Origin of the sequence: Pseudomonas sp. EpS/L25 (assembly GCF_001512295.1) — a bacterium.
Lineage (GTDB): Bacteria > Pseudomonadota > Gammaproteobacteria > Pseudomonadales > Pseudomonadaceae > Chryseomonas.
The window spans coordinates 167,031-220,605 of record NZ_LNUP01000001.1; the positions used below are offsets into that span (position 1 = coordinate 167,031).

At 63.3% G+C, this 53,575-nt stretch carries 60 protein-coding genes, 1 tRNA gene and 1 pseudogene (2 of these 62 only partly in view); 38 read left to right on the forward strand and 24 right to left on the reverse strand.

The annotated features are described in order from the left end of the window. From AR540_RS00780 to AR540_RS00795, 4 genes are all read right to left on the reverse strand, one after another. Positions 1–756, reverse strand: the 5' portion of a protein-coding gene (locus tag AR540_RS00780; protein WP_059225954.1) for a replication initiator protein A. Its footprint begins 102 nt before the window's first position; 756 of the gene's 858 nt are visible here — the first part of the coding sequence; the start codon lies at positions 754–756; its stop codon lies beyond the left edge, outside the window. 26 nt (positions 757–782) lie between these two features. Next, positions 783–1,049, reverse strand: coding sequence for a helix-turn-helix transcriptional regulator (locus AR540_RS00785; RefSeq protein WP_442963753.1), 267 nt, complete (start codon positions 1,047–1,049; stop codon positions 783–785). A 90-nt stretch (positions 1,050–1,139) separates the two neighbouring features. Further along, the gene (locus tag AR540_RS00790; protein ID WP_059225956.1) at positions 1,140–1,937 is read right to left on the reverse strand and encodes a DUF2285 domain-containing protein; all 798 of its coding nucleotides are present in this window, start codon (positions 1,935–1,937) and stop codon (positions 1,140–1,142) included. 337 nt (positions 1,938–2,274) lie between these two features. Next, positions 2,275–2,625 carry a DUF2958 domain-containing protein gene (locus tag AR540_RS00795; protein ID WP_059225957.1) on the reverse strand — a complete coding sequence of 117 codons (351 nt, stop codon included), beginning with the start codon at positions 2,623–2,625 and terminating at the stop codon, positions 2,275–2,277. Between the two features lie 318 nt (positions 2,626–2,943). On the opposite strand from AR540_RS00795, the gene AR540_RS00800 reads away from it, so the two are divergent. Continuing rightward, positions 2,944–3,237: a helix-turn-helix domain-containing protein gene (locus tag AR540_RS00800; protein WP_082706858.1), complete on the forward strand. Its 294-nt coding sequence runs from the start codon at positions 2,944–2,946 to the stop codon at positions 3,235–3,237. A gap of 70 nt (positions 3,238–3,307) precedes the next feature. On the opposite strand, the gene AR540_RS00805 is transcribed toward AR540_RS00800, so the two are convergent. The 4 genes from AR540_RS00805 to AR540_RS00820 all read right to left on the reverse strand — a co-directional run bounded on the left by AR540_RS00805 (position 3,308) and on the right by AR540_RS00820 (position 7,609). Beyond that, positions 3,308–3,622: a DUF736 domain-containing protein gene (locus tag AR540_RS00805; protein ID WP_033959579.1), complete on the reverse strand. Its 315-nt coding sequence runs from the start codon at positions 3,620–3,622 to the stop codon at positions 3,308–3,310. A gap of 759 nt (positions 3,623–4,381) precedes the next feature. After that, a complete protein-coding gene (locus AR540_RS00810) occupies positions 4,382–4,591 on the reverse strand; it encodes a hypothetical protein (RefSeq protein WP_059225959.1) in 210 nt (69 codons plus the stop codon). Positions 4,592–4,653: 62 nt separating this feature from the next. Next, on the reverse strand, positions 4,654–6,702 hold the full coding sequence (locus AR540_RS00815; RefSeq protein WP_059225960.1) for a ParB/RepB/Spo0J family partition protein: 2,049 nt from the start codon (positions 6,700–6,702) through the stop codon (positions 4,654–4,656). 79 nt (positions 6,703–6,781) lie between these two features. Beyond that, complete coding sequence (locus AR540_RS00820; protein ID WP_059225961.1) at positions 6,782–7,609, reverse strand: DUF932 domain-containing protein; 828 nt, start codon at positions 7,607–7,609, stop codon at positions 6,782–6,784. 511 nt (positions 7,610–8,120) lie between these two features. Between AR540_RS00820 and AR540_RS00825 the strand changes: the two genes are divergently transcribed. The 6 genes from AR540_RS00825 (at position 8,121) to AR540_RS25675 (ending at position 14,422) form a co-directional block, all read left to right on the forward strand. Then, positions 8,121–8,324 (forward strand): hypothetical protein, encoded by a 204-nt coding sequence (locus AR540_RS00825; protein ID WP_059225962.1) that lies wholly within the window; start codon positions 8,121–8,123, stop codon positions 8,322–8,324. Positions 8,325–8,412: 88 nt separating this feature from the next. Then, positions 8,413–8,733, forward strand: coding sequence for a helix-turn-helix domain-containing transcriptional regulator (locus AR540_RS00830; RefSeq protein ID WP_059225963.1), 321 nt, complete (start codon positions 8,413–8,415; stop codon positions 8,731–8,733). Between the two features lie 19 nt (positions 8,734–8,752). Then, entirely contained in the window at positions 8,753–9,841 is a 1,089-nt protein-coding gene (locus AR540_RS00835) for a methyltransferase (RefSeq protein WP_236711982.1), read from the forward strand. After that, complete coding sequence (locus AR540_RS00840) at positions 9,838–10,467, forward strand: hypothetical protein (protein WP_059225964.1); 630 nt, start codon at positions 9,838–9,840, stop codon at positions 10,465–10,467. The genes AR540_RS00835 and AR540_RS00840 overlap by 4 nt, the downstream gene beginning before the upstream one ends. A gap of 14 nt (positions 10,468–10,481) precedes the next feature. Beyond that, positions 10,482–12,449: a hypothetical protein gene (locus AR540_RS00845; protein ID WP_059226057.1), complete on the forward strand. Its 1,968-nt coding sequence runs from the start codon at positions 10,482–10,484 to the stop codon at positions 12,447–12,449. Positions 12,450–12,454: 5 nt separating this feature from the next. Beyond that, complete coding sequence (locus AR540_RS25675) at positions 12,455–14,422, forward strand: hypothetical protein (protein ID WP_177339175.1); 1,968 nt, start codon at positions 12,455–12,457, stop codon at positions 14,420–14,422. Positions 14,423–14,657: 235 nt separating this feature from the next. Here AR540_RS25675 and AR540_RS00855 read toward each other — a convergent pair whose 3' ends face one another. The 6 genes from AR540_RS00855 to AR540_RS00880 all read right to left on the reverse strand — a co-directional run bounded on the left by AR540_RS00855 (position 14,658) and on the right by AR540_RS00880 (position 21,349). After that, positions 14,658–15,980 (reverse strand): hypothetical protein, encoded by a 1,323-nt coding sequence (locus AR540_RS00855; RefSeq protein ID WP_059226059.1) that lies wholly within the window; start codon positions 15,978–15,980, stop codon positions 14,658–14,660. Positions 15,981–16,029: 49 nt separating this feature from the next. Next, positions 16,030–17,460, reverse strand: coding sequence for a UvrD-helicase domain-containing protein (locus tag AR540_RS00860; RefSeq protein WP_059225965.1), 1,431 nt, complete (start codon positions 17,458–17,460; stop codon positions 16,030–16,032). Beyond that, positions 17,453–19,156, reverse strand: a complete 1,704-nt coding sequence (locus AR540_RS00865; RefSeq protein WP_059225966.1) for an ATP-dependent nuclease — start codon at positions 19,154–19,156, stop codon at positions 17,453–17,455. The genes AR540_RS00860 and AR540_RS00865 overlap by 8 nt, the downstream gene beginning before the upstream one ends. A 112-nt stretch (positions 19,157–19,268) precedes the next feature. Continuing rightward, entirely contained in the window at positions 19,269–19,601 is a 333-nt protein-coding gene (locus AR540_RS00870) for a helix-turn-helix domain-containing protein (protein ID WP_059225967.1), read from the reverse strand. Beyond that, positions 19,598–19,942: a type II toxin-antitoxin system RelE/ParE family toxin gene (locus AR540_RS00875; protein WP_059225968.1), complete on the reverse strand. Its 345-nt coding sequence runs from the start codon at positions 19,940–19,942 to the stop codon at positions 19,598–19,600. Before AR540_RS00875 ends, AR540_RS00870 begins: the two co-directional genes overlap by 4 nt. A 207-nt stretch (positions 19,943–20,149) precedes the next feature. After that, positions 20,150–21,349, reverse strand: a complete 1,200-nt coding sequence (locus tag AR540_RS00880; RefSeq protein ID WP_059225969.1) for a tyrosine-type recombinase/integrase — start codon at positions 21,347–21,349, stop codon at positions 20,150–20,152. Between the two features lie 265 nt (positions 21,350–21,614). Between AR540_RS00880 and AR540_RS00885 the strand changes: the two genes are divergently transcribed. Genes AR540_RS00885 through AR540_RS00895 form a run of 3 tightly spaced genes read left to right on the forward strand, consistent with a single transcriptional unit; the run spans position 21,615 to position 25,268 of the window. After that, positions 21,615–23,636 (forward strand): sensor histidine kinase, encoded by a 2,022-nt coding sequence (locus AR540_RS00885; protein WP_059225970.1) that lies wholly within the window; start codon positions 21,615–21,617, stop codon positions 23,634–23,636. A gap of 19 nt (positions 23,637–23,655) precedes the next feature. Next, the gene (locus AR540_RS00890; protein WP_059225971.1) at positions 23,656–24,216 is read left to right on the forward strand and encodes a cob(I)yrinic acid a,c-diamide adenosyltransferase; all 561 of its coding nucleotides are present in this window, start codon (positions 23,656–23,658) and stop codon (positions 24,214–24,216) included. Continuing rightward, a complete protein-coding gene (locus tag AR540_RS00895; RefSeq protein WP_059225972.1) occupies positions 24,213–25,268 on the forward strand; it encodes a hypothetical protein in 1,056 nt (351 codons plus the stop codon). Before AR540_RS00890 ends, AR540_RS00895 begins: the two co-directional genes overlap by 4 nt. Here AR540_RS00895 and AR540_RS00900 read toward each other — a convergent pair. Continuing rightward, positions 25,249–26,103 (reverse strand): hypothetical protein, encoded by an 855-nt coding sequence (locus AR540_RS00900; protein WP_059225973.1) that lies wholly within the window; start codon positions 26,101–26,103, stop codon positions 25,249–25,251. The two genes, AR540_RS00895 and AR540_RS00900, sit on opposite strands and share 20 nt — an antisense overlap. Positions 26,104–26,354: 251 nt before the next feature. Here AR540_RS00900 and AR540_RS00905 point away from each other — a divergent pair, with 251 nt between their 5' ends. After that, positions 26,355–26,651 (forward strand): hypothetical protein, encoded by a 297-nt coding sequence (locus tag AR540_RS00905; protein WP_065242488.1) that lies wholly within the window; start codon positions 26,355–26,357, stop codon positions 26,649–26,651. Here the strand turns inward: AR540_RS00905 and AR540_RS00910 are convergent. Continuing rightward, a complete protein-coding gene (locus AR540_RS00910) occupies positions 26,627–27,571 on the reverse strand; it encodes an NAD-dependent epimerase/dehydratase family protein (protein ID WP_059225974.1) in 945 nt (314 codons plus the stop codon). The two genes, AR540_RS00905 and AR540_RS00910, sit on opposite strands and share 25 nt — an antisense overlap. A gap of 261 nt (positions 27,572–27,832) precedes the next feature. Continuing rightward, positions 27,833–28,720, reverse strand: a complete 888-nt coding sequence (locus tag AR540_RS00915; protein ID WP_059225975.1) for a LysR family transcriptional regulator ArgP — start codon at positions 28,718–28,720, stop codon at positions 27,833–27,835. A 97-nt stretch (positions 28,721–28,817) separates the two neighbouring features. On the opposite strand from AR540_RS00915, the gene AR540_RS00920 reads away from it, so the two are divergent. Both AR540_RS00920 and AR540_RS00925 read left to right on the forward strand, forming a co-directional pair. Then, positions 28,818–29,417 carry a LysE/ArgO family amino acid transporter gene (locus AR540_RS00920; protein WP_059225976.1) on the forward strand — a complete coding sequence of 200 codons (600 nt, stop codon included), beginning with the start codon at positions 28,818–28,820 and terminating at the stop codon, positions 29,415–29,417. Between the two features lie 265 nt (positions 29,418–29,682). After that, on the forward strand, positions 29,683–30,648 hold the full coding sequence (locus tag AR540_RS00925) for a HAMP domain-containing protein (RefSeq protein ID WP_059225977.1): 966 nt from the start codon (positions 29,683–29,685) through the stop codon (positions 30,646–30,648). A 114-nt stretch (positions 30,649–30,762) separates the two neighbouring features. Here the strand turns inward: AR540_RS00925 and AR540_RS00930 are convergent, their stop codons facing one another. Further along, a complete protein-coding gene (locus tag AR540_RS00930) occupies positions 30,763–31,377 on the reverse strand; it encodes a pseudouridine synthase (RefSeq protein ID WP_059225978.1) in 615 nt (204 codons plus the stop codon). Between the two features lie 50 nt (positions 31,378–31,427). Here AR540_RS00930 and AR540_RS00935 point away from each other — a divergent pair, with 50 nt between their 5' ends. Further along, the gene (locus tag AR540_RS00935; RefSeq protein ID WP_059225979.1) at positions 31,428–32,459 is read left to right on the forward strand and encodes an MBL fold metallo-hydrolase; all 1,032 of its coding nucleotides are present in this window, start codon (positions 31,428–31,430) and stop codon (positions 32,457–32,459) included. 42 nt (positions 32,460–32,501) lie between these two features. Here AR540_RS00935 and AR540_RS00940 read toward each other — a convergent pair whose 3' ends face one another. The 4 genes from AR540_RS00940 to AR540_RS00955 all read right to left on the reverse strand — a co-directional run bounded on the left by AR540_RS00940 (position 32,502) and on the right by AR540_RS00955 (position 35,404). Next, positions 32,502–32,963 carry a hypothetical protein gene (locus AR540_RS00940; RefSeq protein ID WP_059225980.1) on the reverse strand — a complete coding sequence of 154 codons (462 nt, stop codon included), beginning with the start codon at positions 32,961–32,963 and terminating at the stop codon, positions 32,502–32,504. Beyond that, entirely contained in the window at positions 32,960–33,619 is a 660-nt protein-coding gene (locus AR540_RS00945; RefSeq protein ID WP_236711983.1) for a SatD family protein, read from the reverse strand. The genes AR540_RS00940 and AR540_RS00945 overlap by 4 nt, the downstream gene beginning before the upstream one ends. Positions 33,620–33,990: 371 nt before the next feature. Next, positions 33,991–34,326 (reverse strand): protealysin inhibitor emfourin, encoded by a 336-nt coding sequence (locus AR540_RS00950; protein ID WP_059225981.1) that lies wholly within the window; start codon positions 34,324–34,326, stop codon positions 33,991–33,993. Between the two features lie 16 nt (positions 34,327–34,342). Then, entirely contained in the window at positions 34,343–35,404 is a 1,062-nt protein-coding gene (locus AR540_RS00955; RefSeq protein WP_059225982.1) for a M4 family metallopeptidase, read from the reverse strand. Positions 35,405–35,538: 134 nt separating this feature from the next. On the opposite strand from AR540_RS00955, the gene AR540_RS00960 reads away from it, so the two are divergent. From AR540_RS00960 to AR540_RS25125, 6 genes are all read left to right on the forward strand, one after another. After that, positions 35,539–35,612, forward strand: a tRNA-Gly gene (locus tag AR540_RS00960). Positions 35,613–36,369: 757 nt separating this feature from the next. Next, positions 36,370–36,900, forward strand: a complete 531-nt coding sequence (locus AR540_RS24360; protein ID WP_065242489.1) for an ATP-binding protein — start codon at positions 36,370–36,372, stop codon at positions 36,898–36,900. Then, positions 36,897–37,946, forward strand: coding sequence for a hypothetical protein (locus AR540_RS00965; protein ID WP_059225983.1), 1,050 nt, complete (start codon positions 36,897–36,899; stop codon positions 37,944–37,946). The genes AR540_RS24360 and AR540_RS00965 overlap by 4 nt, the downstream gene beginning before the upstream one ends. Then, positions 37,924–38,334, forward strand: coding sequence for an ASCH domain-containing protein (locus AR540_RS24480; RefSeq protein ID WP_082706860.1), 411 nt, complete (start codon positions 37,924–37,926; stop codon positions 38,332–38,334). Before AR540_RS00965 ends, AR540_RS24480 begins: the two co-directional genes overlap by 23 nt. A gap of 358 nt (positions 38,335–38,692) precedes the next feature. Beyond that, positions 38,693–39,163, forward strand: coding sequence for a Panacea domain-containing protein (locus tag AR540_RS24485; protein ID WP_082706861.1), 471 nt, complete (start codon positions 38,693–38,695; stop codon positions 39,161–39,163). Further along, positions 39,160–39,639, forward strand: a complete 480-nt coding sequence (locus tag AR540_RS25125) for a hypothetical protein (protein WP_153014135.1) — start codon at positions 39,160–39,162, stop codon at positions 39,637–39,639. Before AR540_RS24485 ends, AR540_RS25125 begins: the two co-directional genes overlap by 4 nt. Positions 39,640–39,699: 60 nt before the next feature. On the opposite strand, the gene AR540_RS00980 is transcribed toward AR540_RS25125, so the two are convergent. Further along, positions 39,700–40,707, reverse strand: a complete 1,008-nt coding sequence (locus AR540_RS00980; RefSeq protein ID WP_059225986.1) for a phage portal protein — start codon at positions 40,705–40,707, stop codon at positions 39,700–39,702. Next, positions 40,707–42,440: a terminase ATPase subunit family protein gene (locus AR540_RS00985; RefSeq protein WP_059226061.1), complete on the reverse strand. Its 1,734-nt coding sequence runs from the start codon at positions 42,438–42,440 to the stop codon at positions 40,707–40,709. The genes AR540_RS00980 and AR540_RS00985 overlap by 1 nt, the downstream gene beginning before the upstream one ends. Positions 42,441–42,672: 232 nt before the next feature. Here AR540_RS00985 and AR540_RS00990 point away from each other — a divergent pair, with 232 nt between their 5' ends. The 18 genes and pseudogenes from AR540_RS00990 to AR540_RS01070 form a co-directional block, all read left to right on the forward strand. Next, positions 42,673–43,518, forward strand: a complete 846-nt coding sequence (locus tag AR540_RS00990; RefSeq protein ID WP_059225987.1) for a GPO family capsid scaffolding protein — start codon at positions 42,673–42,675, stop codon at positions 43,516–43,518. Between the two features lie 28 nt (positions 43,519–43,546). Beyond that, positions 43,547–44,563: a phage major capsid protein, P2 family gene (locus AR540_RS00995; RefSeq protein ID WP_059225988.1), complete on the forward strand. Its 1,017-nt coding sequence runs from the start codon at positions 43,547–43,549 to the stop codon at positions 44,561–44,563. A gap of 3 nt (positions 44,564–44,566) precedes the next feature. Continuing rightward, positions 44,567–45,274, forward strand: a complete 708-nt coding sequence (gene gpM / locus AR540_RS01000) for a phage terminase small subunit (RefSeq protein WP_059225989.1) — start codon at positions 44,567–44,569, stop codon at positions 45,272–45,274. A gap of 102 nt (positions 45,275–45,376) precedes the next feature. Next, complete coding sequence (locus AR540_RS01005) at positions 45,377–45,838, forward strand: head completion/stabilization protein (RefSeq protein WP_059225990.1); 462 nt, start codon at positions 45,377–45,379, stop codon at positions 45,836–45,838. Then, a complete protein-coding gene (locus tag AR540_RS01010; RefSeq protein ID WP_059225991.1) occupies positions 45,838–46,062 on the forward strand; it encodes a tail protein X in 225 nt (74 codons plus the stop codon). The genes AR540_RS01005 and AR540_RS01010 overlap by 1 nt, the downstream gene beginning before the upstream one ends. A 12-nt stretch (positions 46,063–46,074) precedes the next feature. Further along, on the forward strand, positions 46,075–46,389 hold the full coding sequence (locus AR540_RS01015; RefSeq protein ID WP_059225992.1) for a phage holin, lambda family: 315 nt from the start codon (positions 46,075–46,077) through the stop codon (positions 46,387–46,389). Continuing rightward, on the forward strand, positions 46,386–47,210 hold the full coding sequence (locus AR540_RS01020) for an N-acetylmuramidase domain-containing protein (RefSeq protein ID WP_059225993.1): 825 nt from the start codon (positions 46,386–46,388) through the stop codon (positions 47,208–47,210). The genes AR540_RS01015 and AR540_RS01020 overlap by 4 nt, the downstream gene beginning before the upstream one ends. Beyond that, on the forward strand, positions 47,207–47,413 hold the full coding sequence (locus AR540_RS01025; RefSeq protein WP_059225994.1) for a hypothetical protein: 207 nt from the start codon (positions 47,207–47,209) through the stop codon (positions 47,411–47,413). Before AR540_RS01020 ends, AR540_RS01025 begins: the two co-directional genes overlap by 4 nt. Beyond that, positions 47,410–47,763 (forward strand): annotated as a pseudogene (locus AR540_RS01030) (Rz-like lysis system protein LysB); the annotation flags it as partial. The gene AR540_RS01025 and the pseudogene AR540_RS01030, both read left to right, overlap by 4 nt. Continuing rightward, the gene (lysC, locus tag AR540_RS25900; RefSeq protein ID WP_236711984.1) at positions 47,687–47,944 is read left to right on the forward strand and encodes an Rz1-like lysis system protein LysC; all 258 of its coding nucleotides are present in this window, start codon (positions 47,687–47,689) and stop codon (positions 47,942–47,944) included. The pseudogene AR540_RS01030 and the gene lysC, both read left to right, overlap by 77 nt. Continuing rightward, positions 47,941–48,471, forward strand: a complete 531-nt coding sequence (locus tag AR540_RS01035) for a phage tail protein (RefSeq protein ID WP_059225996.1) — start codon at positions 47,941–47,943, stop codon at positions 48,469–48,471. Before lysC ends, AR540_RS01035 begins: the two co-directional genes overlap by 4 nt. Next, a complete protein-coding gene (locus AR540_RS01040) occupies positions 48,464–48,913 on the forward strand; it encodes a phage virion morphogenesis protein (RefSeq protein WP_059225997.1) in 450 nt (149 codons plus the stop codon). The genes AR540_RS01035 and AR540_RS01040 overlap by 8 nt, the downstream gene beginning before the upstream one ends. 61 nt (positions 48,914–48,974) lie before the next feature. Continuing rightward, a complete protein-coding gene (locus AR540_RS01045) occupies positions 48,975–49,565 on the forward strand; it encodes a phage baseplate assembly protein V (RefSeq protein ID WP_059225998.1) in 591 nt (196 codons plus the stop codon). After that, positions 49,562–49,906: a GPW/gp25 family protein gene (locus tag AR540_RS01050; RefSeq protein WP_059225999.1), complete on the forward strand. Its 345-nt coding sequence runs from the start codon at positions 49,562–49,564 to the stop codon at positions 49,904–49,906. Before AR540_RS01045 ends, AR540_RS01050 begins: the two co-directional genes overlap by 4 nt. Next, positions 49,903–50,811, forward strand: coding sequence for a baseplate J/gp47 family protein (locus AR540_RS01055; protein ID WP_059226000.1), 909 nt, complete (start codon positions 49,903–49,905; stop codon positions 50,809–50,811). The genes AR540_RS01050 and AR540_RS01055 overlap by 4 nt, the downstream gene beginning before the upstream one ends. 3 nt (positions 50,812–50,814) lie before the next feature. Further along, a complete protein-coding gene (locus tag AR540_RS01060; RefSeq protein WP_059226001.1) occupies positions 50,815–51,429 on the forward strand; it encodes a phage tail protein I in 615 nt (204 codons plus the stop codon). After that, positions 51,426–53,531: a phage tail protein gene (locus AR540_RS01065; protein ID WP_059226002.1), complete on the forward strand. Its 2,106-nt coding sequence runs from the start codon at positions 51,426–51,428 to the stop codon at positions 53,529–53,531. Before AR540_RS01060 ends, AR540_RS01065 begins: the two co-directional genes overlap by 4 nt. A 17-nt stretch (positions 53,532–53,548) precedes the next feature. Further along, positions 53,549–53,575, forward strand: the 5' end (the start) of a protein-coding gene (locus tag AR540_RS01070) for a DUF4376 domain-containing protein (protein ID WP_153014136.1). Its footprint extends 483 nt past the window's final position; 27 of the gene's 510 nt are visible here — the first part of the coding sequence; it begins with the start codon at positions 53,549–53,551; its stop codon lies beyond the right edge, outside the window.

The following is a 53,575-nucleotide window of genomic DNA, read 5'->3' on the forward strand; positions in this document are numbered from 1 at the left end:
CGCGACCAGCGCGCGCAGGTCGCAGGCGAAGTCGTAGGGCTTGGCCGTGCTGCCGGATTTCTGGTGCAGGTAGCGGAAGTCGAACTGCCAGCCGTATGCCTGCTTGCCGCCGTGCTTGCGCACCAGGCGGTACAGCCAGCGCTCGATGCCGCCGGTCAGCCGGAAATACGCCGGGTCGATGGTCAGCACCAGGGCAGCGTCGAGCACGCCCGCGTAGAACCAGTCCGGTAGGATCAGCTCGATGCCCAGCGGCGTGCCGCTGACATCGGCCAGCTCTTTCCATTCGTTGATCCATGAGAAGCGATGCAGGCGCCGCCCGGTCGTCTCGCGAATGGACGTGGCCACCGTGGTCGATTGCAGGCGATCCAACGCGGCCTTGAGGCGCTGGTAGTCGCGCAGCGACTTGCCGCGCCCGATGAAGCGCAGGATCTCGTAAGGCGTCGCGCGCATCAGCCGCGACGGCCGCAGGCCCGCGTCCTTCGCCTCCACGATCTGCGAGGCCGCCCATACCAGCACGTCCGCATCCCAAATCGTGGCGATGCCGTGCTCCTGCGTGCCTTCCACGCGGATCGTCACGTTGCCCGCCCGGAAGTCGATGGGCTTGACCCGCTTGGACTTGGCGAGCGAGAAGAACGGATAGGCCATCAAATCCTGGCTGTCGCGCGGTGCCATGTCGCCGGGCAAGGCGCGGAACAGGTCGAGCTGTTCGCGCTCCTGCAACGGCCGCTGCCTGGACGGCAGCGCGGTGCTGGACATGACGATGGCCAGCCGCGCGCCGCCGATCAGCGCGCACGGCTGTCGGCCGAGCGGTGCTCGGCGTACTCGGGATCGGAGGTCGTCTCGAAGCTGCGGTCGGCGGCCCAGGCATCGAGGTCGCTCACCGCGTACATGACGCGGCGGCCGAACTTGCGGAACTTCGGGCCGCCGCCGATCACGCGCTGTTTCTCCAGCGTGCGCGGCGACAGCCGCAGGTATTCGGCGGCTTCGTCGTTGGTCAGGTAGCGTTGGGGCTGCGCGGGCGCAGCGACAGCAGCGGCGGCAGGCCGCAAGGGAGCGGGTCGCATGGGATGTACCTCCATCAAGCCCGGCCACACCACGCAGCCGGATAGAGGCACTTTCAAGAAAGCAAGGCTTCCTGCTCAGGGACGTTTTGCAGGGGATGCAGCGCGTCCCTGTGCAACGGGCGGAAGCTGTGCAAGGCGGCGGTAGCCGCCGCGCATCAGCGCATCGCCCCGGCGCACCAGCCGGCGAACGCGGGCGCGCAAGGCGCTGTCGGCGTACCAGTCGTCGGCGACGGCATCGGTACCGAACAGTCCTTCCGCTACTTCGCGCAAGGATGCGCCCGCCAGGGTGCCGTCGAGCGCCTGGAGCGTGTTCAACTCCAGCAATGTGGCGAGTGTCGGTCGTGGCCGTGCCATTCCCGCGGGTAAGGCGTCGCCAGCGATGGCCAACGTGTCCAGCTCGGCCGCCAGTGCCTGATAGCGGACGCACGGTGTGGCGCAGGCGCGGATGGCATAGGCGTAGGCCATGCCATCGCTCAGGTCGGGTGCCAGTGCGAAGCGCAGGCAGCAGCTCGGCCAACATGTCAGCAGCATCAGGCGCTTGCCATCGTGGATCAGATGCTTCTGGCCGGGAATGCGCCAGAACGCGAAGGCCACCGCATCGGGTGGCGGGTCGGCATCGGGATAGAGTTGCACGACAGCATCGTGGTCAGGGAACCAGGCCGGATGCGCGTCGCGCGCGTCCAGGGCGGGATCTTCCAGCAGGCGCAGCCCCCAGCGCGCGGCGGCCTCTGGCCGGCGGCGCCGGCGCAGCCAGTCGCGGCGGTAGTCGGGGTGGCGGCGTAGGTATTCCCACGCCAGCGCGGGGCCGTCGAGATGCAGCGTGTAGAGATACGCGGCGGTCGGATACCAGTGTTCGGCGCTCGGGGCAGCCATGACGCAACCTCCTGTCATTCAGCAGGAACGTCGCCACGGATTCCGCCGTGCGGGAGCTATCGAGTCGCCATCAAGTCGTCATCGAAATCGGGGTACGCTGTAACTGCTGGGGTCAAGACCGATTCGCTCCAGGGCATTGCGGAAATCGTCTGAATGCGACGGCTGCGCCGCCACAAAAATGGTGCGCAGCGTGGAGCACCGTGCAGCAGCCCGCGCCAAAGATCATGACTGTTTGCAGCAGAAGCGCACCGCTTCGGTGCAAGAGTGTGGATTCAGACCGCCCACGTCTTGGGTAAGACTGAAATAGTCAGAATGCGCCGTCGTTGGCTGGGACTGCTCAGTCGGTGATCGAGCCGTTTTCCTCGGCCAGCCGCAGGTACTCCGACAGCGGCCGCGCCGGCTGGAAGTAGCGATCGCGCATCACCGGTTGCTTGTGTGGCCCAACGATGGACGCCAGATCGGACAGCTTCACATGGCCCAGGCCGGGCATGCCTATTCCCAAGTCGATCAGCCCCCATGCCGTATCGCCATCGGCCGGGTCGAGCGCGGCCAGCAGCCAGGTGGCGTGCGCGTCAGGGGTGAACAGTCGCACCGCCGGCATCGGGTCGATGTTCTGACCGTCGGCGCGTGCCGCGCCGACGGCGAGCAATTGCGCCCGCTGTTCCACGGTGACGAGCGGCTGGCTCATAGCTCGAATCCCCACGCATCCGAGGATGCACGGATACGATTTTCCGCTGATGCGCGGAACCGCTGAAGCGGATGCGTGCTTTGGCGGGAAAGCACGAAGGCACAAGCCATCGAATCCGCACATGCACGGAAACGCCAAAGCGGGAATGTGCAGGCCAGCAAAGACACGGATGCGGTTCCCCGATTCTGTCGGAATCCGCCCATGCGGATTGCCGTGAAGGCACGAACACGGAAATCAACGACACCAAATGCGCACTATAGTTTGTAGCTCTATAGTGCGCAATCGGCTGTCATCTTGGTTTTCTAAGGAAAACCATAGGTGGCGGCGAAAAACTCATTGGCGACGGCAATACGGACGGTCAGGAAAGCGCGCGGCTTGAGCCAGGAAGCGTTCTCCGACGTGTCCAGCCGTACCTATCTGAGTTTGCTGGAGCGCGACCTGAAAAGCCCGACCATCAGCAAGCTGACCGAGTTGTGCGAGGTCATGGACGTGCATCCGCTCACGTTGCTGACGCTGGCCTATGCCGGCGACAGCACGCGCAAGGCCGATCAGCTTCTGGCGCAGGTGCGCCAGGAGCTTGAGGCGGTGTTGAAGGAACGCGACACGCCGTAGGCGCGTGCGTGAGGTGATGCGCCAGCAGCACGGCGCCCCGCCGCAATGGGCGGGGCACGGTGGGCGGCCGTCAGGCCGCCTTGGGCTTGCTGCGCGACCAGATCAGGTCGTGCGTGCCGTCCTCGTTCTCGATCAGACGGGCATAGACCGTCGCCGGGAACGAAGGGTCGTCGAGGGATACGGACACGTAGGGCCGCCCGGCTTCGCTGGTCTTCTTCCACGCCGCGCCGATGTCGTGGCCGGCCGCCTGAAGGCGGAAGTCGGGGGCGTTCTCGGTGTCGCCCTTGTCGTTGGGAATCAGCTTGACCTTGACGTTGAGGGTCAGGGTGCGGAGCTGGCCGGTGAAGCCGTCTTTCTCTGCGGTGAAGGTGCCGATGTTAGCCATGATGTTTTTCCTTTCGGGTTGAACAAGGTCGCGCCAGTGCGTCCTTGTTGTGATCCGGCCGGCGGGGGATGGGCTGGCCGCACCGCGCAGCGGTCGCAACACCGTGGAGAGCCTGGAAGCGAAAAGAATTTGTCCCGCGAGGAATGCGCGCAGCGCAGGGGAAATTGTTTTCGCTGGAAGGTTGCGGCCATGAAGCCCAAGGCACAGCCGTTCCCTCGCCAGGATTCACGACAAGCCAAGGACGCACCGGCCGCCCGCTCCCGAATGGAGACGTGGCCGACTCGGCATCCCCGCATGACGGCTTCACTGGCTTGCGCCCTGCCGCGGGCAAGGCCAATACCCCAACGACGAGCGAGAACGCCCCTTGCCGCAGATTGCGGCGACGGGCTTGAGGCGTGGCGTGGATGCTCCATAGCGAAGCCGGGCGGCGTGTCGGTGAACCGTCCTTCGTGACGTACAGGCGCGAACTGCCAGCGTCGAGGACGGCACGCCTTGGCACAACCTGCCGCAGCAAGCCGGGGCGTAGCCCCACAAGCCCCGCCCATTGCGGCGGGGCGCCATCGAAACCTTGCCCGCGTCAGCGGGAGCCGATGGCTGTACCGCGTGCAAGGCACTTGCACGTCCGCCACGTCGCCGCCTGGTCGAAGGCGGCGACGTGGCGATTTTGCTTTGGACGCTGGAACCGGGCGCGGCCACCGCTGCGCCCGGATCTTCGACCACCGGCCCAAAGGCGGAACGGCTTGGGGCCGGTGCTGCTCGTTATTCCTTGATTTCGATGATCCACCACACCGAACGCGGCAAGAGCTGGCCACTGATGGGGTGAGTGTCGGTGAGGTCGGCGCAGGCCGTCCAGCCCGAGGGCGGGCGGTAGCCGCGCACGTCGCCTTCGCCGTGCCAGCGGCGGGCGCGTACCGTGCCGGGCGCATAGATCGCCGCCATGCGCGGGCGGCTGGTGGGGGTGCGGGTCATGGGGGCTTCTCCTTCAAGCGAAGCGCCCCGGTCGGGGCCGGGGCGCTTGCCTTCGGCGCGGGTCAAGCGGCCAGTGCCTCGGCGGGTTCATCCGCCATTGCTTCGGCATCCTCCGGGGCGTCCTGCGCCTGCGTTTCCTCCGGCGCAGCTTCCGGGCCTTCGGTCTTGAAGATGGCGGGCATCCAGCCCGTGCCATCGGCCAGCCGTTCCGCCTCGCTGGCAATGTCGGCCTTCTTCAACTTCGCCAGCCGGGTGGCGTGCGACGGCGCGAACTCGCCCACGGTTTCCAGAATCACCGCCTTGGAAACGTGCTTGAAATAGCCGTCGGCGGTGGGCTGCCACCATGCGGCCATATCCAGCCCCACGGCCTGCGCCAGTTCTGCGCCCGCCTGGTGCGCCGTGGCGCGGGGCGTCACCACGTCCACGGTCGCCGCCACGCATACCGCCAGCAGCCGCACCAGTTCGCCTTGCTCCATCGCCAGCAGCACGCCGAACAGTTCGGTGCTGTCCTGCGGCAGCGCTTCGCCCGCGACCTGCTGCAACTCGCGCAGGGCTACGGCGGCAGGCGATTCGGGCCAGTCGGGGGCCATGCCTTCCAGCCGGTCTTGCACGGTCAGGCGCACGCCCAGCGGCAAGTCGTGGCCGTAGTGGTTGTCCTGCAAGACGGTCTGCACCATGCCATGCACCAGCGCGGCCAGCGCGACTTGCGGATGGCGGGCGACTTCGATTTGCAGCGCGGCGGTGCGGTGCGCGCTCAAGCGCTGCGCCAGCCGGTCGGACAGGCTCGCGGCCTTGGGCTGCTCGGCGTCCTCGCCTTCGTCGTCGTTCCCGGCTTCGCCTTCCGCGCTGCCGAAACCCTGCCGCAATCGTTCCAGCGTGCGCAGCGCCTTGGCTTCGGCTTCGCGCAGCAGCCCGCGATGAATCACGGCTTCGCCGCTGCGGTCGAGGGTGACGATGGCACCGGCCACGGCGCGCACGTCCGGGGCGTAGCCCTGCAAGGCTTCCTCCACGACTTGCAGTTCCCCGGCGACCTGTTCGCGGCGCGGTTCCAGCGCTTCGGTCTTGTCCTCGTCCTCGGCGTCGTAGGCTTCTTCCAGTTCGGCGTCGATCTTGTCGAGGCGGGTTTGCAGCGAGGCGATGCGGCGGGCTTCGCGGGCGCTCGGTTCGCGGCGCTGGCGCGGTGCGTTCTGGAACGCCTGCCGCTCTGCATAGCTCATGTGCGGCACGGCTTCGACCCACGCCCAACCCTCGGCGCGCACGTCCCCGGCCAGCGCATCCAGCTTGTCGCGCACCAGCGTTTCCAGCAGCGCGGCGTCGGTCAGATAGGTTCCGGCATCGCCTTCCGCGAACAGGTCGCGGCGGATGCCACCGCCCGCCGCCGTGTAGGCGTCCAGCCCGGCGAAGCGCACCAGCGGATGCGTGGCGTCGATTTCGCGCTCGGTCAGGCGTTCGCGCAGCGCGGACGCGCCACGCTGCCATTCGGGCGCACTGTAGAACGCGGCTTCCTGCGCGGCGTGGTCGTCGGTGATGGTCAGGGCCATCAACTGTTCCAGCGTGACGGCTGCGGCCCGGTAGTCGGCCAGCAGGCGCGGCGAGACGTTGGCCAGCTTCAAGCGGCGCTGCACCACCAGCGGGGACACGCCGAAGTCGGCGGCAATGTCCTCGATGGGCCGGCCTTCCTTGACCAGCGCGGCGAACGCCTCGAACTGGTCGGCCGGGTGCATCTGCTCGCGCAGCAGGTTTTCCGCGAGGCTGACGGTACGGGCCGAAGCGTCAGGCACCAGCAGGCAAGGCACCTCAAAGTCGGCGGCAATGCGCCTCTTCTTCGCCAGCAGCTTCAACGCGGTCAGTCGGCGGTCGCCCGCCACCACTTCGTATTGCTCGCCATCGGCGGACAGGATGACGACGAGGTTTTGCAGCAGACCGATGCGGGCGATGCTCGCGGCCAGTTCGGGAATGGACAGGCGCGCGGTCTTGCGTGCGTTGCGCTTGGAGCGGCGCGGCAGCAACTGCGAGAGCGGAACCAAAATCAGGTTCTTGGTCAGGTCGGCCACTTCCAGCGGCGCGGCGGTTTCGATGGCACGGGCTTCGATTTGGGTAACAGCGTTCATGGTGATAACTCCTTGCGGTTAGGGATGCAGCAGCGAGAGAAGCGGCAAGGGCTGCTGCCTGCCCCTGCCGCGTGGGGATTCAGGCTTTCAACTGGCGCATGCCATCGGCCAGCAGCCAAAGCGCACGGTTGAGGCGGATGTTTTGGTCGATGCCCTGCACCGGGCGGGTTTGCTGGCGGCGTCCGTTGGCGCTGCGCCCGCGCAGGCCGCCTTGGGTCAGGTTTTCTTGCGTGCGGTTGAACACGCTCCACAAGTCCGGGCGGCGGTCGTCGTGGCGGCGCGGCATCAGGATTTGCGATTCCGTGATGGGCGCGGGCTTGTCGGGGTCGTCGTACTTGAGGGCCAGCGCGGCGCGGGCGAACACTTCGGATTCGCCATCGTTCAAGGTGATGGCGCGCATGGAATCGCGGGACTCCTTCACCCGGTCGAAGCTGCTCAACACTTCGTAAGCGCCTTCGATGACGTGCCCGGCCACGTCGCCCTTGTGGGGCACGCGCACATCGGCCACGGTATCGCCGAACACCAATCCGTTCTGGCAGACAAAGCGCAGCAGGCCAGCCAACAATTGATAGCTGCTGGTGCCGTCGTGCGAGTTCAGCAGGACGATTTCATTGGCTTCTGCATCGTTGATCTGGTTGGCATGGCGTAGCCGGATCATGTGCTTGGTGAAGTCGCGGCGGTCTTCGTTGCGCACGCGGGTCTGCGCCACCATGAAGGGCTGGAAGCCCTCCTTGCGAAGCTCCGTCAGGACGGCGGCGGTCGGGATATAGGCGTACCGCTCGGAACGGCTTTCGTGCGGGGCGTCCGCGAAGATGGACGGCGCGACCCTGCGGATTTGGTCGTCGGACAGCGGGTAATCGCTGCGCAGCGACGGGGAACGGGAAGCGAAACGGGATGCGAGTTGCATGATTGGTTCTCCTGACAAAGAAGGATTTGCTGTTCAAACCGCACACCGGATTCCTAGATTCGGAGCCCAGCCTTTCGGCTGTTCGGTGCGGTTGGCACGAGGAACCCGGTTGGCCCTGTTGCCACCGTCTTTCCTGAGTTCATCGCCCGCGACGGTCAGGAGCGCGCGGACGGGGGCCGTCAAGGAAACAAGCGCAGGGTTGGTGCGGCCCGCAGCGCAGCGAGGACACGGCCCTGCGCGCCTTGACGGCACACGGGCGCGGGCTACAGTCGCGGACAAGGTGATGAAGTCAGGGGAGACGGCTGGACAAGGCAACGGCCGTCCCTGTGTGCCGAACCGCACGCAAGCGAAGCGCGCAGGCCCGAAGCTGGAAGCCGGGCCGGAGGCGTCAGCCGAGCGGAGCGAGGGAACGATGGAAGCCCGAAGGGGGCGAGACGCCGTAGGCGGCTCGATGCGAAGCACGACAGCGCGACCGGCCATGCTTCTTGGCCGGGGACGCACAGACTTTGGGATGAACAAACCTTCGGCGCTTGATATTCAGCAACACTTGCTGTCGCTGATCGAATCAATTGGAGGTGCGCCTACGGAGGTGGACATGACCCGCTTCATGAACATCTTCTACGAAGGAACCGCCCCGGCGACGCGAACCTCATGGGATGTCATGCACTTCACCAATTCGGTGAGCACGTCGTGGCGGCCCGTTCACCGGCGCTGACTTTAGCTCTCTCATCTTGCATGGTGGTAACATAAATGCTACCTAACATGGCAACACATTTCTGACGCAGATTTGGTCTGGAGAACTAATGGCACTGACGCGTTATTTCAAAGAGACGGTTCAGGCGCGCGTCCAGGCCGACCCGAAATTCCGCGATGCCCTGTTCACGGACGGCATCGAGACAATGCTGGCCGGCGACGTAGACAACGGCAAGGCGATTTTGCGCGACTACATCAAGGCGACAGTCGGCTTCGAGCAGCTTGCCGCAGAGACCGGCTCGTCGCCTAAGAGTTTGATCCGCATGTTCGGCCCGACCGGTAACCCGCAGGCGCGCAACCTGTTCACCGTCATCAGCCATCTGCAGCGTCACGCCGGGCTCATCCTTCACGTGACTACCCGCGGGCAATAAGACCAAAGGCCCGATAAAAATGAACAATATCGCGGCGCAAGAAGGAATGGAGACGCTGCCAACTGCCGCGAAGCTAACGGCGTTCTACCTAAGTCGTGACCGCGTTCTGGGGTTGCTGAACTCCCAGCACTTGCCCGCGCACGTGGTAGCGGTGCTTCAGGGTCACGACATTCAGATGTCGACAGCGATCCTTTCGAATGCTGTCGGCTCATATCTCCTGCAAACGATCGCTGCAGGCAAAGTAAAGACGCTGCCACAACTAGCCTTCGAAGGCGAACTGAAGGAAGGCGTCCCGTTCATTTATAACGGTCATGTCACCGGCAAGGGCTTCGCGGCTGCCAACAAGACCCCTGCTTTAAGTCTCACAGAGAAGCTCGACGAACCGCTTGCTAACAAGAAGCTCGTCTTCGAGTTTTCGAAGAACGGGCTGGTGAATGACACTGCGTACACCCGTATGTCTGGCTCGACGCGCCTTTTCGCGTTCGGTTACATCACAGGGATCGAAGACACCATCATCCGCGCCGTGCCTTACATCGTGGGGGATCTGGTAGCAAGCGGCCACGCGATGGCTTCGCCATTCGTGCCGACACTCGAACTGCGCCCTGAGGACATCGGGCAATTCGCTGGAATGGACCAGACCTGGTTTCCTTCCGAAGCCGAATTCAAACGCATGACGATGGTCCCGGAACTGGCCGTCAAAGAACTGATCTGTCGCCTGCTTGGCGAGCATTCGGTGCCCAGCGATTGGGGCGGAGAGGAAAGCGATGTACTGTCGGCCAACTTGGTTGTTGGTGGCCGCCGTCACACAGGGGCGTTCCTGCTCAAGGGGCCGGCACGGTTTCACCCGATGAAGCCAACCGACCTTGGAAAAAATGGCGACCAACTCTATCGCCTCTTCAACATTCCCGCCCAGATCTACGTGGTGCAGCATTGCCATGCCATTGGTGCTGCCGTCCGCAAGCAAGCAGAGGCGTTTGCGCTCGCACGCAGCTTTGTCGCCCCTTGCCAGATCGTTTTCATGGATGGCCTCACGACAGCGCGTCTGCTGCGGGCTCATGGGCTTTGGCCTGCAAAAGCGCCGACTTCGAGAAGAGGCAAGACAGCATGACGGTTCGGTCACCTCATCGCGACGCCCTGCGAATTTTGTTCGTCTTGAGAGCAGGAGGCAGCCCCGTCGAGCCACCGGCGGCTGAGTATGCTCTCATTTTCAAAGGCGAAGCACGCCTACAAGCGTTCGACTTCTGGATGCGAAATCCAGACTATCTTGCTGCTGAGTTGCTTGATTTGTTCGCAGAGACAAAGGACAAGAGCTACTACAAAGCAGCGCAGGCGATCTTGGACGACGAGGAGCCTGACCTTCGCCGTGTCCCGATGGTCCGGTACTTCTTTGGCGCCTACGAACGCTTGGATGACGCTCTGTCGCTACTGAGGTCCCGCGATCTCATTCGCATCACTGGCACCAAGGGAACCAACAATAAGGTCTTGGAGACAGACTTCGTTCTTACGAAGACCGGCTATGACACCTGCTCTACCGCAATGTCGCAGGAGCCCATCCTTCGATGGTATGCGGATAGGGCGAAGTTGGTAGCTAAGGTTGCGGGTACCATGGGCGGGACAGCTTTGAAGCAGAAACAGTATCAGCGCGCGAGCTATGCGGAAACCAAGCTGGGCGGGGTTATTCCGGCAATCACCGAAGATGTACGAGTTCGCCTTACACAACTGCAATCGGCGTAGCGATGGGAAGAAAGATGGCGCAACCCAAAGAAGAATGGCTACACGCGATAGCCACGCGAGCGGAAGTGGAGACTGCCGCAGTTGAGGGAGTCCTTTCCGCTCACCGAATTCAACCATCACCTGTACTTGCCCAGCCTCGCAGGCTTGTTCTGCGAGAGATCGAGTTTTCTGGCGAGAAGGACGGTGTCGCGAACGCTGGCGCTTTCGCGTTTTCATGGACGGCCCTTGATCACGGACTGTGGGCCGTGCTTTCTGAGCACAACCTGCGGGGCAAATCAACCATCATCGAAATCGTTCGATGGATGATAAGAGGAAGACCGTCAAGCAACCTGCAAGACGATGTGCGGCGATGGGTCCATGCCGTGCGGCTAGGTTTCCTTCTTGATTCAGACGAGTACGAGATCGTTGCCAAGACTCAGGGGGAGCCTATCGGCAGCCTGTACCGTATTCGCGCGCCCGGCGCTACCGGAGGCGAACCGGGGAGAACCGTTCTTGCCGACTTTGCCACCGATGGCGAGTTCGAAGCAGTCATGGCCGATTTCTTCATGCGCACGTTCGCAATGGACCCAATATCGACCTGGCGACAGGGAAGAGAAGACGAAGGGCAGTCGGTAACACATAGCTGGGTAGCCTTTTCAGGTGCGATGTTCATCGGCACCAACTACGAGGTACTTCTCGGCGACATGCCCGTCACCACGGGCCTCACATCGCGGTTGATGCAGATGTACCTCGGCGTCCCGTGGGTTTCAACACTCGCTGCTTCGAAGACCGCGCATCAGATCGTTGAACAAGCTGTTCAAGTTTCTGCGAGAAAAGATCAGCAGGGACAGGAAGCGACCAAAGCGCGCATTGCAAGCATTAGCGCCCAACTGGCAGAGAAACGCGCCGAGCTGGCGAAGATTCCAAGCGATGAGGCCGTGCGCAACGCCATTGATGCTGATGCGACCGAACTGGCTGATATTCGTCGCCAGGAGCGAGTCATGGTCGAATATGCGGAACGCGCCGTTGCCGCGCTCCGAGAACTAACCACCGTCTACCAGGAAGATCGGCGGGATCTCCAGACACACATGGATGCCATGTCCGCGACGGCAGTATTTCGTCGCTTGGAGCCGAAGTGCTGCCCTCGCTGCGATCATACGATTTCCAAGGCGAAGAAGGAGCTTGAAAGCTCCACACACTCATGTTCTGTTTGCGGTGAGTCGATCACGAACTCCGAAGACGGCGAGGCGATCAAGGCTGAACTGCAGGAACGGGTTGCGGCGTCCGAGGCTGCAGTAGCACAAGCCTCGGCCAAGAAGAAAGAGGTGGAAAATGAATTAGCCGCCCTGCGAGAAAAAATTGATCTCCTACAAAGTCGCCTTGAGTCGGCTTCCAAGGAGCTAGGTTCCGCAGTGCGGCGGCAAGAGGCTGCAATGGCCGTAGCGACTCTGGAAGGTCGGCTGGAAGAAGCCTCAATAAGCCCAGTTGCGCAAGCTGACGACCGAAGCGGCGAACTGAAAATTCTGTCTGCTGTCGTGGCGGAAACGGAGGCTCGGGTTAAGGCCGTGCGGGATGGATTGCTAATCGATGTTTCTGCACGCTTGGTCGAATACGCCAAGGCCTTCGGAATGGAGAACTTGTCGGAAGCGTCACTGAAGGGAAACGCGGCTCTATCGTTGGTCAAGGGGGGAGTACCCACGAGCTACAGCAAGGTGACGGAAGGCGAAAAGCTGCGTCTGAAGGTGGCGGCTGTGCTTGCGATGATTGAAATTGCTGAAGCGCGGGGTATTGGCCGGCACCCAGGATTGCTCATGATTGATTCGCCCGCTGCTCAAGAGGTATCTCCCGTCGACGTGGATCATCTTATTGCCGGGCTTCAGGCAGTTTTCACCAAGCTGCCGCATTTTCAGGTGTTTGTTGCCGGTATCTCATCTAGGGCGATAACCGATCACATACCGGAAGCGAATCGCCGCGAGGTTGCCGGCAATGCCTTCCTATGGTGACCGCCATGCATCCGATCGAAGCCGAACTCATAGAGATCGTGAAGAGTGGGCGAGACTGGCAATTAGAAGATCTTGGTGGGATCACAAAGCTCTCGCTGGTAGCAAGATCGCTCGGCAGTACACCCATTATGCCCGAGCTGCTTCACCCGCTTGTATTGGGATGGAGCGATGCCAAGGCGGCTGATAGAGACACGCACAAGGGCGTCCTGCACGATTTATTGGAGGGCGCGACAACAGACTTCGTACTCCTTGAAGCAGTCGATATCCTCGAACATCATCGGCCGCTGCCAGACGACGGAGATGAGTGTTGCTTCATGCTCTTCCTGGCAAAGGCAGCAACCGGTGATCATTCGCTATCTGGGCTATCGCGCGGCGCAGCGCTTGATGGTGCGTTTCGCTGGGCCGGCGACAACAGACGCTGGCAGCTTCGCTTGCTCGACTTCTTCCTCGGTCTTGCACCAGGCGACGACACAGAGTTCCTACGACGGGCCGTCAAGATCGTCGGCGTCGCTTTTTCGCACTGGCGCGACAAGGAGCTGGTCGAGGTTTTGCACAAACTATCTCAACTAGAAGCGGTCCGGCCTGAGGCAGCCTTCGAGTTGGGGATGGCGGCTCTTGCTGAAGCCATGGATAGAGCGGACAGCAACGAGGCGGCTACCGCCTTCCGTGAGGCCAGAGAGTGGTTTGGCGAGTCCGACGGAATATCTGAGCGCCGCCCCGAAGCCAGCTTGTACCTCGATGGCCTCGACCTACTCCTGAACTTCCACAGCGGTGCCGCAAGCGCATCGCTCGATACCGTGAGCGCTCGTGTTCAGCAGCAAGCGTTCGAGCTACACGCCTGGTCCGGAGGCTCTGGCCCTCCGTGGTTGGGGGCCAGACAGACCGAGGCGGCATGTTGGAGCGCGTTGGCTAGTGCCGTTGCGGGACTAGCAGGCTCACTTGATGAACCGAGTTGGTGGGAACCGGCTGCCGTCATCGAAGAAAGTCTCCTGTCTGTGTACAGCGCAGGTCGATCGATCTTGCGTCGAGATCAGGACGGTGGCGTCGAAGCGATGGTCAGGCCTCGAATACGCGCAAGTGTCGCCACGCAGGCCGGACAGGCTCATCAAGTTCGCATGTGGCTCCAACAGAACGCGATCCACGAATGGACCGCAGAAGCGCAAGATCTGATCGCACAGATTGATGCTTTGATTGAACAGTCAGGCAGTCCGAAAAACCCTCCTGAGGCGGCGAGCGAACGGACCTCGCTCGCCGCCATCATCGCGGGGTCCAACATTCCGGAAGAGCAGAGGAATGTCCTTCTCGGTGTAGTCGTGAACGCCATGTCTCTGCAACTTGCCAACATGACAAGTGCCGAAGCCGATGTCATCGAACGCTGCTGTAACGAAGTTCGAGAGCACAACGACTACAGCACGAACGCGAATGGGGCACGTCTCTTCGATACAGTGCTTCTCTGGTTGGTCCGTTTTATATTCAATCGCCTGGAATTGACTAAAGGCGACGACCCAACTGGCACCTATCTCTTCGAACGCGATGATGGCTCACTGCCTCACGAGGATGAACTACAGCAGGACTTTTTTCGCTGGGTGGCAACGTATGCAGCAGGGAGTGATCTTGAACCGACAAACATTGCGAGTGGCAGAGCCGATATACGCCTGAAGTCCGGCCCCGAACGTCTCGTTGTCGAGGTGAAACGTGAGGAAAAGGACTGCTCTTTCGACGCGCTCTTCAAATCGTATGCAGCACAAACGACAGACTACCAGAACGTCAGCATCCGATTGGGCGTACTGCTAGTGCTCGACTTGGCGACACCCAACCGCGAAGGTACTCCGCATCTAACAAGCTTGTTTGAGATGCGCCACGTCCGCCGCTGCAATGAATCCCAGTCACGGCTGATCTTGATCGTCAAGGTTCCGGGCCGACGAAAGAGGCCGAGTGACCTCACTAAGCTTGCCAAGGCCAAACGATCTTAGATAGCGAGGATGCCCCGTTACGGGTGAGGGAGGCCGCAAGACTGCCCAAACTCCGCCAGTCGTAGACCCGCCGCTAGCAAGCGCACGGCATGCGCAGTCCTGGGTCAGCGATCCGGGCCAGAGGCGCCAGGGATCAGCGCCGAATGGCCATGGCTTGACACGACATACGGAGCAAGATTCACGAGCCTAAGGACGTTTCGCGCCGCGACGAAAACACAGTCGCACAAAGGCCGGCTCAATCGCTGGGTTGACTCGATTGAGATGTGTTAAGAAGATCGGACATCACGTCCTCTCGCAAGCGCATGGGATGCCGAGCCCGTCCGATCAATGCGCATACCGCTCGTCTTGCCAAGCTGCGTGCCGACAAACGCTGCTGCGTCGAAATTCGTTGCAACCCCGCTCGCCCGTGGATAAACGCACTTCTCAAGTCGAAGAGAAGCTCATAATCCTGCGCCGCCTTGTCTTCCCCGATCGCTGCACGGAGACGTGCTGCGACGCGGTTTGTCGGAGATAGTCTTGCATGCGGGTCAGATTTGGGCCGGAGCCTGCGTTTGTGATCGCTTTCTGAGCCTAATGCCGCCTCAATCACCGTGAGGTGGGCGATGAACTCGTCTATGCCATTTGCGAGGAACGCTCGGACCAGAAAATGCACCACCGGAGTTTCAAAGAGAGGTGTTGCGCGAGCGACCTGCACTTCGGTCCATGCCGCATCCGTAATCCATTGCAACCCCACGGCAGCCCCACTGTCGAGCGGCAACATGATGGGGCGCTCAAGTTCAATCTCTTCTCCCCAATTGTCCTGGTATATCCAAGGCTCGAACGAGAGACTGTCCGCACTGGGTGGACGAGAGGGCGACACAAAAAGGTCGTCATCAAGGGTGTAGATCCACGGCACACGGAACCCACGCCAGTCGACTTCCTTCAACGTTGACCATTCTTCCCATGGGACGAGAAGGATGAAAAAAAGCGCATCTTCGACGGCCGTGGGAAAGCGGCCAAGATGCGGTTCGATCTCACCAAGATCTCGACTCATATCCTCGTACAGGAAGGGAAAGGCGCGTGCTTCCGGCCTCACATTCACTGGAACTTCTTCCTCGACGATCAGCCATTGAAACTCGACCAGGCGCTTCGATTCCAATGGCAAGTCAGGGAAGTGACGCATCAGTCTCGGTCTGTCAAACAGAACATCGAGTTCGGCGGCGGTCAACCAGGCAATGCGTGAATTGCCGAAGATCATCGGCGGTAGATCGTCTGCAAGATCCAGAGGACAGAGGTGGCGTCGGGTGATGGACTTGCGCGAGAAGGCCTTCACCAACATCTCCGCCACGGCCGGCAGGTCAAGCATGGGCTCCCTGTAATTGGCGGGCAGCCCGCACGGCAGGCCAAGGGCCCTTAGTGCATTGCTCAACGCAAAGATGGCTTTGCCGCTGTCAGTACGCTGAGCGATTAGCTCACTCAATGCGACGAACGCAGGCGCCGACAGCAGATTGTCGGGGCCAGGCGGCGGAATCCTCCACAACGCTGCCAGAGCGCCGAGAAGTTGATCGTCCACGGACATCATTGGATAGCTCCATCCCATTTGGGCTGCAGGTGCCAGGATCTGATCACTACCGCGGAATAGCGTTATCCGTCGTTACAACGGTGATCGACTTCGCACCACGGGTCAACGCCACATATAAGTGTTTCGATGACATCGACTCCGCTTCCAGGATGATGGCATGGTCGTACTCAAGCCCCTTGACCAGTAGCGTCGTCCCGATGAGCTTGTTGTGCCGGATCGGTCGGCCTGAATGGCGAAACTCGCGCTGGTATCGGTTCGCCGCTTCGGTCAGTGTGAGGCCTAGATTGTCCTCGTGCATACGCAACACTCCCATCATGCGGCCCAAGAGATCACGGCGGTAGGTCGTGACTTCGGGGCGGGCACGGACAAGGTCGAGCATGGCAGCCATGTCCTTGCATGATCCCGTAGCCAAATAGCGATTCGCCACCTCCAGAATCTCGGGACATTTCGTCGCCCTTGTTGCCTTCCCCTCCTGGCCCTTCTTGGTTGCCGCGGCGAGCACGCCATCGACCGCGTTGCAACAGGTCTTGCAAAAATCGATCACAGACCGAAGCCGCTCTCCTGCTGACTTGGCGCCATCGATCTTTTTTATGAAACGATGGAGATCCTTGCCTTCGACCTCCTCCAGGCTGGAGAACTTGCCGGCCATGCTTTGCGCCAGCTTATGTGTCTTGTTCTTCGACTTCTGATCGCCCGCGTGGATGGCAATGACAGACGCCTGGTTCTTCAGGTGGTCGTAGAACACGCTCAGCCGTTTTTTATTACTGAAATCGTTCAAATCAACAGAATACCGACGAACCCCATTGGGCAATGGCCCGGCAAGGGGGATCTTTTTGTCTTCTGCTAGAAGCGCCCGGGCCTGGCTCAGCCACTGCCCGAGTTCATCGGCCCCTGCCAGTTTCCACCTCCAAGGCGTCTTCAGTTCGCCGAGCAACTGGTAGTTAGGATAGACCGCCGTGTTCCAATCGATCGGTTGCTGGCCGAAGTCGAAGATGGCCTGCATGGGATCGCCGAGCAGCCGGCATGGGAGCAACTGTGCCAGGGCTTCTACCAACTTATGCTGCTGGTCGGAGCAATCTTGATACTCGTCGACGTAGACCCCAGCGTAGGAGCACTTGATCATGTGCTGCACGAACGGTCTGTTCAGTAGCGCGGCGCAGGCCTCATAGAGTTTTCCCCACTCCTTTCCTGAAGGGTGTTCCTTTTTCCACTTTGATGTCTTCGGGAAGTAAAGGCAGGTACGTAGCGCCCAGCTCGCGATGGTGTCGATTTGGTACTGCGCCGGCGGAATCCGCAGCAGCTGCATCTTCCGCTTGATTGCGTTCACGCCAGCGTAGGTATGGGTCAGCACCAACTGGCGACGGGCAGCCGCCTGCACGGCCCTCGCTATTAAATGAGTTTTTCCGTAGCCGGCAGGGGCAATTACGTATCCCTTGCCGTTAAAGTCCGCCAAGACTTTCGGCAGTTCGTCATCCATTGTCCACCCATGTGCGGAACTGCCCCAGCTTGGTCGCGAACTCCTTCTGCAGGAATGCGGCATCCGCGAACGCGGGGAAAATGGCCTGCGCCCATTGCTCGCCATACGCGATGTTCTTGAACCAATTGGACGATTTCGCTGCAGCGCCGATGGCTTTGCGCAGTTCGGCGGTGTCCTGCCATTTGCCGATGTCCTCGTCGAACTGAATGTTCAATTTCGACCTGACTTGATCGTGGACCGGAAACCCAAGCTCCTTGGCAAGCTTAGCGCTTGCCATCACCTGCTCCCAAGGCAAGTCCACCATCGCCCGCTGCTCGATCGATAGCCTATCGGCCCACATCACGACGACCATCTCCTTTCCGGTCAGATCAGCGGCATCTTTATCGGAGAACTGATCCTGGGCGTCGCCATCGGCTAGAACCATGACATCGTAGTGCAGGGCCTTGAATCCCGTCGCAAGCCCTTTGACCTTGCTCGCGCCATGCGCATCGAGCGGCACCACCCCCAGGTATGAGAACGGCAGCTTCCCTGCGGCCGCCCAAAGATCGTCCATGCCGCGCAGGAACCCCACTTCGGTTGCTCCTTCGCAGACGACCACCTTGCGGGACAAGAACGCTTCCGCGCTGGAACGGATATGGCCTTGGATATTCAGCCCTTCCAGTGCCTTGCCTGCGGCCGCAACCACGCGCACGCCAGCGTCTTCTTTGCGCAGCAGGTACAACTGTTCCACCGTCAACTCGCGCAGCACGGTAGGAGAATGTGTCGTAAGGAAATACTGCCCCTTCTGATCCTCGCGAATGTGCTTGATCAGGCGCGCGACCCGGTGCGGCTCCAGCCCGTACTCGACTTCATCGAACAGGGTGATGTGCTGGTCTTCCAAGCCTTCCTGCTGGATACCGCACAGCAGCATGCGTTTCGAGCCGAGACCCAACTGCCGCAGGGGAATGTCGCCATCGTGCAAAGTCAGGCCGCCGATCCGGATACTAATCGCGTTGAGGTCGAGGTGTGCCTTGTATTCGTGTCCGACCGGAACACCAAGCCCCTTCGCCACCTGCTCCGACTTGGCCGCCGCGGCATCGAACTTCTTCAGGACCAATGCTCGTTGGCTGTCGAGCGAGCTTCTTGCCGCACGCGTCGCCTCAACCAGCGATTCGTTCAGATTATCGGATTCGGTGATCTTCGCGAGCGCCGTTCCTGCAGCCCAAGTCAGCTGTTTCTCGCTGTACGTGCCGATTAAGCCAGCGCCGACTTTGGCGCGATCAGTCGCCTTGAAATCAACACCGTCGGGATTGCGTTCGGTAACGACCTTCCACTTCGGCTCCAGATCCTTTGCGACAGAGAGCCGGATGCTGAGAACGTGCTCGTCATCGTCATCAGGCTCATCATTCAACTTGAACGCATCCTTGTTCCAGCCGCGCAGATGCGCCCCGTACTTCTGTTCCGCGCAGAACTCGGGCAACAAATCTCCAATCACGACCTCAATCTGGATTGAATCGTCAGTGTTGCACTGATAGAAATCGGAATCGTAGAACGCGTGATTCCACTGCGGGCTGAAGGCGCAGCGGATCGCTTCCAGCACCGTCGTTTTCGTAGAATCGCCCTTGCCGATCAGGCAGAAGGTCTTCTCGTTGGGGAGATCCCATTCGAGCCGGTTGATTCCCCTGAAGTTCTGGATTTTTAGTTTTCTGACCTTCATCGCATCCCCCGTGCGTGCCGCGCCATTAACGCGTTAGCCCCTCAAGCCTAACGTGCGCAGCCCACCACTAACTGACCCGTCATATTTGCTCAAGCGCGTGGCTGCGTGTGTGTCAGCCAATCGCCAGCCGGACCGGCTTACCAACCCGGCTCAACATCTCCACCAGCGTGTCGATGGTGAACTTGGCGGTCTTCTTATTCACCACATCAGACACTCGTGGGCGTGACACCATCAGGATCTCCGCGGCCTCAGCCTGCTTCAGGTGATGCTGCGCAATCCATTCGGTCAACTCCGACATCAGTTGCTCCTTGAGTAGCCGCGTGTCGTTGATCTGCTGAAGCGAAGCGGCGTGCAACCGTGCAGCTTCCTCGGCCGGGAATCCCAGTTCGAGGAAGAGGTTCGCGCCCGGTTTCGTGACATGGCGAATTTCGGTGTCGATCTTCATGGCCTACCTCTTCTTGCGTTGACCACGGCACGATAGCGCGCCGTGGCGATGTCCTTGTCCCGCTTGCTGGTCGCTTGCGTCTTCTTCTGGAAGCAGTGCAGGACGTACACGGCTTCCTCGAACTTGGCGACGTACATCACCCGGAAGATGCCGCTAGCGTCGCGGATACGGATTTCCCGCGTCCCGGCACCCACGTCATCGAACGACCTCCAGTCCTCCGGTTCCAGACCCGCTTGGACCTTGCTCAGCTGGAAACCGGCATCCCGGCGCGGCTCGTCGGGGAATTTCACCAGATCGTCGTAGGCGGACCCTACCCAACGAATCTCTTTCTCATGCTGCATAGGACAGTCCCGTATAAAATTTTATACCAGAATGCGCCGAGCGTAAAGGCGAACGCCGCTTCCTAAGACGTGGCCCGCTGCGCACCCGTGGTTGCCATGTGATCCTCGTTTTAGGACTCCCACGATGCCAAGGTGGATGCCGGTACAACCATCCGGCAGGGCGGCGGGGGGCTCCGCGGCCCCCGAAAGCGTCTTCCTGCTTCCTGCTCACACGGTGGCCTCCGCAGGGCGCCGCCCGCCTGTGATGGACTGGCGCCGATTCGCCACCAGTTCTGCCGCCTTGCGTACCGGGTCGTCCTCGGTGTGGACGTAGCGCATGAACATCGCTACGGTCTTGTGCGCCGTCAGCGCCATACCAACCTTGACCGGAATACCCGAGTTGGCGATGTCCGTGGTCGAGCGGTGCCGAATGCCGTGCGTGCCGACGTGTGGCACGCCGGCCGCCTTGAGCGCGCGCTTCCAGCCGCCGTAATACTCGCCGTAGGTCATGTGCCTGGTCGGATCGTTGGGCGACGGCAGAGCGTAGGGGCAGCCCTCCCGCCGTGGCGCGGTCGAGAACAGGCGATGGGCTTCCTCGCTCATGGGCTTGGAGATACCGCCGGTCTTGCTGTCGGGCCAGACCACGCGCCGCTTCTCCAGATCAATCCACTCCCATTCAAGCGAGACAATCTCCGAACGGCGGGCGGCGAATTCGAATTGCAGGCGAATTGCCAGCGGGATGACGTAATTCTCCAGCCCCTGGGCCTCCAGATGCTCAAGGTGACGGAAGATGCGCACCATTTCCTCGTCGTTGATGAGCCGAGTTACCTTGCCGGCCGGGAACATCGGGACGTGACGGCACGGATTCGTGCCGTCCGGGCGGTAGCCCCACACTTCGGCCAGGTTGAACATCTTGCGCAGCACGCCGAAGGTTCGGTTCGCCTCGGCCGGCTTGTAGGCCAGCTTCTTCATCAGCGCCGCGATGTCCGGGCGCTTCACGTCCTGCACCTTCATCCGTCCCAAAATGGGGGTGATGTTGCGGTTTATGACGCCCCAGTAGCCGCGCTGGGTGGTCGCCTTGTTGCGTTGCTTGGAATAGTCCTCCATGAAGGTGTGGCAATACTCCTTCATGGTCGGTGCCTTGCGGGCGGCGTTCTTGGCCGCGCTCGGATCGCCACCCCGGCGAACCTCAGCCAGCCACTCCTGCGCCATGACGCGGGCCTGCTCGACGGTCAGTTCCCCGTACTGGCCCAGGGCGGGCTTGCGGCGCTCGCCAGCGTTCGTGCGGTACTGGAGCATGAACACCTTTCGGCCGGCCGGGGTGATCTTGCACAGGAAGCCGGGGACCACGGTATCCCGCAGCTCGACTGCCTGCGCCTGGGGCTTTGCCGCATCGACAGCGGACTTGGTGAGCTTGATTCTTGCCATGATGACTCCTCGGAAACCCCGGTTTCCAAGAGCCACATGGGAGCCACGCGACCGGAAGCCGGGTCAAGTTTCGGAAAGCACCGGCATATGTTGAACTCGCCTAAGTGATTGATAAACCTGCTGTAGCAGGCTTAGGCATAGTCCAGAGAAGTACCGGGCTGGAGTCATCGTGAAACAAAAAATCACTCGCCGATTCTTGCGCGAACTTCTAGAACACCCCCCTGGCGGGCTACCCTGCCCGTCCCCTCGCTGGAACGGCTGTCTCATGATCCTCGCCAAACGCCTGAAGAATCTCCCGGTCGGCCGCAAGTTGCTGGCGGCCCTGCTGGTGATGATGGTCGCGGTGCTGGTGGTGGCCAACGTGACCTTCATCAGCGCCGCCTACTGGATCTCCCAGGAAAGCGTGGCACCCCAGGCCTTGCAGACCCTCGGCCGGCTGTTCGCCAGCCCGGTGCTGAGCCGCGAGGTGCTGGCCTCGCCGACGGCGGCCCAGGCGCAGCTGCAACAACTGGACGGCTATGCGCCTTTGCGCCTGGCGGTGGTCTACGACAGCCAGGGCCAGCGCCTGGCCGAATTGCACAATGGCGATCGCCTGAAGGTCCCCGAGCGTTTCGAGGACTTGCAGACCTGGCGCCTGCGGGAATTCCGCACCAACCTGCTGGTGGAGCTGCCGCGCCCCGAAGGCCCGCCCGGCCACCTGCTGCTGGTGGCCAGCAGCGAACTGCCGGGGGCCTTCTACCGCGGCACCCTAACCGCCAGCCTGGCGATCCTCACCTTCAGCATCCTGCTCTGGCTGGTGGTGGCGCGGCAGATCAAGCGACTCATCACCCTGCCGATCCGCGAGCTGGAAGAACTCTCGCGCCAGGTGACCCGCGAGGAAAACTATTCGCTGCGCGCCAGCAAGGGCAGCGAGGACGAGCTGGGGCGCCTGGCGGAGTCCTTCAATACCATGCTCGGCCGCATCCAGGGTCGCGAACAGCAGCTCAAGCGCGCCCGCGACGACGCCCAGTACGCCGTGCTGCAGGCCCAGAGCCTGGCCGAGGAGACGCGCCGCTCCAACCGCAAGCTGGAGCTGGAAGTGCAGGTCCGCGGCAAGATCGAAAAGAAGCTCACCGGCTTCCAGAACTACCTCAACAGCATCATCGACTCCATGCCCTCGGCGCTCATCGCCGTGGACGAGCAGTTCTACGTCACCCAGTGGAACCAGGAGGCCACCCACCTCTCCGGCACCCAGCTGGACGAAGCCCTGAACCAGCCGGTGTTCCTCGCCTTCCCCTCGCTCAAGCCCTTCCTGCCGCAGCTCAGCCGTACCGCCGAATTGCTGCGGGTGGAAAAGGTGGAGCGGGTGACCTGGGCGCTGACCGACACCCCGCGCCACTACACCCTCACCTTCTATCCGCTGATGGGCGGCGCCGGCCGCGGCGTGGTGATCCGCATCGACGACATCACCCAGCGGCTGAACATGGAAGAGATGATGGTGCAGTCGGAAAAGATGCTCTCGGTGGGCGGTCTCGCCGCCGGCATGGCCCACGAGATCAACAATCCCCTGGGCGCCATCCTGCACAACGTGCAGAACATCCGTCGCCGACTGTCGCCGGAACTGCCGAAGAATATGGAGCAGGCCGCCGAGTCGGGCGTGGAGCTCAACGCGGTGAACTGCTACCTGGAAAGCCGGCAGATCCCGCGCCTGCTCGACGGCATCCACCAGGCCGGCAGCCGTGCGGCCAAGATCGTCAGCCACATGCTCGCCTTCAGCCGCCGCAGCCATCGCAAGATGGAAGCCAGCGAACTGCCGCCATTGATCGACCAGGCCATCGAGATCGCCGGCAACGACTTCGACCTGGCCGAAGGCTTCGACTTCCGCACCCTGTCCATCATCCGCGAATTCGACCCGGCGCTGGGACCGGTGCCGGTGATCGCCAACGAACTGGAGCAGGTGCTGCTCAACCTGCTGAAGAACGCCGCCCAGGCCATCCACCTGCGTGACGACGAGGAAGAAGGCGAATACGGCCGCATCACCCTGCGCACCAAGCTGCGCGGCGGCTGGGCGGAGATTCAGGTGGAGGACAATGGCATCGGCATCCCCGAAGACATCTGCAAGCGCATCTTCGAGCCCTTCTTCACCACCAAGGAAGTGGGCCAGGGCACTGGCCTTGGCCTGTCGGTGTCGTACTTCATCATCACCAACAACCACAAGGGGCAGATGGAGGTGCACTCCACGCCTGGTGTAGGGACCTGCTTCACCCTGCGCCTGCCCCTCGTTCAGGCCGATTTCGAATCGACCTAGCCCCAACAGGAGCCGCGCCATGGGTTTTCGCCTCACCGAGATCTACACCCGCCAGGGCGACGCCGGTGATACCGGTCTCGCCGATGGTAGCCGGGTACCCAAGGACCATCCGCGTATCGAGGCCATCGGCGCGGTGGACGAACTCAACAGCGCCTTGGGCCTGCTGCTCGCCGAACTGGCCGAGGACGCGCGCCTGGCCGAGGTGAGCGAGATTCTCGCGCCTTGCCAACACCGCCTGTTCGACCTCGGCGGTGAGCTGGCGATGCCCAGCTATCGCGCGCTGCAAGCCACTGAAATCGAGCGTCTGGAGCAGGTCATCGACCGCTGGAACACCGAGCTGGGACCGCTGGAAAACTTCATCCTGCCCGGCGGCTCCCGCGCCGTGGCCCAGGCCCATGTCTGCCGGACCCTGGCACGCAGCGCCGAGCGACGCTGCCGCAGCCTGCACGCGGTCGAGCCACTGGAGGGCCAGGGGCTGCCCTATCTCAACCGCCTGTCCGACCTGCTGTTCGTCGCGGCACGCATCGTCGCCCGGCGCCAGGGCGTGAGCGAGGTGCTCTGGCAGGCCGCGAAACCATGAGCGCGCCAGCAACGCCACCCGCGCGCCGCCACGAGGGACTGCTCGCGCTGTGGGACGGCCTGATCCTGATCCTGGTCTGCCTGAACCTGGCGCTGATCCTGTTCGACAGCCTCTATGCCCTGGGGCCGCTCAACCAGGCCCTGGCCGCCGTGCTGCCCGGCTTCCACGCCTTCTATGGCGAACGCATCCATGCCCATTTCACCCGCATCGACCTGGTGTTCGTGGCCTTCTTCATCGCCGACGTGCTGCTCGGCTGGCTGGTGGCGGTGATCGAGCGGCGCCATGCGCGCTGGTTCCACTATCCCTTCATCCATTGGTACGACGTGCTCGGCTGCATCCCGCTGGGCGGCTTCCGCCTGTTGCGGGCGCTGCGCATCATCTCGTTGCTCTTGCGTCTGCAACGCCTGGGGCTGATCGACATGCGCCGCTGGCGGCCCTATCGGCTGTTCGATCACTATTACCAGCTGCTCATGGAAGACCTGTCGGACCGGGTGATGATCAAGATCTGCGGCGAGTTGCAGGACGAGCTGAACACCCGCGACGACTTCTCCCAGAGCGTCATCGATCGCGTCATCCGTCCGCGTAAGCAGCGACTGATCGACGGCATGGCGCTGCGCATCCAGACGCTGGTGGAACAGGGCTACAGCCAGAATCGCGCTACCCTGGAGCGACTGGTGGGTGACGTGGTGCAGCGCGCGCTGGACGACAATCCCGATCTCGCCCGTCTCAAGCGACTCCCCATGGGCGAGCGCCTGGCCGAGACCCTGGACGGGGTGCTCACCGACATCGTCAACGGCCTGGTGCGGGAGGCAGCGGCCAGCCTGCGGACCCGCGACTTCCGCGCCCTGGCCAGTCGCCTGGCCGATCAGGGCTTCGACGAGAGCCTGCCCAGCGGCGCCCAGGACAGCGCCCTGGACGAGGTGCTGGTGGAGATCCTCGAGGTCTTCAAGCAGAAGGTCCTGCAGCGCCGGCTCGATCAGCTCGACGGCGAGCTCTGGCCGCAGGCATGGCAACGCAGCGAGATCGACCCGATCAACGCGCCCCGGAACTGATCTGCTGCTGCAGATTCTGCACCTGGCTCTGCAGGGTGGTGATGTTTCTCGTGGTCTGCAGGCGGAAGGCGTCGAATTCCTTGCTGTCCGGGCCGACCGGGCGGGCGTCCAGCTCGCTGCGCAGCACCAGTAGGTCCTGCTGGACGTCGCCGAGGGTCTGGCTCTGGCCGCTCTGTTTCTTCAGCGCGGCGATATCAGCCTGCAGCGCCTTGTTCTGGGCGTTCAGGCTGGCCACCTGCTCGGCCAGGTTGCCGGCCTGGGCCACGCCGTTCTTCAGCGCGGCCTGCTCGTCGGCCAGCGCCTTCAGCCGCGTGTCCACCTCGCTGCTGCCGGTCTGCACGGCCTGCACCGCCGTGGTGAGACTCTGCAGGCGGTTGTCCTGGGCCTGCTGGTTGTCGGTCACGCCCTGTTGCTGCCGAGTGAGCTCGGCGACCTTGGTCTGCAGCGTCTTGACCTGCAGCAGCAAGGCCTCGCGGCTGGTGGTGCCGGAGGACTCGCTTTCCACCAGCTTGCCAGAGATGTCTCGCAGTCGGCCCTGGGCATCCTCGCTGATGCGCGCGAAGTTTTCCTGGGTAGCCACCACCTGCTCCTGCATCAGCAGCAACTGCTGGTGACTCCACCAGGCGACGCCGGCCAGCGCCAGGGTCAGGGCAGCGACCAGCACCCACAGCGGCGCCGTGGAGGGACTGCGACGAGCCGAGCGGGCATGCCTGGCGGCGGGCTCAGGAAAGGTTTCGTCGGAATCGACCGGCTGGCGACCGACGGGACGACGATCATCACGCTCCGGCGTCAGGCTCGGTACGTTGTCCATTTCATCGAGAAGATCGTTGCGCATGGCAGACCTGTGGGCAAAGGCGGGAAGACGAAATAGCGACCAGTATAACGGTCGTCACGGCCAGCGCGCGGTAGCTGGCCAGGGCTTTCATTGCGGGATCGTGCACCGAAACGCAGTCTGCGTCGATATCACTGCGCCATCACGGCGCAGGATCAATGGCTGTAGCCACACCGAGCCCGCCCTTCCAGGGGATAGCGCCTTTGGTATGTGATTTGCGTCACAGTCGACCTCAAGCCAAACGGGAGGTGAGCATGGAATACAACAAGGCGTTCTTCGATTGCCTCGGCGCACTGCGCCGTCGACTGCGGCAAGAGCAAGGCCAGGTGATTCGCTTTGACGAAGCCGAGGCAGTCCCCCGAATGCTGGCGGCCAGCCAGGCCTCGGATGATCCCGAGACCCGTGAACTCGGCGAACGCCTGGCGAGGCTGAGCGGCCTGGTGCCGGTGGTGGACGCCTTGCCGTCCCTCGCGGAGACAGTGGAGTCGACCTACGTCAGCCAGGAATTTCTCGCGGCCACCCGCCGCTACACCGGCCCGCTGCGCGGCTGACGCTGGGCCGGTCGATACTCTTCCAGGGCCGCCCAGGAGCCCGCCTGCGGGCGAAAGCCGAAGGCCTCCTGGGCGGCACGGATCTCCAGCGTGAAGGGGCTGTCGAGCAAGTCGGGCCAGCGTGCTTCCTGGCGCGGGGTACGCAGCCGCGCATAGAGCGCGCGTGGACTCAGGGTCCTCGCCTCGCCCACCGCGGGCAACTCGAAACGCCGCAGCAGGAAGTTGATCGCATCCCAGCACACCAGCGGTTGCCCGTCGCTGAGGTTGAACACCTTGCCACTGGCGGCCGCTGGCTGCTCCAGCAGCAGCGTCACCAGTGCCTGGCGCAGGCTCTCGGCGCTGGTGAAGTCCCAGCGATTGAGGCCGTTGCCATGGCGCCAGAGCTGCTTGGCGCGGGCGCGTTCGAGCAGCCAGCGCGCCCAGTCGCGGTCGGCCAGGCCAAGCACCTGGGCCGGGCGTAGCACCGTTACCTGGGGGCCGAATTCCCCCGCGGCCAGGGCCAGGCGCTCCAGTTGCAGCCGTCGCTGGGCCTCGACGCCCCGGGGCTTGGCCGGCACCTGGTCTTCCTTGAGCCCTTCGCCGCCACGTTCATAGACGCGAGCGGAAGAGACGTAGACGAACTGGGCCACCCGCTGCTGCAGGCAGGCCTCGATCAGCACATGGCCCTGGCTCAGGGCTGCGACGGTCGGTACGCCCGCCACGTCGGCGCAATGGGCGATGGCATCGATGTCGTCGCACAGGGCCACCACCTGCTCGGGTTGATCGAGCAGCGCCGGACGGTACTCGGCGCCGCGCTCGACCAGGGCGTCCAGGGTCGCGCCGGGACGGCCGTGCACCCGCACCAGTTGGCCACGGTCGAGCAGATCGCAGGCCAGGCCTGCCCCGAGCGCCTCGCTGGCGCCCGTGATCAAGATACGCATGTCGCTAGGATTCCCCAAAGGTGCCGCGGCCGCACCGTGGCGACCGGGCGGCCAGTGTAACCAAAGCCCCGGACGGGCGCCGCTAGTGTGGTGTCTCAGAAGTTCGCGCAAGAATTGGCGAGTGATTTTTTGACCTGGGCCAGGCGCCGCGACGAGTCATAGCAGGGCTATGGCGAGGAGTGGCAACAACGCCCAGGCGGTCCGCCGCTGCGGCCAAAAAAGCGCTGCCAACATTGTGGAGTCAACTTCTGAGACACCACGCTAGTCGCGTACCAGCCAGTCGCCAGCACTGCGTTCCAGGTGCCGCGTCAGGGCCTGCAGAGAGGCGCCGCCATTGCGCCAGTGATGCCAGAACAGCGGCACGTCCACCCAGAGCCCCGGTGCCAGGTCGACCAGGGCGCCGCTGGCGCGGGCGGCAGCGCTCTGGATGTCCGGCAGCAGGCCCCAGCCGATGCCGCTCAGGGTCATCTGCAGGAAGCCTTCGGCGGAGGGGCAGAGGTGGTAGTCGAAGGGATCGCTGATGCCCAGTTGCTCCAGGTAGCGGTGTTGCAGCCGGTCGTCCGGCCCGAAGACGATGGCCGGCGCCCGCGCCAGCGCCCGGGGGTCCGGCAGGCCAGCCAGTTGCCGAGCGCGGAATTCCGGACTGGCCAGGGCACGATAGCGCATGGCGCCCAGGGCGCTGACCCGGGCGCCGGCCAGGGGCTGACCACTGGCGCAGAGACAGGCCGCCACCTCGCCCGCTCTCATGCGTCTGAGCACCACGTCCTGATCTTCCACCACCAGATCCAGCAGCACCCCCTGCGCCCTGACCCAGGGCCCGACCGCCAGGGGCCACCAGTTGGCCAGGCTGTCGGCATTGAGGGCGATGCGTAGCCGTTGTGGCGCCTCTTCGGCCAGTCCAGGCACCTCGCTACCCAGGTCCGCCTCCAGCAGGCGCACCTGCTGGATATGCCGCAGCAGGCGCAGTCCCGGAGCGGTGGGCTGGGGTGGCGTTTCCCGGACCAGTACCGCCTGGCCGACCCGCGCTTCGAGCAACTTGATGCGCTGGGACACGGCCGACTGTGACAGCCCCAGCCGTCGCGCGGCCCGTTCGAAACCGCCCTCCTCCACCACGACGGCTAGGGCTTCGAGCAATTTGTAATCGATCATCGATTTGGCTAATGCTGCATAAGGAATATTGGTTTTTCTTATACTCCCGAACTCGGCAAGGTGGCAGCCATTCCGCATCGGCAAGGCCCCTCAACCAATGAACAGCTACTTCACCGGCCTCTTGACCATGGGCAGCCTGATTATGGCGCTGGGCGCGCAGAACACCTACCTGCTGGCCCAGGGCCTGCGTCGTGAGCACCACCTGGCCATCGCCGCCTTCTGCCTGACCTGCGACGTGATCCTGGTAGCCGCCGGGGTGCTGGGCCTGGCCGCGCTGATCCAGCACAGTCCGTTGCTGGTGGTGATACTGCGCTGGGGTGGCGCCGCCTTCCTGCTCTGGTACGGCGTCCAGGCCTTGCGCCGGGCCTGGCGGCCAGCCGCGCTGGGCAGCCTGGAAGCCGTGAGTCCGCGTAGCCGGCGCCAGGCACTGCTGGCCGCGGCGGCGGTTTCCCTGCTCAATCCCCACGTCTATCTGGACACGGTATTGCTGGTAGGGTCGCTGGGCAGCCAGCAGACGGCGCCCCTGGCCTATGTGTTCGGCGCCGCCACCGCCTCCATGCTGTGGTTCTTCGGTCTCGCCCTTGGCGCCGCCTGGGCCGCGCCTTACCTGGCGCGACCAAACGTATGGCGGTTGATCGATCTGCTGGTCGCCGGAGTGATGTTCGCCGTGGCTGCCCAGTTGATGGTCTCCGCCTGAGAGCCTGTTCGAGATCTCGCGAGCTAGAGCCAAACAAGGCCTGGGCGGCCCCACGAAAACATCTGAGGAAGCGGACCGGGCTCGCGAACGAGTTTACGAGTGGTAAACGAGCATTGTGACGGGGCCACCCAGGCCGGGCTGGCGACCCAAGGCCTTTTCAACGCCGTTTGGCCGCCGCGCAGCAGATCGTGAACAGGCTCTGAGACTGGCCTTGGACGCGTGGGAGCCCTAAGCTGCGGCTCTGCTTTCCGTATCGAGATCCGTCATGCCTTTTGCCCGCTCGCTCCGCAGTCAGAGCCTGCTGCTTTTCGGCGGCAGCCTGCTGCTGATGCTGCTGATCGCCCTGGCCGGCTTCGCCCTGCTCTCCCGCGAGTTGAATCGCTACCAGAGCCTGGTCGAGGGTCCACTGGAGCGGCTGGTGGAGATCGACGACACCCATCTGAGCTTCAAGATCCAGGTACAGGAATGGAAGAACCTGCTGCTGCGCGGCAGTGATCCGGATACGGCCGAACGCTACTGGCAGGCGTTCCTGACCCAGGAGAAAGAGGTCGACCAGCGTCTGCAACGCCTGGCCACCAGCGTCGACGAAGATCTACGGCCGCGCCTGACAGCCTTGCGTGCCCAGCATGCCCGCCTGGGCGAGCGTTATCGCGCCGGCCGTTCGGCCTACCTGGCCAACGGTCGTGATCCACGCCGGGGCGATGCCGAGGTCCGCGGGATCGACCGTGAGACCGCCGAAGGCTTCGCCACCCTGGTGGCCGAGTTGCACGGCCGCACCGCTGCCCAGGTCGCCACCATCCGTGCCGAAGCCCAGCGCGACATCCTGCTCGGTGGCCTGGCGCTGTTGCTCTGTGGCGGCGGCCTGCTGTTCCTCGGCGTGCGTCTGGTGGAGCGGCGACTGGTCGATCCGCTGGTGGCCTGCGCCCGGCAACTGGGCCAACTGGCCCGCGGTCGCTTCGGCGAACGCCTACCGGTCGGACGGGACGATGAGCTGGGCCGTCTGACCCAGAGCACCAACCTGCTGCGCGACGCCGCCGTACAGCACACCCACGACCTGCGCCACCAGGCCGCCGAAGTCGAAGCCCTGAGCGCCCTGCTGGCCGCCCAGCTGCTGACCGAACCCGGCCAGCCACCGCGGGACGTCGATACTCAGACGCTGAAGGACGTCAGTCGGCGCCTGGCCGATGTCGCCCGGGATCTGCAGGACGCCGCCACCCAGCGCCAGGACTGACGCCAAGGCTTGGAACCCGTTCACGATCTAGCGACGAACGGCCTAGGCGGGGCTGGCCTTCCAGGGTCTTTTCAACGCCGCTTGGCCGACGCGCAGCAGATCCTGAACAGGTTCTTAGAGAGACGCCGGCACCTCGCGCCACTGGCCCGGTGCCAGGCCGTCCAGCGCCCAGGGCCCGATGCGCACCCGTACCAGTCGCAGCGTCGGCAGCCCCACGGCGGCGGTCATGCGGCGCACCTGGCGATTGCGTCCTTCGCGGATGGTCAGCTCCACCCAGGCAGTGGGCACGCTCTTGCGAAAGCGCACCGGCGGATCGCGCTCCCAGAGCACCGGCGCCTCGGCCAACAAGCGGGCTTCGGCGGGCAGGGTCGGACCGTCATTGAGTTCCACGCCCTGGCGCAGCTGCTGCAGTTGCTCGTCGGTAGGCGTGCCTTCCACCTGGGCCCAGTAGGTCTTGGGCAGCTTGTGCTTGGGATCGGCGATGCGCGCCTGCAGCTGGCCATCGTTGGTCAGCAGCAGCAGGCCTTCGCTGTCGCGGTCGAGCCGGCCGGCGGGATAGACGCCCGGCACCGCAACGAAGGCCTTCAGGGTCGCGCGGCCATCGGCGTCGGCGAACTGGGTGAGCACATCGAAGGGCTTGTTGAGCAGCAGCAACCGCGGCGTGGCCGGCGGCGCCTTGGCCTGGCGGCGGGGCCTGGGGCCGGCAGCGGAGCGGGGATTTCGCGACATGGGGATCTAAGGGGTAAGCTGGGTCGTTGAGTCTAATCCCCCGAGGTCCCATGCGCATCTTTCGTCCGCTGTGGCTGATCCATCTGCTGACCCTGGCCGGCTGCGCTTCCTCCGCCTATGAAGGCCCGCGCACCGACCATTTCGATGGCGAGCGCTTCGTCAATCTCGCGCCCCGCGAGGACAAGAGCCTCTGGACGCTGCTGAAATGGCAGTTCAATCGCAGCCGTCCGCAGTGGATCTGGCAGGACGGACCGGCCGTACCTCTGCGTCCGGCATCGCGGGTGGAGGGCAGCGAACTGCGGGTGACCTTCGTCAACCATGCCACCCTGCTGATCCAGTACCAGGGCCTGAACATCCTCACCGATCCAGTCTGGTCGGAACGGGTCAGCCCCTTCACCTTCATCGGCCCGAAGCGCTATCACGCCCCCGGTGTGGCGCTGGACGACCTGCCGCCGCTGGACCTGATCTTCATCAGTCATAGCCACTACGATCATATGGACCTGGCGACCCTGAGACGCCTGGCCGAGCGCGCGCCCCTGACGCCGGTAGTGACGCCCCTGGGCAATGCCGAACTGATCCGCCGCGAGACCGGCTTCGTCACGGTGACGGAACTGGACTGGTGGCAGAGCCTGCCGCTCAAGGACGACATCCGCCTGCATCTGGTGCCGGCGCAACACTGGTCGGCGCGCAGCCGTTTCGATACCAACCGCCGGCTATGGGGCGGCTTCGTGCTGGAAGCGCCGACGGGGCCGGTCTACTTCGCCGGCGATACCGGCTGGGGCCCGCACTTCGCCCAGATCCGCGAGCGGCTGGGCGCGCCACGCTTCGCCGCCCTCCCTATCGGCGCCTACGAACCACGCTGGTTCATGAAGGACAGCCACCTCGACCCGGACGATGCCGTGCGGGCGCACCAGGCTCTTGGCGCCGCGAGCAGCCTGGGTATTCACTTCGGCACCTTTCCGCTGAGCGACGAGGAGCAATTCGCCCCGCCCCGCGATCTGGCCCATGCCCGGACGCTGCATGGACTGGTGGACGAGACGTTCAGGACACTGGCGCCGGGCGAGGCCTGGTCGGTGCCCTGAGGTCGCTTGGCCAGTAGCGCGGCTAGCCTATCCGCTCAAGACTCAGCCACCACTCTTCGTCGTCCCCATCAGCGGCGGTAACGACGAAGCGCTGAACCAATCCATCAAGGCAGTCCGGATACCGATCCCCAACTGCTGGTCATAGAGCATCCAGGCACCTGTGACCAGAATGGCCCAGAGAATGCTGAACAGCGAACCGACCAGGAAGTATTCGGCGAAGTCCTGCTGATCCAACTCCTTGAAGCGGGCCACGGTCTTCAACGCGATCACCGCGGCCAGGATTTCCCAGCTGTTGCTCAGCAGGCCCGCTGCCAGTACCAGGCGCTCGAGCCAGCCGATGAGCCGCCCTGCCGAGTAGGCACTGGCCGTCGCTGAACCGGCCACCTGGGGTCGCTTCAAGCCGATGAGCAATGTGCGACAGAGGACGTTGCCCAGCACGGTGAGCAAGAAGAGCGCACAGCCCGTGTAAACCAAGGCATGCAGCCCAAGCAGCAACCCGCTCATCTTGCTTCCCCTCGACCATCCAGAGCGGCCAGCACCTCCAGCATGGCGTTCCACTGATGAACGTAGGCATCGAAGTGGCCGGAGGTTCTTATCTTGTAGATGCTCTTGACCGACACCCGACGCTGCTCGGCCAGCGCCGCGGCGGCCTGGCCCTCCAGCAACGCCGCTATATCGCTCAATTGACGTTGGGTCCAGCCCCTTTCGATCACCGTCAGGCCAACCCCTAGCGCCTCGAGGGCCGTTTCCAATAGCGGCTCTTTCGACAACGAAAAACCATAGCGGGAAATCGCTGGCTTCTCATTGAGCTTGAGCCGCGCGCGGCTCAAGCCGGGGCCCATCATGTTCCAGGCCTGTTCCCTATTCACCGGCGTCTCTATCTCGACCAGCCCCAGCACGAAACGACAGTCGATATCGCGTTGCAACAGATCCAAGCGCATAGCACGCAACAATCTGACCGCGGTATCCAGGGAGGTCAGCAGCCCTTGGAATTCATCCCCCAGCGTGATGGTGAGCGGCGAGGCCAAGTCTGCAGCGTATCGGCGATTGTGCTGCGCCACGGACTCATTGAAGGCCCGGTGCAACGTAGCGACATCGGCAGCGCTCTCGCTTTGTACCAGGTCCCCCATCAGCACCGCGAATGTCTGGTTTTTTTTCACCTGCTTTTGGTTCCTTTTCGTCAACACAACCAAAAATGGGCGAATAACTGGTTTTCACCCATAAACGGTAGAATATCTACAGTTTGACGACGCTCTTGACGAAAAGAAAGACAAGGGCTCATCCCGCCATCCCGTTACCCCTTAGAACCTGTTCACGATCTTGCGAGCTAGAGCCAAACAAGGCCTAGGCGCCCCCACGACACCACCCGAGGAAGCGGACCCGGCTCGTGAACGAGTTTACGAATGGTAAATGAGCATGGCGACGGGGTCGCCCAGGCGGGGCTGGCGACCCAGGGCATTTTCAACGCGGTTTGGCCGCCGCGCAGCGGATCGTGAACAGGCTCTTACAGCCAGGCGCCATGCGCAGCCGCTCACTCGACCAAGCCCTTGTCCCACAGCCGTACCAGTTCGCTGGGCGCGCGGTCCTCGGGAATCAGCAGGGTCATTTCATCTTCCTGCTCGGCAGGCTGCGGGCGAAACCGCAGCTCCACCTTGAAGTAGCGCTGATCGCCCCGCCCCACCTGGGTCGGCTCGCCGGATTCCGGCAGGCAGCGCTCCAGTACCGAGCAGATGCGCCCGCGCTGGGCGCTGTCGTACTGGCCGAATTCGATCTCCCGCGGCTTGCTCAGCGCATGCAGGGGCGCGAAGCCCCCTTGTCGCGAGAGCCGTACCACGGTGTCCTTGCCCAGGGGGGGTAGTTCGCGCATCACGGTACTCCTTGTGTTAGCTAAGGGTGACACCCACGCCGGCCCAGGCCTCCTCGACCGCCTGCACCTCGGCCGACTCGGCGCCGAAGCGGCGGCCGGCATTGGAAACCGTCAAGCGGGCAAAGGCGGCGAAATCCGCGTCGTTGGCCAGGCGGCTGTCACAGAGGGTGTCATACCAGATCGGCCCGGCCTTTTCCCAGGCGTGACCGCCCAGGGCCATCGCCGCGAGATAGAAGGCCCGGTTCGGAATGCCCGAGTTGAGGTGGACGCCGCCGTTGTCTTCGCGGGTCTCGATGTAGTCGCGCATATGACCGGGCTGAGGGTCCTTGCCCAGGGTCGGGTCGTCGTAGGCCGTCCCCGGCTCGGCCATGGATCTCAAGCCCTTGCCCTTGATCCGCTCGGTGAGCAGCCCGGCACCGATGATCCAGTCCGCCTTGGCGGCGGTCTGCTTGAGCTGGTACTGCTTGACCAGGATGCCGAACACATCGGAGACCGACTCGTTGAGCGCGCCGGACTGGTTGAAGTACACCAGTCCCGCTTCGCTCTCGGTCACCCCGTGCACCAGTTCATGGGCGATGACGTCCAGAGCGATGGTGAAACGGTTGAAGATCTCGCCGTCGCCGTCGCCGAACACCATCTGCTCGCCATTCCAGAAGGCGTTCTGGTAGTCCTGGCCATAGTGGACGGTGCCGGCCAGTGGCAGGCCCTGGCCATCGATGGAGTTGCGGCCGAACACCTCGTTGAAGAAGGTGAAGGTGGCCCCCAGGTAATCGTAGGCCTCGTCCACCGCCACATCGCTGACCGCCGCCTGCCCTTCCTGACGCACCAGGCGCCCCGGCAGCTGCATGGCGTTGCCGGCATCGAAGATGCTGCGTTGCGGACTGGCATCATCGGTGCGCGGCAGGGAGCCAACCGGTGCCTGGCGCACGCCTGGTCGCCCGGGGTTGTGCAGCAGGCTCTGGACGTGGCTCAGGGTGGTCAGGGCGCAGGAACGCTGATGCTCGTCGCCATGATCGATGATGCGGCCAAGAATGTAGGGGGGAATCACCCCCTGGATGCTGCCCTGGTTGCGAGACATGCGCGCCCTCCTTCTCTGGGGGACAAAGGTCCCCGGTCACCGCTGCGTGCGGCCTCTTTCCTTGGACCGCAAAACGACCGGACGACTCCCGCCTCTTCACCCCGGCGTGGGCTTCTGGTACAAAGGCACCCCACGCGGGCGTCGTATAATGGCATTACCTGAGCTTCCCAAGCTCATGACGAGGGTTCGATTCCCTTCGCCCGCTCCAGGTTTCATGCGGCTTTCAGCGGTCAAGCCTGATAGCCAAATACCTCAGGGGGCCGTTTCGGGGGCCGTTTCTAGCCTGTCGCGTCAGAGCTTAAGGCTAGGCGTGGAGGCGATTGGAGACGGCTGAGCGCATGCCATCGCACTCCCTCCCGCTGGCCTTATCCCCTTTCTATGTTCGGCCAAGGGGATCGCGTTACTTCCGTTACCTGCCCGCCGTCAATCGCTCTATAGCCCGCCCCGCAAGGCTTTCAGCCAATCCGGCTGCCGTTACTTTTCCGTTACTTCACTGTTCTTAAGTAACAATTTTCACTGTTACTTTTGATGGGATACCAACCCCTCTAAATCAATGGTTTGAGAAAAAGTAACGGCACTGGTAACGGCTGAGTAACGGTCGCTGAATCAACCGCGAGGCCAGCATTGGCGCGGCTTTCCAGTGCTCCGCCGATCCTCAGGTAACGGAAGTAACGCCTGCCGACACCCCGTCTAGGATTAGAGCCAGGTCAGCCCGTGAGAAACGGGTAGGTGGTGCAGGGATTCGCAGGGTTTTTCAGGCTGGCGAAGCGCCATACAGTCCCAGTAGCGGCGCGGCGGCGGGCCAGGTGCAGGGCTGCAGAAAAAGGGACCTATTTAGCCCGCAGGCGTGGCGGGGGGACGACGGCGCGCGCTGGGCGCACAGCCGTAGCCGCTGAGCCGTGGCTGCTGGCAAACTGGCTGATGGTTGTGATATCCATCACACGATCAATAAGCAAGGAGGCTGTATGACTGTGTTCGTCGCGGGCATTCACGGAGTGGGAAAGACGTACCTGTGTGAGTCCTTTTCCAGCCGCGCTGCGAAACCTCATCGCAGCGCAAGCGCTCTGATCAAAAGCCAAAGGCAGAGAGTCGACTGGGGCAAGGACAAGCTTGTCAGCGGCATTGATGAGAACCAGCAGGCTCTTGTGACGGCCGTTGGCGAATGCCTATCTGAAAACCCGGATCTGTTGCTTGACGGGCACTTTGTGTTGAAAGACGCCAGCGGTAACTTTATCAAGCTGGCACCGTCAATCTTTACGTCGCTAGCCATCACCGCAATAGTTCTTATAGAGCATACGCCGACCGTAATTGCATCGAGGCTATCCGAACGAGACGGAACCGCAAACCCGGGCGATATTTGTGGATTTCTGATAGCTGAACGCGAGCATTCTAAATTGGTAAGCGAAGCTCTTGCTTGCCAGCATATTACGCTCCACGCACCTTCCACCGATGAGTTTTATAATGCGGTAGCACCACTATTTCCAAGGAGAGCATGAAGATGGAACTTAAATCGATGCAATTCAAACACGTTAACCTAGCGGACAGCTTCTTCGATTCGCTGAAAGCTGGCTATGTAGAATTTAGCGACTGGTTTGCAAGGAAGGGGGATCAGTCAGCCTACGTATTTGAAAATGAAAATGGCATTCAAGGTTTTCTTTACCTAAAGCTAGAAGACGGGCCTATTGACGACGTCACCCCGTCCCTTCCTGCTAAACGCAGGATTAAGGTTGGTACAATGAAGATCAACGCTCACGGCACCAAAATGGGTGAGCGATTCGTTAAGAAGATTTTTGATCATGCAGTGTCCGCCTCTGCTGAAGAAATATACGTAACAGTATTTGCGGAGCACGAAGGCCTCATTCGTCTTCTAACTCGCTACGGCTTCAACACGATCGGCCAGAAACAAACAGCGAATGGAATCGAGCAGGTGATGCTTAGATCCCTTGACGCGCCTTTTCAGAATTTTTATTCGAGCTATCCGAAAGTCAGCTTGAAAAATGCCAACTGCTACATACTTTCACTCTATCCCCAATGGCACACTAGACTTCTACCAGACTCTATCCTCAGGAATGAGCGGAGCGATATTGTAGAAGATATCTCGAGCGCGAATAGTATTCACAAGGTTTATCTCTGCGCTATGAAGGGTGTTGAGGCACTGAAGCCAGGAGACGCCATAGTTGTATATCGTACGAGTGACGACCAAGGCCCTGCGCATTATCGTTCCGTCACTACTTCTATCGGCGTAATTGAAGACTATAAAAACATTAACGAATTCGGCACAAAGGAAGACTTTTTCCGGTATTGCCGAGCTCACAGCGTATTTAGCTCCGCCGAACTTGAGCAGTTCTGGAGATCCAAAAAATACTTTCATGTTTTCAAGTTTACGTATAACATAGCCTTTAAGAGACGTGTAACGCGCGCAACCCTCATTGAAGAATTAGGCATATCTTCGCCGTATTGGGGATTCTTCCAGATAAGCGACGAACAGCTACGAGCAATCGCAGCTAAAGGCGAGGTAGATGAAAGTCTTATTGTCAATTAAACCGGAATACGCTGAAAAAATCCTAAAGGGCACAAAGAAGTTTGAGTTTAGAAAAGCAATCTTCAAAAACCCAAGCGTTAAAACAGTTGTAATCTATGCCACCTTGCCAGTAGGCAAGGTGGTGGGCGAGTTCGATTTCGACAAAGTTTTATCTGGCAATCCTGAAGAAATTTGGCTGGAAACCAAGAAGTATTCTGGCATCACGAAAAAGTTTTTTAAAAGCTACTTTGATGGTCGGATAACAGCGCATGCCATTGCCGTTCGCGAAGTGCGTCGATACGATTCGCCGCTAGATCTGAACCAAGTAATACCGAGCGGATGCGCGCCGCAGTCTTTCTGTTACCTATCTGAAGTAGCACCACAGCTATCTCTATCACTTGCAAGTTAAAAAGCTCCTTATGGGGCTTTTTAAGACAGCAACATTGGCTAGGAGTCGATGTCTCAGCTGAGCTTTGCCGCCTCCGTCGACCATCATGTAGTAGATCTCGGCCGCCTCGCTCCGCACGCCTTAAAGCGCTCGGATTGACGGAGGGACAACGGGGTACACTGATGCCATTTACCTCATGAGAGCATGGAGGGGGACAGATTGAGCCATCCCAGATGGCACCACAGCGCCCAAGGCGGGCGGTAGCGTCTAGATCAACGCCTCGCATGACAAATGTCAGGTGCCGATTGACACCTACCCCTTGAATTGGGCATTCTCGCGCACCACCTCATACTGGTGATACATACAGGAGGGCTTAACGATGAGTAAAGACGCTCGCGCTGTTGCCCAGCAGATCCTGGACGAGTGCAAGGCAGCGGGAGATCCTGCAGTCACCCCGATGCAGCTTCTCAAGCTGGTGTACATAGCTCATGGCTACATGCTGGGAAAACTTGGTATTCCTCTTATTAGGGAACCAGTTGAGGCATGGCAGTATGGCCCCGTAGTCCGTTCTGTTTACAATGCGGTAAGAGAATTTGGCTCTTTACCGATACCAAATGTCCCTAACGCACCAACCGAACAATTTTCCGATGCAGAAAAACATGTCATCCGTGAAGTAGTGCGAAAGTACGGTCGAGCTGACGGGATAGCCCTTTCCTCAGCCACTCACCAGCCCGGCACACCGTGGAGTGTGACCTGGTCGAATGCAGGACAGAACGCTATTATCTCGAACGATATGATCGAGTCTTTCTATCGCTGGATTCTTAGTCAGCCGTCGCATTCGATGCTATGACTATTGGCAATGATGACGATCCTCTGGACCCCAGCGGTCTTCTTGACCCCAGTATAGATAGTCTCTTTGAGCCTCCGAAGCCGCCGACAGGATCGCCGCTCCTCAATCAAGCACTGGCCAACGAAAGCCAAGCGTTTGCCAACAACGAGGATCAAGACAAAGAGCAAGCAAGACAACAAAATAATGATCTTCATGGCATGCGGATGTCGCATACCTGGCTCCTGCTCGTTCTTGCTCTCATATGGATTTTCGTTATTTTAATAGTCGTTCTACTACAGGGCTTTGGAAAGTGGTTCACTCCATTTTTCGATGGCTTCAATCACATTCAATTTAAGCTATCCGACACAGTAATCGTCGCTTTCATCACGTCAACGACTGCAACTGTGCTCGGGCTTTACGGCATTGCTGCTTACTGGTTGTACGGAAAACCGAAGAAGCCTGAAGACTCCGAGAAAACAAAAAAAGATACTCAATAAAAAAGCCGCTTTACGCGGCTTTTTGTTTTGCTCCACAAAAGGGTACGGATATCAGTTTCCTTACTGTGGGAGTTGCGTGAGTTCGTATGGCCGGAAGCGGATCACCTCTTCCCCCAGCCATTCGTTGACCTGGGCCAGGCGAGCCTGCAGCGGCTCCAGCTCGTTGGCGGCGTAGACCAAGGCGGCATCGCGGATCGAGCCGAAGCCACCGGCGTTCTGCGGCACGATGCCCATCAGCTGCGGCGGGATCCGCAGGCCGGCGAGCATGTCGTCGCGGGTGATGCCCTTGATCGAGTTGAATTCGTCCTTCGCCGCCACCTCGCTGACCGGGATCAGCTGGATGCCGTCTTTCTTGCCGCCCGGGGCATAGACGAAGAGGTTGCGGAAGTTGCCCGGCCCTTTGGACTGGCGTAGCGCGGTGCGGACGTTGTCAATGTCCTCCTCCTTCTGCGCCGGGTCGGTCATGTAGAAGATGAAGCCGGCGTGGCTGCCGTTGTTGTAGTACTTGCGCCGGAACAGCGTGGCCGACTCGTTGAGCAGCGCGGACTGCATGGCCGCGAGCCACTCGGGCATGCCATAGATCTCCTGGTTGATGTCGGCCTCGCGCAGGTGGCAGATGGTGCCCGGGGTGAATTCGTGCTCGTCACGCCACCCGCGCACCTGGAAGAAGCGGTTGTCCTCGCCGCGGCGCATGTACTTGGCTAGCACTGGCTGCAGGCTGACCGGCGTGCCCAGGCGTGACTGCCGCCGCTCCAGGTACGCATTGCCGGACCACAGCCAGTCCAGGGCGAACTGCTCGAACGCCGCACGGCTCAGCAGGCGATGCGGGATGAAAGTGCGGGCCAGCATGTTGCGCTTGAACTTGAGGCCGGAGTCCAGATAGACGCTGGCTCGCGTGGCCTTGGCCAGGCCGTCGAGGGACAGCGGCGGGTCGTAGTAGCGACCGTTGAACCAGCATTCCAGGTAGTCGAAGACCTCGCGGCCTTCTAGCACTGGCATGGGATCGCCGAAGGTAAAGGCCTCGATAGGGCCGGGCGTCGAAACGGTTAGTTCGGTGGAATCGCTCATCAGAAAATCTCCATGACGCCGGTATTGCGGGCGGTCTGCCCTTCCAGCGGCTCGTTGTGCAGGGCATGAAAGAGGGCCCACGCGAGATCCGCGTGGCCGGTGGTGTCGTTGCGTCCGGCCGTGTAGGTGAACTGGCGGCCGCTGGCGGTGGTGGTCTTGCGAATGGCCATGAGCGACTGGGCAACGTCGGTCCAACCGGCGTCGAACTCAAGGCGGCCGTTCTTGATCACGTCGTAGGCCTTGAGCACCAGGCGCGTCTTGACCTCGGGCGAGTAGCTGAAGGTGGTCACGCCCGGGAAGAATTGCTTCACCAGCTGGGCCACGCCGCTGCCCATGCCGGTGACATCGATGCCGATATAGGTCACCCAGTAGCGCTGGCAGACCTGGCGGATCGCCTCGGCCTGGGCGGCGAAGTCCATGCCACGGAACTGGTGGCGCTCGAGCACGCGAAACTTGCCGCCCGGTACCGCCGGCGGCGCGACCACCACCAGGCCGGCGGTGTCGCCGGTCTCGGCGGGGTCATAGCCGACCCAGACCGGGCGATCGCCCAGAGGTCGAGCCGCAAACGGTTTGTAGTCCTCGGCCCACTCGACCCAGCTGTCCACCATGCAGGGCTGCAGCATGGCCAGGGGGAAGATGCTCGCGCCGTCGTCGACGAACTGGCACATGAGCAGGTTCTGGAAGGCCTCGGCCGAGTATTCGAGCTTGAGCTCTTCCAGGTCGAACAGGTCGCAGCCGCGGGACTCGGCGTCCAGGATCGTGACGATCTGCCGCCAGATCCGGTCCTCGCAGAGCCGGCCCTGCTGCAGGGCGTCGTGGGAGACATCCAGCTTCAGGTGCTGGGCGACCGGCTTGCCCTTGTTGAAGCGCTCGCCGGTCCAGAAGGTATAGGCCTCATGGGCCATCGAGCTCGGCGTCGAGAAGTAGGTCCGGCGGTATTGCTTCTGCATGGCCATGCCGCTGGCCACCTTGTTCAGCTCCTCGAAGCGGAAGGTCCAGAAGAATTCGTCGAAGTAGAAATTGCCGTGGTAGCCCTGGGCGGTGCGGGCATTGGTACCCAGGAAGTGCAGCTCGGCGCCGTTGGCCAGGATGATCGGATCGCCAGTCACATCAACGCCACAGACCTCCCGGGCGAAGGCCTGGATATACGCCTTGAAGATATGCGCCTGGTTCTTGCTGGCCGATAGGAAGATCTGGTTGCGCCCGGTGATCAACGCGTCCAGGAAGGCCTCGCGGGCAAAGTAGAAGGTGGCACCGATCTGCCGGCTCTTGAGGATGGCGCGGGTCCGCTGCTGACCCGCGCGGTACCAGTCCAGCTGGTACCCGAAGCACTGGTCGCGGAAGGCGCTCTCAAGGGCCTCGATTTGCTCCTCGGTGAAGTCGTTGCGCGCGGCCTTCTTCTTAGGCCCGGCATTGCGGTTGTCCAGCTTCGGATTGAGCTCGGCCTCGGAGCCGCCGCCCTGGAAGCGCTGGATCCGCGCCTGGCGCTCCAGCTGGCGGTGCAGCAGGTCGATCTCCTTGAAGTCGCCCCCGGTCTTGCCGTCCTTGAGGATCAGCTGCACCAGGCGTGCCTCCAGGGCGCCGCCGATTCGCTCGACGTTATCCGCCCGATCCCATTCGTCCCGGGCCTTCCAGCTGTGGACGGTCTTTTCCTTCTCGCCGATCGCCTCGGCGATCTCCGTCACCCGCCAGCCCATCCAGTACAGATGCTTGGCGCGACGACGCACGTCCATCAGCAGGTCAGTGGACGGGGCGGCTGCCGGCGTTTCGGTCGGGCTTGGCAGGGGCGAGGAATCGGATAGGCTTTTCATGGCCGCCAGACTGCCGCCCTGATCCCCTCCTCCATAGCGCGCGACCGTGTACCGCGCGCGCCTACAAAACCCCCTCGTTGCTGGGACGCGCGCGCGTCCCGACCATGCCCCTCATCGCCCAAGCACTCCCGCTAAGCCTCTGAGGATCCCCGGCATGGCCGACCCCAAGACCCCCAAACTCCGCTCTCCTTTCTTCCGTGTCGCCGTCGAAGGCGCTACCAGCGATGGCCGCCAGATCGAGCGCAGCCAGATCGAGCAGATGGCTGCCAGCTACGACCCCAAGACCTACGGCGCCCGCATCTGGATGGAACACATCCGCAGCACCCTCGCGGACAGTCCCTTCCGTGCCTACGGCGACGTAATCGCGGTCAAGGCTGAGGAAGTCGAGATCAATGGCCAGAAGAAGCTGGCTCTGTTCGCCCAGATCGAGCCCACCGCCGACCTGGTGGCCTTGAACAAGGCCAAGCAGAAGATCTACACCTCGGTCGAGATCTCGCCCAAGTTCGCCGACACCGGCGCCGCCTACCTGGTCGGCCTGGGCATCACCGACAGCCCCGCCAGCCTGGGTACCGACGTGCTGTCCTTCGCCGCGGCCAATCCGGCCAGCAATCCCTACGCCGGCCGCAAGCTGCACGCCGACAACCTCTTCACCGTGGCCGAAGAGACCGCTCTGACCTTCGCCGAGGTCGAGGACAAGCCCGGCCTGGGCGCCAAGTTGTTCGCCAAGGTCCAGGAGCTGCTCAAGGGCAAGGACGCGCACATCGACGGCGAGTTTGCCCAGATCGGCGCCGCGGTCACCGCAGTGGCCGAGCACGTCCGCGAGCAGGACAGTCGCTTTACCAACGCCGAAACCGCTTTCGCCGAACTGGCCGGCAAGCATGCCCAGCTGCAGACCGACTTCACCAATCTGCAGGTGCAGCTCAGCCAGACCCAAGACCCCAACCAGACCAAGCGCCCTGCGGTTACCGGCGGCGATGGCAAGACCCTGACCGACTGCTGATCAGCCGTTCACTTTCCCGGAGAGATCCATGCGTAACGATACCCGTGCCCTGTACGCCGCCTACCTGGCCCAAGTTGCTGCCCTGAGCGGCGTGTCCTCGGCGAGCGCCACTTTCGCTGTCGACCCCACCGTCCAGCAGAAGCTGGAAACCCGCATCCAGGAGTCCAGCGACTTCCTGAGCAAGATCAACATCATCGGCGTCGACGAGCTGCTCGGCCAAAAGGTCGGCCTGGGCGTCTCTGGCACCATCGCCAGCCGTACCGATACCAGCGGCTCGGCCAGCCGGAATCCGCGCGACGTGTCCAGCACCGACAAGCAGGATTACAAGTGCGAGAAGACCGACTTCGACACCGCGATCCCCTACTCCCTGCTGGACGCCTGGGCCAAGTTCCCGGACTTCCAGGCGCGCCTGCGTGACGCCATCGTCAAGCGCCAGGCCCTGGACCGCCTGATGGTCGGCTTCAACGGCACCAGCGCTGCGGCCACCACCAACCGCGCCACCAACCCGCTGCTCCAGGACGTCAACATCGGCTGGCTGCAGCAGTACCGCAACAACGCACCCCAGCGCGTGCTGAAGTCCGGCAAGACCGCCGGCAAGATCGTGATCGGCACCGGCGCCGACGCCGACTACAACAACCTGGATGCCCTGGTCTTCGACGCGGTCAGCAACCTGATCGACCCCTGGTACCGCAAGGATCCGGGCCTGGTGGTGATCCTCGGCCGCGACCTGGTCCACGACAAGTACTTCCCCCTGGTTAACCGCGAGCAGGCACCCAGCGAGAAGCTGGCCACCGACCTGATCCTGGCCCAGAAGCGCATGGGCGGCCTGCAGCCGGTCGAGGTGCCTTACTGCCCGGACAAGGGCATGCTCATCACCTCGCTCGAAAACCTGGCGATCTACTTCCAGACCGGCGGCCGCCGCCGCTTCGTCAAGGAAGCGCCAGAGAAAAACCGCATCGAGAACTACGAGTCGAGTAACGACGCCTACGTGATCGAGGACTACGGCTTCGGCTGCTTGGTCGAAAACATCGAGACGGGCGTATAAGCCATGGCCACCTCTCCCGCGAAACGTCATTTTCTGGCCGCCGCGGCGTGCCTCGCCGCCGCGGCGGTCGGGCCAGCCGACAGCATGGCGGGTCGTACCGTGTACGAGCAGCAGCTGGCTCAGCTGCTGCAGGACCGGCTGCGACTCAAGCAGGTGCAATCCACCCAGGCCAAAGCCGAGCTCAAGCGGCAGCTGCTCGGAGCCTATGCCGACTATGTCAGCGGTGTGCTCGAGGGCGGCAACGGCGCCCAGGACGAGGTGCTGGTCACCGTGATGATCTGGCGCATCGATGCTGGCGAGTTTGCCGGCGCCCTGGATATCGCCGCCTACGTGCTGCGCCATGGCCTGCTGATGCCCGATCGCTTCGAGCGCACCCCGGGCTGCCTGATCGCAGAGGAAGTCGCCGAAGGCGCGCTGGCCTCGCAGAAAGCCGGCCAGCCCTTCGACCTGGACATCCTGGTCCGCACTGCCGTGCTCACCGATGAGCACGACATGCCCGACGAGGCTCGCGCCAAGCTCTATCTGGCCATCGGTCGGGCCGAGCTGACCGACGTCGACGAGGATCGACCAGGTCGCCCGGGCCAGTTGGTCTCGGCCATCGAGATGCTACGCAAGGCGATCGGCCTGCACGACCGCTGCGGCGGCAAGAAAGACCTGGAACGGGCCGAGCGCCTGGCCAAGAAACATGCCCCCGCTGAGAGCGGTGGCTAACCGAGCGGTCCCCCGCAACCCCGCCGGCTCGGGGCGGATCGGCCAGGCCTCGCCTGGGACCGTGAAGCCCCGACCACCGGCGACCCATTTGAGAGCAGCACCATGAGCGGATTCGTTGCAGGCGACACCGTCGCCAGCGGTCAGGTGGTGTCCGACCCCTTCTGGCCGGCGATCGAGCTGGACCGGGTCCGCGCCCGGCTGCGCATCGACAGCAGCGTCAGCACGGAGAAGCTCAAGGCAGCCGTGATCGCCGCGGCCATCACCGTCAACCGCGAGCTGGCCGGCTATCGATTCGCGCAAGCCACCAGCGGCTACGCCACCCTGGCCGCCGTGCCCGGGTTGCAGGTCGACGGCGTCAGCGAGCGCGCCCACCTGTACCTCCGCGCCATCGATGCTGCCTCCGCGGCTGAGGTGGCCGAGCGGTACCGCAGTTACGACAGCACCGCCAAGGGCGACAAGGACGCCGAGGCGCTGACCCCCACCATCGACGAGTACCGCCGCGATCAGCGCTGGGCCATCCGCGACTTCCTGGGCCTGGCCCGGACCACCGTGGAGCTCATCTGATGGCCACCGTCGTGCGCGCTCAGCAAGGCGACACCCTGGACCGGATCTGCCTGCGGCATTACGGGCGCACCCAGGACGTCACCGAGGCCGCGCTCGACGCCAACCCGGGCCTGGCTGAGCTGGGCCCCATCCTGCCGATCGGCACCCCTATCACCCTGCCAGACGCTCCCGCCCAGGCCACTGCCGGCATCGCCGCGCAACAGCCGGTCAGCCTCTGGGACTAGACGAGAAACATCATGCCTGACCGTCCTGACTCCTGGGCCTGGTTCGCCACCTGGCTCGAACACAACTGGCCCGCCCTCTACGCCGCGATGGTCGCCGGCGTCATCGCCGCGCTGCGCATCGCCTACGGCGGCGGCACCCTGCGCCGCGTGCTGCTCGAGGCCCCCTTGTGCGGCGCCCTGGCCCTGGCCGCAAGCCACGGTCTCTCCCTGCTGGGCATCCCTGCCAGCACCGGCCCCTTCTGGGGCGGAATCATCGGCCTGCTGGGCGTTGAGAGCACTCGCGCCGCGGCTAAACGCTTCGTCGAACGCAAGGTGGAAACGCAATGAACCAGCCCAAGATCCTGATCATCGGCGCCCACGGCCTGGCTGTGCGCGACCTGCAGAAAGCCCTGGCCGTGGCCGGCTTCTCCGTCGACCTGGACGGCGACTATGACGAAGGCACCGAGCAGGCCGTTGAAGCCTTCCAGCGCTCTGTCGGCCTGGTAGCCGATGGCATCGCCGGTCCGAAGACCTTCGCCGCCCTGCTGGGCAAGCGCGACCCGCTCCATCTGGGCTACGCCGACCTCGAGCAGGCCGCCAAGACCCTGGGCGTCCCCGTCGCAGCCGTCCAGGCGGTCAATGAGGTTGAGTCCAAGGGCCAGGGCTTCCTGGACAACGGCAAGGTCGTGATCCTGTTCGAGCGCCACGTCTTCCACCAGCGCCTGGTCAAGGCCCACGGCCAGGCCGAGGCCGATCGCCTGGCAGCCCTCAACCCGAATCTGATCAACCCGAAGTCCGGTGGCTACGCCGGCGGCGCGGCCGAGTGGCAGCGCCTGACCTCGGCCCGGCAGATCGACGAGGCCTGCGCGCTGGAGTCGTGCAGCTGGGGCCTGTTCCAGGTCATGGGCTACCACTGGCAGGCGCTGGGCTACGCCAGCGTTCAGGACTTCGTCACCCGCATGCAGGCCAGCGAGGCCGAGCAGCTCGACGCCTTCGTTCGCTTCGTCAAAACGGAGCCTGCGCTGCTCAAGGCACTCAAGGCCGGCAAGTGGGCCGATTTCGCCCGCGGCTACAACGGCCCGGCCTACGCCCGCAATCTCTACGACGTGAAGCTCGAGCGCGCTTTCGCCCGCTACAGCGCCGCCGCTTCAGCTAAGGACGCCGCATGATCGCCACGGATGCTGCGCAGCGCATCAACCCGGTAGACGGCGATGTCTTCGTCCTGCCGGCCGGGGCTTCGATCGAGGACGCCGAGCACCTGGCCGAAGCCATCCAGGCCGCCAAGCCCGGAGTCCGCGCCGTCGTCGTAATGGGCGACCTCGAGCACCTGGACCAGGCGGCCATGGGCCGTGCTGGCTGGTACGGCCGATGATCAGCTGGAAGGAAAAAGCCCTCTTCGCGCTCGCCCTGGCCCTCACGATCGCCGTGCTGTGCCTGACCCTCTATGCGCAGGGCCTGCGCATAGACCAGGCCAACCAGAAGCGCGAGGCCGCCGAGGACCGGGTCACCCAGCTGACCGGCGAGCGCGACCACCTCACTGCCACCCTCACCGAGCAGCGGGCCGCCCAGGCCCAGCTGCAGACCACCCAGACAGACCTGCGCCGCGAGATCGATGTCCGCAAGCGCCGGATCCAGGAGCTCGAAGATGAAAACGCCGACCTCAAGGCTTGGGCTGGTCAGCCTCTGCCTGCTGCTGCTCGCCGGCTGCGCCAGCGGCCCGTCCTCACCGGCGCCGCGGCTTACCGTGAGTGGCTGTCCAGTGGTAACGCGCTGCCAGCTGCCGTCGACCGCCCCGCGCAATAACGGCGAGCTCCTGGACGACAGCGAGGCCCTGGAAGCTGCCTGGGCCGACTGCGCCGCCCAGGTCGATATGGTCTATGACGCCCAGCAGGTCCACCCATGAACAAGCCCGAGAGCCTGCGCGCTCACCTGCTCGCTGCCGTGCCGGAGCTGCGCCACAGCCCTGACCGGCTGCTGGTCTTCATCGACAAGGGCAAGCTGCGCTGCACCGCGGCGGCCAGCCTGTCTTGGGAGTACGGCTACGAGCTCCAGGTCATCCTCACCGACTTCGCCGGCCACCCGGACGCCGTGATGCTGCCGCTGCTGGCCTGGATCCGGACGAACCAGTCCGAGCTCCTGGTCAACCTGGACAAATCCGCCCAGGGCATCGGCTTCGAGGCCGACATCCTGGACAACTCCAAGGTGGATCTGGCTATCACCCTGCCGCTCACCGAGCGCGTGGTCGTCAAGCGCCAACCAGACGGCACCTACCAGCTGAGCCACGCGCCCGAGCCGCAGTACACCGAGTACCAGGAGCCGGCCACCTGGCAGGTCTTCGCGGGCGGCGAGCTGCTCGCCGAGTGGCAATCCGGATCCGCTGGCGACGCCCTAGCCCTGGAAACACCCCAGCCGGGCCGCAGCCGTGGCTGACCTCGAGGCGCTGGAGACCTGGCTTTCGCCGCTGCTGCAGAAGCTCGACGGCCGCGGCCGCGCCCAACTGGCCCGCAAGGCCGCCCAGCAGCTGCGCCGCAGCCAGCAGCAGCGGATCCGCGCCCAGGTGAACCCGGACGGCTCGCCCTTCGAGGCGCGCAAGCCGCGAGATCTGCGCGGCAAGAAGGGCCGCATCAAAAGGCGGATGTTCGAGAAGCTCAAGATGGCCCGGTACCTCAAGGCCAAGGGCACGCCGCAACAGGCGGTGATCGGCTTCGCCGGCCGCGTCTCTCGTATCGCCCGCGTCCACCAGTACGGACTGAAAGACCGCGCCGAGCGCGGAGCCCCCGAGGTCCGCTACGCCCGCCGGGAACTGCTGGGCCTATCTGACCGGGACCTGCAGCAGCTGCGCGACTCGCTCCTGGACGGCCTTGATTTGTAGCCACTGTCGCTACACAACCGCTCGGCTGCACCTCGCGCGCGCGGCCGCCATTCTCCGCGGCATGACCGATATCGCCGCCCTTTCCCGCCTCATCGAGAACCTGATCCGCCTCGGCACCGTTGCCGAGGTTGACCATGGCAGTCTCCCAGACAAACGCCCTGCCCGGGTTCGGGTTCAGAGCGGCGACCTGCTGACCGGCTGGCTGCCCTGGACCGCCTTGCGCGCCGGCACCACTCGCGACTGGGATCCGCCCACCGTGGGCGAGCAGGTCCTGGTCCTCAGCCCCAGCGGCCAGACTGCCCAGGGCGTCGTGCTCTGCGGCCTCTTCAGCCAGCTGCGGCCGGCCAACGGCGATCGCGCCGGCTTGCACCGCCGCACCTACCCGGACGGCGCCGTCGTCGAGTACGACAGCGAAGCCCATCGCCTGCGCGCCATCCTGCCCGAGGGCGGCGTCACCGACCTGACCAGCACCGGCGGCATCAACATCGTCGGCCCGATCAACCACCAAGGCGACTACACCCAGACCGGCAACCAGAACGTCACCGGCAAGGTGGTCGTCAGCGAGGACGTGGTCGCCGCCGGCATCAGCCTGGTCAAGCACAAGCATGGGGGCGTCCAGAGCGGCGGCGCCCAGACTGGAGCGCCGGCATGAACCGCACCTCCGGCCTGACCGTCACCGACCTCGAGCACCTGCAGCAGTCCGTGGCCGACATCCTCACCACGCCCATCGGCAGCCGCCTGATGCGCCGGGACTACGGCTGCGACCTGTTCAGCCTCATCGACCAGCCCCTCAACGGCGCCCTCGCCCTGCAGGCCAAGGCAGTGATCGTGATCGCCCTGCTGCGCTGGGAGCCACGCATCAACCTCACCCGTATCGCCCTGGCGCTGGGCGACGAGCCTGGCCAGGCCTTCGTCGACCTCGAGGGCTACAGCACCGTGACCAACACCGCCGTCAGCCTGCGGGCTCCGCTCACCCTGGGAGGCACCCGGTGACCACCTTCACCCCAATCGATCTCAGCCAACTGCCGGATCCAGCCGTCATCGAAGCGCTCGACTTCGAGACCCTGCTGGCCGCACGCAAAGCCAAAATGGTCAGCCTCTGGCCCACCGCCGAGCAAGCCGCCATCGCCGCGCGCCTGGAGCTGGAGTCTGAGCCTCTGACCAAGCTGCTGCAGGAGAACGTCTATCGCGAGCTGCTGCTCCGCCAGCGGGTCAACGAAGCGGCGCTCGCCACAATGCTGGCCAAGGCCACGGGGACCGACCTCGAGCAGATCGCCGCCGGCGTCAACCTGACCCGCCTGGTCGTCACTCCGGCCAACCCCAGTGCCATGCCGCCTGCCGCGGCCGTAATGGAAACGGACGACGCCCTGCGCGAGCGCGTCCAGATGGCGTGGGAAGGCCTGAGCGTTGCCGGCCCACGCAATGCCTACATCCTGCACGCCCGCAACGCCAGTGGCCTGGTAGCCGATGCCAGCGCCACGAGCCCCAGCCCGGCCGCTGTGACTGTCACCGTCCAGGCTCTCACCGGCGATGGCACCGCCTCCGCAGACCTGCTGGCCACCGTCAGCAAGGCCCTCAACGACGAGGACGTCCGCCCGGTCGGCGATCGCCTGACCGTGCAATCGGCGCAGATCCTGCGCTACCAGGTGACGGCGATCCTGCACCTGGCCAACACCGGCGCCGAAGCCGAGGTCATCCTGGCCACTGCCAAGAAGAACCTGGCCGCCTACGTTAACCAGCGGCGGCGCCTGGGCGTGCGGATCCCCCGATCCGGCATCGATGCCGCGCTGCACGTCGCCGGCGTCGCCTGGGTCGAGCTGGTCGGCTGGCAGGACATCACCCCTACCGAAGCCCAGGCGGGCTACTGCACCGCCACCAGCGTCACCCTGGGGAGCTAAGGCATGACTGCCCTGCTCCCACCCAACAGCACGCGCCTGGAGCGCCTGGCCGCCGAGGCCCTGGCCAGCATCGGCGACGTGCCGGTCCCACTCCGCGACCTAGGCGACCCGGATCGCTGCCCGGTGGCCCTGCTGCCCTATCTGGCCTGGGCTCGCTCGGTCGACCGCTGGGACAGCACCTGGAGCGAGGCCACCAAGCGCCAGGTCATCAAGTCCGCCTACTTCGTCCACGCCCACAAGGGCACCATCGGCGCCCTGCGCCGGGTGGTCGAGCCGCTGGGCTACCTGATCCGCGTCCGCGAGTGGTGGCAGGAAAGCCCGCAGGGCACGCCAGGCACCTTCCGTCTGGACATCGGCGTCCTCGACACCGGCATCACCGAGGCCATGTACGACGCTTTGTCGCTGCTGATCGACGACGCCAAACCGGTCAGCCGCCACCTACAGGGCCTGGCCATCAGCCTCGAGGCCCGCGGCTCGCTCGGCCCGCACCTGGCCGCCTACAGCGGCGAGATCCTCACCGTCTACGCCTACCAACCCGAAGCCATCGTCGTCAGCGGCCAAGCCCTGCTGGCCGCCGGTGGCACCCATAGCATCGACACCCTGAGCATCTACCCATGAGCCAGACCTACTACGCCATCCTCACCGCCATCGGCGAGGCCAAGCTCGCCAACGCCGCGGCGCTCAACACCACTCTCAAGATCGCCAAGATGGCCGTAGGCGACGGCGGCGGCGTTGTGCCAACCCCCAACCGCAGCCAGACAGCCCTGGTCGGTGAGTGGTATCGCGCCGGCCTCAATACCCTGGCTGTGGACCCCAGCAACACCAGCCAGATCATTGCAGAGCTGGTGATCCCCGAGGCCACCGGCGGTAGCTGGATCCGCGAGATGGGTCTTATCGATGCAGACGGCAACCTGATCGCCGTGGCCAACACCCCACCCAGCTACAAGCCGCAGCTGGCCGAAGGCTCCGGCCGCACTCAGGTGCTGCGCATGGTGCTCATCGTCAGCAGCGCGAGCGCGGTGGAGCTCAAGATTGATCCCAGCGTAGTGCTGGCCACCCGGCAGTACGTCGACGACGCCATCACCGTGGCCGTCAACCGACTGGACAACAAGCAGTCGGTACGCGTGGCCACCACGGCCAACCTGGTGCTGTCCGGCACGACCACCGTTGACGGCGTAGCCCTGGCCGTAGGCGATCGCATCCTGGTCAAGAACCAGGACACCGCCAGCCAGAACGGGCTCTACCTGGTCGCGGCCGGCACCTGGACCCGCGCGCTGGATGCCGACGCCAGCAGCGAGGTCACCCCGGGCCTGACGGTCTACGTTGAGCAGGGCACCGCCCAGGCCGACACCATATGGAAACTGGTCACCGATGCGCCCATTACCCTGGGTACCACGGCGCTGGCCTTCGCTGACATCACCAGCGGCTACGCCCCGCTCAAGTCGCCGGCCTTCACTGACAGCCCTACCGGACCGACGCCGGATCGCTTCGACAACTCCAAGCGTCTGGTCACCACCGAGTTTGCCAAGTTGCGCGGCCTTGAGCTGTCGGCGGTCAAGAGCGTGACCACCGCCGGCACCGCCTTGGCGGCGACCGATATCGGCAAGGCGGTTCGTATCAACCTTCCTGCCTCCGGCAGCATCCTGCTGCCCGCCACTGCTGATGTCCCACAGGGCGCCACGTTCTTGCTCAAGAACGTGGCGGCCGCGGCCGTGGTGGCGCTGACGCCTGCCGGCGCCGACACCTTGTCCCGGGCCGTCAAGCTGCTGCCCATGACCTCCCTGCTGCTGGTGGCTGTTCCCGCCGAAGGCCTCTGGGCCGTTTTGGCCGGCTCAGCCGAGGCGGTGGATGCCTTGGCCGCCGGTATTGCAGGTCAGTGGGCTTTCCGCAACAAGCTCATCAACGGCAACTTTGACCTGTGGCAACGCGGTACGTCGTTCACGGCCGCTGGCTACTGCGCCGACCGCTGGAAGATCGACAGCGCCAGCAATGTCACCGTCTCTCGAGGCGCCGCCTCGGCTCCCTACGGCAAGTCCTACCTGCTGCTGACTCCAACCGCAGCCAGTAACCAGCTGGGCATCGCCCAAACGCTGGACGACTTCGTTGCCATTCCACTGATTGGCAAGCGGGCAACCTTCTCGTTCCAGGCCAATGCCGGTACCGCTCAGTCCGTGACCGCCTACATCCAGAAATCGGCCACCGCCGCCTCCTCGGTCGGCGGTGCTGGGGGCTGGAGCACTATTGCCACCAAGGTCTGTGCCATCGGTTCGGCAGCGCAAACTTTCACTATCAGCGCCGATGTGCCCAACGATGGGACGGCGAACGGTTTGCGTGTAGCGTTTTCGATCACCAACGCTACCAGTGGTGCGGGCGGTATCGGTATCTGGGGCTGCCAGCTCGAGGAAGGGCCGGTCGCGACGCCGTTCGAGTTCCGCCATCTGACGCTGGAAGCCGTGCTCTGCCAGGCCTACTACGAGGTGGGTAACTGCGCCTATGAGGCCTATGGCGCCAACCCTAACTACGGCAGCTACTGGCACCCCTGGACCGTACGGAAGCGTGCAGCGCCCACGGTGGCGCTCATCAACGCCACCAGCGGTGCCAACTCCGGCATCCCAGCGGTTGCCTCGTCCAACCAGCAGGGTTTCCGACCCCGCGCCCTCTGTTCCACCACGGGCCAGCAAGTCTGGACCTGCGATTACATCGCCGACTCGGAGCTGTAAATATGAATACCTACCGAATGGCCGAAGACGGCGTCATCCGCCTG

What these genes read in the sequence shown, in the direction of transcription:
- AR540_RS25125 (WP_153014135.1), top strand. Translation starts at nt 39,160, where the DNA reads ATGACTATTGGCAATGATGACGATCCTCTGGACCCCAGCGGTCTTCTT.
- AR540_RS00905 (WP_065242488.1), top strand. Translation starts at nt 26,355, where the DNA reads ATGGAATACAACAAGGCGTTCTTCGATTGCCTCGGCGCACTGCGCCGT.
- AR540_RS00995 (WP_059225988.1), top strand. Translation starts at nt 43,547, where the DNA reads ATGCGTAACGATACCCGTGCCCTGTACGCCGCCTACCTGGCCCAAGTT.
- AR540_RS00925 (WP_059225977.1), top strand. Translation starts at nt 29,683, where the DNA reads ATGCCTTTTGCCCGCTCGCTCCGCAGTCAGAGCCTGCTGCTTTTCGGC.
- AR540_RS00980 (WP_059225986.1), bottom strand. Translation starts at nt 40,707, where the DNA reads ATGAGCGATTCCACCGAACTAACCGTTTCGACGCCCGGCCCTATCGAG.
- AR540_RS01050 (WP_059225999.1), top strand. Translation starts at nt 49,562, where the DNA reads ATGAACCGCACCTCCGGCCTGACCGTCACCGACCTCGAGCACCTGCAG.
- AR540_RS01015 (WP_059225992.1), top strand. Translation starts at nt 46,075, where the DNA reads ATGCCTGACCGTCCTGACTCCTGGGCCTGGTTCGCCACCTGGCTCGAA.
- AR540_RS00790 (WP_059225956.1), bottom strand. Translation starts at nt 1,937, where the DNA reads ATGGCTGCCCCGAGCGCCGAACACTGGTATCCGACCGCCGCGTATCTC.
- lysC (WP_236711984.1), top strand. Translation starts at nt 47,687, where the DNA reads ATGAAAACGCCGACCTCAAGGCTTGGGCTGGTCAGCCTCTGCCTGCTG.
- AR540_RS01005 (WP_059225990.1), top strand. Translation starts at nt 45,377, where the DNA reads ATGAGCGGATTCGTTGCAGGCGACACCGTCGCCAGCGGTCAGGTGGTG.
- AR540_RS25675 (WP_177339175.1), top strand. Translation starts at nt 12,455, where the DNA reads ATGCATCCGATCGAAGCCGAACTCATAGAGATCGTGAAGAGTGGGCGA.
- AR540_RS01025 (WP_059225994.1), top strand. Translation starts at nt 47,207, where the DNA reads ATGATCGCCACGGATGCTGCGCAGCGCATCAACCCGGTAGACGGCGAT.
- AR540_RS00990 (WP_059225987.1), top strand. Translation starts at nt 42,673, where the DNA reads ATGGCCGACCCCAAGACCCCCAAACTCCGCTCTCCTTTCTTCCGTGTC.
- AR540_RS00830 (WP_059225963.1), top strand. Translation starts at nt 8,413, where the DNA reads ATGGCACTGACGCGTTATTTCAAAGAGACGGTTCAGGCGCGCGTCCAG.
- AR540_RS00915 (WP_059225975.1), bottom strand. Translation starts at nt 28,720, where the DNA reads ATGATCGATTACAAATTGCTCGAAGCCCTAGCCGTCGTGGTGGAGGAG.
- AR540_RS00985 (WP_059226061.1), bottom strand. Translation starts at nt 42,440, where the DNA reads ATGGACGTGCGTCGTCGCGCCAAGCATCTGTACTGGATGGGCTGGCGG.
- AR540_RS24485 (WP_082706861.1), top strand. Translation starts at nt 38,693, where the DNA reads ATGAGTAAAGACGCTCGCGCTGTTGCCCAGCAGATCCTGGACGAGTGC.
- AR540_RS00940 (WP_059225980.1), bottom strand. Translation starts at nt 32,963, where the DNA reads ATGAGCGGGTTGCTGCTTGGGCTGCATGCCTTGGTTTACACGGGCTGT.
- AR540_RS01060 (WP_059226001.1), top strand. Translation starts at nt 50,815, where the DNA reads ATGACTGCCCTGCTCCCACCCAACAGCACGCGCCTGGAGCGCCTGGCC.
- AR540_RS00910 (WP_059225974.1), bottom strand. Translation starts at nt 27,571, where the DNA reads ATGCGTATCTTGATCACGGGCGCCAGCGAGGCGCTCGGGGCAGGCCTG.
- AR540_RS01010 (WP_059225991.1), top strand. Translation starts at nt 45,838, where the DNA reads ATGGCCACCGTCGTGCGCGCTCAGCAAGGCGACACCCTGGACCGGATC.
- AR540_RS01035 (WP_059225996.1), top strand. Translation starts at nt 47,941, where the DNA reads ATGAACAAGCCCGAGAGCCTGCGCGCTCACCTGCTCGCTGCCGTGCCG.
- AR540_RS00845 (WP_059226057.1), top strand. Translation starts at nt 10,482, where the DNA reads ATGGCGCAACCCAAAGAAGAATGGCTACACGCGATAGCCACGCGAGCG.
- AR540_RS00955 (WP_059225982.1), bottom strand. Translation starts at nt 35,404, where the DNA reads ATGTCTCGCAACCAGGGCAGCATCCAGGGGGTGATTCCCCCCTACATT.
- AR540_RS00895 (WP_059225972.1), top strand. Translation starts at nt 24,213, where the DNA reads ATGAGCGCGCCAGCAACGCCACCCGCGCGCCGCCACGAGGGACTGCTC.
- AR540_RS01045 (WP_059225998.1), top strand. Translation starts at nt 48,975, where the DNA reads ATGACCGATATCGCCGCCCTTTCCCGCCTCATCGAGAACCTGATCCGC.
- AR540_RS00885 (WP_059225970.1), top strand. Translation starts at nt 21,615, where the DNA reads ATGATCCTCGCCAAACGCCTGAAGAATCTCCCGGTCGGCCGCAAGTTG.
- AR540_RS00815 (WP_059225960.1), bottom strand. Translation starts at nt 6,702, where the DNA reads ATGAACGCTGTTACCCAAATCGAAGCCCGTGCCATCGAAACCGCCGCG.
- AR540_RS00950 (WP_059225981.1), bottom strand. Translation starts at nt 34,326, where the DNA reads ATGCGCGAACTACCCCCCCTGGGCAAGGACACCGTGGTACGGCTCTCG.
- AR540_RS00820 (WP_059225961.1), bottom strand. Translation starts at nt 7,609, where the DNA reads ATGCAACTCGCATCCCGTTTCGCTTCCCGTTCCCCGTCGCTGCGCAGC.
- AR540_RS00935 (WP_059225979.1), top strand. Translation starts at nt 31,428, where the DNA reads ATGCGCATCTTTCGTCCGCTGTGGCTGATCCATCTGCTGACCCTGGCC.
- AR540_RS00810 (WP_059225959.1), bottom strand. Translation starts at nt 4,591, where the DNA reads ATGACCCGCACCCCCACCAGCCGCCCGCGCATGGCGGCGATCTATGCG.
- AR540_RS00900 (WP_059225973.1), bottom strand. Translation starts at nt 26,103, where the DNA reads ATGCGCAACGATCTTCTCGATGAAATGGACAACGTACCGAGCCTGACG.
- AR540_RS00860 (WP_059225965.1), bottom strand. Translation starts at nt 17,460, where the DNA reads ATGGATGACGAACTGCCGAAAGTCTTGGCGGACTTTAACGGCAAGGGA.
- AR540_RS00855 (WP_059226059.1), bottom strand. Translation starts at nt 15,980, where the DNA reads ATGTCCGTGGACGATCAACTTCTCGGCGCTCTGGCAGCGTTGTGGAGG.
- gpM (WP_059225989.1), top strand. Translation starts at nt 44,567, where the DNA reads ATGGCCACCTCTCCCGCGAAACGTCATTTTCTGGCCGCCGCGGCGTGC.
- AR540_RS00795 (WP_059225957.1), bottom strand. Translation starts at nt 2,625, where the DNA reads ATGAGCCAGCCGCTCGTCACCGTGGAACAGCGGGCGCAATTGCTCGCC.
- AR540_RS00930 (WP_059225978.1), bottom strand. Translation starts at nt 31,377, where the DNA reads ATGTCGCGAAATCCCCGCTCCGCTGCCGGCCCCAGGCCCCGCCGCCAG.
- AR540_RS01020 (WP_059225993.1), top strand. Translation starts at nt 46,386, where the DNA reads ATGAACCAGCCCAAGATCCTGATCATCGGCGCCCACGGCCTGGCTGTG.
- AR540_RS01065 (WP_059226002.1), top strand. Translation starts at nt 51,426, where the DNA reads ATGAGCCAGACCTACTACGCCATCCTCACCGCCATCGGCGAGGCCAAG.
- AR540_RS00870 (WP_059225967.1), bottom strand. Translation starts at nt 19,601, where the DNA reads ATGAAGATCGACACCGAAATTCGCCATGTCACGAAACCGGGCGCGAAC.
- AR540_RS00835 (WP_236711982.1), top strand. Translation starts at nt 8,753, where the DNA reads ATGAACAATATCGCGGCGCAAGAAGGAATGGAGACGCTGCCAACTGCC.
- AR540_RS00880 (WP_059225969.1), bottom strand. Translation starts at nt 21,349, where the DNA reads ATGGCAAGAATCAAGCTCACCAAGTCCGCTGTCGATGCGGCAAAGCCC.
- AR540_RS00825 (WP_059225962.1), top strand. Translation starts at nt 8,121, where the DNA reads ATGAACAAACCTTCGGCGCTTGATATTCAGCAACACTTGCTGTCGCTG.
- AR540_RS00875 (WP_059225968.1), bottom strand. Translation starts at nt 19,942, where the DNA reads ATGCAGCATGAGAAAGAGATTCGTTGGGTAGGGTCCGCCTACGACGAT.
- AR540_RS00890 (WP_059225971.1), top strand. Translation starts at nt 23,656, where the DNA reads ATGGGTTTTCGCCTCACCGAGATCTACACCCGCCAGGGCGACGCCGGT.
- AR540_RS24360 (WP_065242489.1), top strand. Translation starts at nt 36,370, where the DNA reads ATGACTGTGTTCGTCGCGGGCATTCACGGAGTGGGAAAGACGTACCTG.
- AR540_RS00840 (WP_059225964.1), top strand. Translation starts at nt 9,838, where the DNA reads ATGACGGTTCGGTCACCTCATCGCGACGCCCTGCGAATTTTGTTCGTC.
- AR540_RS24480 (WP_082706860.1), top strand. Translation starts at nt 37,924, where the DNA reads ATGAAAGTCTTATTGTCAATTAAACCGGAATACGCTGAAAAAATCCTA.
- AR540_RS00965 (WP_059225983.1), top strand. Translation starts at nt 36,897, where the DNA reads ATGAAGATGGAACTTAAATCGATGCAATTCAAACACGTTAACCTAGCG.
- AR540_RS00920 (WP_059225976.1), top strand. Translation starts at nt 28,818, where the DNA reads ATGAACAGCTACTTCACCGGCCTCTTGACCATGGGCAGCCTGATTATG.
- AR540_RS00865 (WP_059225966.1), bottom strand. Translation starts at nt 19,156, where the DNA reads ATGAAGGTCAGAAAACTAAAAATCCAGAACTTCAGGGGAATCAACCGG.
- AR540_RS00805 (WP_033959579.1), bottom strand. Translation starts at nt 3,622, where the DNA reads ATGGCTAACATCGGCACCTTCACCGCAGAGAAAGACGGCTTCACCGGC.